This window comes from Stutzerimonas chloritidismutans (assembly GCF_038562055.1).
Taxonomy (GTDB): Bacteria; Pseudomonadota; Gammaproteobacteria; order Pseudomonadales; family Pseudomonadaceae; genus Stutzerimonas; species Stutzerimonas chloritidismutans_A.
This window is the reverse complement of the sequence record NZ_JBCFXD010000002.1, coordinates 508364-563635: the sequence shown is the minus strand read 5'-3', so window position 1 is coordinate 563635 and position 55272 is coordinate 508364. Positions and strand designations below refer to the sequence as shown.

53 protein-coding genes and 1 riboswitch (2 of these 54 only partly in view) are annotated in these 55272 nt (G+C 59.7%); of the genes, 27 read left to right on the top strand and 26 right to left on the bottom strand.

The annotated features are described in order from the left end of the window. The 3 genes from AAGW23_RS06085 to AAGW23_RS06075 all read right to left on the bottom strand — a co-directional run. Positions 1–355 carry the 5' portion of a TMEM165/GDT1 family protein gene (locus AAGW23_RS06085; RefSeq protein ID WP_342405428.1) on the bottom strand. It extends 233 nt beyond the left edge of the window, so the window shows 355 of its 588 coding nt (coding positions 1–355); the start codon lies at positions 353–355; its stop codon lies off the left edge, out of view. Between the two features lie 97 nt (positions 356–452). Further along, a riboswitch (yybP-ykoY riboswitch) is annotated at positions 453–571 on the bottom strand. A gap of 47 nt (positions 572–618) precedes the next feature. Beyond that, positions 619–1617 (bottom strand): class I SAM-dependent methyltransferase, encoded by a 999-nt coding sequence (locus AAGW23_RS06080; protein WP_342405427.1) that lies wholly within the window; start codon positions 1615–1617, stop codon positions 619–621. 57 nt (positions 1618–1674) lie between these two features. Continuing rightward, positions 1675–2637 (bottom strand): 2-hydroxyacid dehydrogenase, encoded by a 963-nt coding sequence (locus AAGW23_RS06075; RefSeq protein WP_342405426.1) that lies wholly within the window; start codon positions 2635–2637, stop codon positions 1675–1677. A 61-nt stretch (positions 2638–2698) separates the two neighbouring features. On the opposite strand from AAGW23_RS06075, the gene AAGW23_RS06070 reads away from it, so the two are divergent. From AAGW23_RS06070 to AAGW23_RS06050, 5 genes are all read left to right on the top strand, one after another. Beyond that, positions 2699–3328 (top strand): LysE family translocator, encoded by a 630-nt coding sequence (locus AAGW23_RS06070; RefSeq protein WP_342405425.1) that lies wholly within the window; start codon positions 2699–2701, stop codon positions 3326–3328. A gap of 154 nt (positions 3329–3482) precedes the next feature. Beyond that, complete coding sequence (locus AAGW23_RS06065; protein ID WP_342405424.1) at positions 3483–5165, top strand: fatty acid--CoA ligase; 1683 nt, start codon at positions 3483–3485, stop codon at positions 5163–5165. Positions 5166–5448: 283 nt separating this feature from the next. Beyond that, positions 5449–6105 (top strand): OmpA family protein, encoded by a 657-nt coding sequence (locus tag AAGW23_RS06060; protein WP_342405423.1) that lies wholly within the window; start codon positions 5449–5451, stop codon positions 6103–6105. Positions 6106–6259: 154 nt separating this feature from the next. Then, positions 6260–9967 (top strand): CHASE domain-containing protein, encoded by a 3708-nt coding sequence (locus AAGW23_RS06055; RefSeq protein WP_342405422.1) that lies wholly within the window; start codon positions 6260–6262, stop codon positions 9965–9967. Between the two features lie 93 nt (positions 9968–10060). Next, positions 10061–12202, top strand: a complete 2142-nt coding sequence (locus AAGW23_RS06050) for a two-component system response regulator (protein WP_342405421.1) — start codon at positions 10061–10063, stop codon at positions 12200–12202. Positions 12203–12217: 15 nt separating this feature from the next. On the opposite strand, the gene AAGW23_RS06045 is transcribed toward AAGW23_RS06050, so the two are convergent. The 3 genes from AAGW23_RS06045 to AAGW23_RS06035 all read right to left on the bottom strand — a co-directional run bounded on the left by AAGW23_RS06045 (position 12218) and on the right by AAGW23_RS06035 (position 16648). Continuing rightward, positions 12218–13138, bottom strand: coding sequence for an acyltransferase (locus tag AAGW23_RS06045; RefSeq protein ID WP_342405420.1), 921 nt, complete (start codon positions 13136–13138; stop codon positions 12218–12220). 125 nt (positions 13139–13263) lie between these two features. Next, a complete protein-coding gene (gene pta / locus AAGW23_RS06040) occupies positions 13264–15360 on the bottom strand; it encodes a phosphate acetyltransferase (protein WP_342405419.1) in 2097 nt (698 codons plus the stop codon). Positions 15361–15460: 100 nt separating this feature from the next. Further along, positions 15461–16648, bottom strand: a complete 1188-nt coding sequence (locus AAGW23_RS06035) for an acetate kinase (RefSeq protein ID WP_342405418.1) — start codon at positions 16646–16648, stop codon at positions 15461–15463. Between the two features lie 240 nt (positions 16649–16888). On the opposite strand from AAGW23_RS06035, the gene AAGW23_RS06030 reads away from it, so the two are divergent. The 4 genes from AAGW23_RS06030 (at position 16889) to AAGW23_RS06015 (ending at position 19860) form a co-directional block, all read left to right on the top strand. Then, positions 16889–17374 carry an FKBP-type peptidyl-prolyl cis-trans isomerase gene (locus AAGW23_RS06030; protein WP_102835650.1) on the top strand — a complete coding sequence of 162 codons (486 nt, stop codon included), beginning with the start codon at positions 16889–16891 and terminating at the stop codon, positions 17372–17374. A gap of 102 nt (positions 17375–17476) precedes the next feature. Next, complete coding sequence (locus tag AAGW23_RS06025) at positions 17477–17959, top strand: glutathione peroxidase (RefSeq protein WP_342405417.1); 483 nt, start codon at positions 17477–17479, stop codon at positions 17957–17959. A gap of 135 nt (positions 17960–18094) precedes the next feature. After that, on the top strand, positions 18095–18691 hold the full coding sequence (locus AAGW23_RS06020) for a TetR/AcrR family transcriptional regulator (RefSeq protein ID WP_342405416.1): 597 nt from the start codon (positions 18095–18097) through the stop codon (positions 18689–18691). 59 nt (positions 18692–18750) lie between these two features. After that, complete coding sequence (locus tag AAGW23_RS06015; RefSeq protein WP_342405415.1) at positions 18751–19860, top strand: NADH:flavin oxidoreductase; 1110 nt, start codon at positions 18751–18753, stop codon at positions 19858–19860. Between the two features lie 60 nt (positions 19861–19920). On the opposite strand, the gene AAGW23_RS06010 is transcribed toward AAGW23_RS06015, so the two are convergent. The 4 genes from AAGW23_RS06010 to AAGW23_RS05995 form a co-directional block, all read right to left on the bottom strand. Beyond that, on the bottom strand, positions 19921–20532 hold the full coding sequence (locus tag AAGW23_RS06010) for a flavodoxin family protein (RefSeq protein WP_342405414.1): 612 nt from the start codon (positions 20530–20532) through the stop codon (positions 19921–19923). Between the two features lie 55 nt (positions 20533–20587). Next, complete coding sequence (gene cysZ, locus AAGW23_RS06005; protein WP_342405413.1) at positions 20588–21346, bottom strand: sulfate transporter CysZ; 759 nt, start codon at positions 21344–21346, stop codon at positions 20588–20590. Positions 21347–21557: 211 nt separating this feature from the next. Continuing rightward, complete coding sequence (locus AAGW23_RS06000; RefSeq protein WP_342405412.1) at positions 21558–21917, bottom strand: HopJ type III effector protein; 360 nt, start codon at positions 21915–21917, stop codon at positions 21558–21560. Next, positions 21914–22207 carry a DUF1244 domain-containing protein gene (locus tag AAGW23_RS05995; protein ID WP_342405411.1) on the bottom strand — a complete coding sequence of 98 codons (294 nt, stop codon included), beginning with the start codon at positions 22205–22207 and terminating at the stop codon, positions 21914–21916. The genes AAGW23_RS06000 and AAGW23_RS05995 overlap by 4 nt, the downstream gene beginning before the upstream one ends. A gap of 148 nt (positions 22208–22355) precedes the next feature. Here AAGW23_RS05995 and AAGW23_RS05990 point away from each other — a divergent pair, with 148 nt between their 5' ends. Continuing rightward, on the top strand, positions 22356–22727 hold the full coding sequence (locus AAGW23_RS05990; protein ID WP_342405410.1) for a sensory rhodopsin transducer: 372 nt from the start codon (positions 22356–22358) through the stop codon (positions 22725–22727). A 9-nt stretch (positions 22728–22736) separates the two neighbouring features. Here the strand turns inward: AAGW23_RS05990 and folX are convergent, their stop codons facing one another. The 3 genes from folX to AAGW23_RS05975 all read right to left on the bottom strand — a co-directional run bounded on the left by folX (position 22737) and on the right by AAGW23_RS05975 (position 24607). Next, positions 22737–23111, bottom strand: coding sequence for a dihydroneopterin triphosphate 2'-epimerase (folX, locus tag AAGW23_RS05985; RefSeq protein WP_102835658.1), 375 nt, complete (start codon positions 23109–23111; stop codon positions 22737–22739). A gap of 16 nt (positions 23112–23127) precedes the next feature. Beyond that, complete coding sequence (gene folM, locus AAGW23_RS05980; protein WP_342405409.1) at positions 23128–23838, bottom strand: dihydromonapterin reductase; 711 nt, start codon at positions 23836–23838, stop codon at positions 23128–23130. Between the two features lie 133 nt (positions 23839–23971). Further along, positions 23972–24607: a PilZ domain-containing protein gene (locus tag AAGW23_RS05975; RefSeq protein ID WP_342405408.1), complete on the bottom strand. Its 636-nt coding sequence runs from the start codon at positions 24605–24607 to the stop codon at positions 23972–23974. A gap of 221 nt (positions 24608–24828) precedes the next feature. Between AAGW23_RS05975 and AAGW23_RS05970 the strand changes: the two genes are divergently transcribed. Further along, complete coding sequence (locus AAGW23_RS05970) at positions 24829–25281, top strand: flavodoxin (RefSeq protein WP_342405407.1); 453 nt, start codon at positions 24829–24831, stop codon at positions 25279–25281. 23 nt (positions 25282–25304) lie between these two features. Here the strand turns inward: AAGW23_RS05970 and AAGW23_RS05965 are convergent, their stop codons facing one another. After that, complete coding sequence (locus AAGW23_RS05965; protein WP_342405406.1) at positions 25305–25907, bottom strand: ACP phosphodiesterase; 603 nt, start codon at positions 25905–25907, stop codon at positions 25305–25307. Between the two features lie 176 nt (positions 25908–26083). On the opposite strand from AAGW23_RS05965, the gene AAGW23_RS05960 reads away from it, so the two are divergent. The 5 genes from AAGW23_RS05960 to AAGW23_RS05940 all read left to right on the top strand — a co-directional run bounded on the left by AAGW23_RS05960 (position 26084) and on the right by AAGW23_RS05940 (position 31020). Further along, positions 26084–26986 (top strand): acyl-CoA dehydrogenase, encoded by a 903-nt coding sequence (locus tag AAGW23_RS05960; protein WP_342405405.1) that lies wholly within the window; start codon positions 26084–26086, stop codon positions 26984–26986. A 208-nt stretch (positions 26987–27194) separates the two neighbouring features. Beyond that, positions 27195–28355, top strand: coding sequence for a phospholipase D-like domain-containing protein (locus tag AAGW23_RS05955; protein ID WP_342405511.1), 1161 nt, complete (start codon positions 27195–27197; stop codon positions 28353–28355). Positions 28356–28408: 53 nt separating this feature from the next. After that, complete coding sequence (locus AAGW23_RS05950; protein WP_342405404.1) at positions 28409–28990, top strand: DJ-1/PfpI family protein; 582 nt, start codon at positions 28409–28411, stop codon at positions 28988–28990. A gap of 84 nt (positions 28991–29074) precedes the next feature. Next, a complete protein-coding gene (locus tag AAGW23_RS05945; protein WP_342405403.1) occupies positions 29075–29296 on the top strand; it encodes a VF530 family protein in 222 nt (73 codons plus the stop codon). 158 nt (positions 29297–29454) lie between these two features. Next, positions 29455–31020 (top strand): PAS domain-containing methyl-accepting chemotaxis protein, encoded by a 1566-nt coding sequence (locus AAGW23_RS05940; RefSeq protein WP_342405402.1) that lies wholly within the window; start codon positions 29455–29457, stop codon positions 31018–31020. Positions 31021–31083: 63 nt separating this feature from the next. Here the strand turns inward: AAGW23_RS05940 and AAGW23_RS05935 are convergent, their stop codons facing one another. Next, entirely contained in the window at positions 31084–32607 is a 1524-nt protein-coding gene (locus AAGW23_RS05935) for a fumarate hydratase (RefSeq protein ID WP_342405401.1), read from the bottom strand. 357 nt (positions 32608–32964) lie between these two features. Between AAGW23_RS05935 and AAGW23_RS05930 the strand changes: the two genes are divergently transcribed. Together AAGW23_RS05930 and AAGW23_RS05925 are read left to right on the top strand one after the other, a co-directional pair. Then, positions 32965–34095 (top strand): GGDEF domain-containing protein, encoded by a 1131-nt coding sequence (locus AAGW23_RS05930; RefSeq protein WP_342405400.1) that lies wholly within the window; start codon positions 32965–32967, stop codon positions 34093–34095. Then, complete coding sequence (locus tag AAGW23_RS05925; protein WP_342405399.1) at positions 34088–35032, top strand: iron-sulfur-binding ferredoxin reductase; 945 nt, start codon at positions 34088–34090, stop codon at positions 35030–35032. Before AAGW23_RS05930 ends, AAGW23_RS05925 begins: the two co-directional genes overlap by 8 nt. Positions 35033–35111: 79 nt before the next feature. On the opposite strand, the gene pyk is transcribed toward AAGW23_RS05925, so the two are convergent. After that, complete coding sequence (gene pyk, locus AAGW23_RS05920) at positions 35112–36563, bottom strand: pyruvate kinase (protein ID WP_342405398.1); 1452 nt, start codon at positions 36561–36563, stop codon at positions 35112–35114. A 176-nt stretch (positions 36564–36739) separates the two neighbouring features. On the opposite strand from pyk, the gene AAGW23_RS05915 reads away from it, so the two are divergent. From AAGW23_RS05915 to AAGW23_RS05905, 3 genes are read left to right on the top strand one after another with little or no spacing between them, the layout of a single operon-like run. Then, complete coding sequence (locus AAGW23_RS05915) at positions 36740–37117, top strand: hypothetical protein (protein WP_342405397.1); 378 nt, start codon at positions 36740–36742, stop codon at positions 37115–37117. A 40-nt stretch (positions 37118–37157) separates the two neighbouring features. Next, on the top strand, positions 37158–37583 hold the full coding sequence (locus tag AAGW23_RS05910) for a DUF4124 domain-containing protein (protein ID WP_342405396.1): 426 nt from the start codon (positions 37158–37160) through the stop codon (positions 37581–37583). Between the two features lie 49 nt (positions 37584–37632). Further along, positions 37633–38067, top strand: coding sequence for a PilZ domain-containing protein (locus tag AAGW23_RS05905; RefSeq protein WP_342405395.1), 435 nt, complete (start codon positions 37633–37635; stop codon positions 38065–38067). 64 nt (positions 38068–38131) lie between these two features. Here AAGW23_RS05905 and AAGW23_RS05900 read toward each other — a convergent pair whose 3' ends face one another. Genes AAGW23_RS05900 through AAGW23_RS05875 form a run of 6 tightly spaced genes read right to left on the bottom strand, consistent with a single transcriptional unit; the run spans position 38132 to position 44904 of the window. Further along, positions 38132–39463, bottom strand: a complete 1332-nt coding sequence (locus AAGW23_RS05900; RefSeq protein WP_342405394.1) for a DUF58 domain-containing protein — start codon at positions 39461–39463, stop codon at positions 38132–38134. A gap of 25 nt (positions 39464–39488) precedes the next feature. Then, positions 39489–40502: a MoxR family ATPase gene (locus tag AAGW23_RS05895; protein ID WP_342405393.1), complete on the bottom strand. Its 1014-nt coding sequence runs from the start codon at positions 40500–40502 to the stop codon at positions 39489–39491. Further along, positions 40499–41674 (bottom strand): DUF4350 domain-containing protein, encoded by a 1176-nt coding sequence (locus AAGW23_RS05890; RefSeq protein ID WP_342405392.1) that lies wholly within the window; start codon positions 41672–41674, stop codon positions 40499–40501. Before AAGW23_RS05890 ends, AAGW23_RS05895 begins: the two co-directional genes overlap by 4 nt. Beyond that, positions 41671–43230: a DUF4129 domain-containing protein gene (locus AAGW23_RS05885; protein ID WP_342405391.1), complete on the bottom strand. Its 1560-nt coding sequence runs from the start codon at positions 43228–43230 to the stop codon at positions 41671–41673. The genes AAGW23_RS05890 and AAGW23_RS05885 overlap by 4 nt, the downstream gene beginning before the upstream one ends. Continuing rightward, on the bottom strand, positions 43217–44200 hold the full coding sequence (locus AAGW23_RS05880) for a stage II sporulation protein M (RefSeq protein ID WP_342405390.1): 984 nt from the start codon (positions 44198–44200) through the stop codon (positions 43217–43219). The genes AAGW23_RS05885 and AAGW23_RS05880 overlap by 14 nt, the downstream gene beginning before the upstream one ends. Next, on the bottom strand, positions 44197–44904 hold the full coding sequence (locus AAGW23_RS05875; protein WP_342405389.1) for an RDD family protein: 708 nt from the start codon (positions 44902–44904) through the stop codon (positions 44197–44199). The genes AAGW23_RS05880 and AAGW23_RS05875 overlap by 4 nt, the downstream gene beginning before the upstream one ends. Before the next feature lie 253 nt (positions 44905–45157). Here AAGW23_RS05875 and sbcB point away from each other — a divergent pair, with 253 nt between their 5' ends. Continuing rightward, positions 45158–46582 (top strand): exodeoxyribonuclease I, encoded by a 1425-nt coding sequence (gene sbcB / locus AAGW23_RS05870; protein WP_342405388.1) that lies wholly within the window; start codon positions 45158–45160, stop codon positions 46580–46582. A gap of 79 nt (positions 46583–46661) precedes the next feature. Here sbcB and mvaT read toward each other — a convergent pair whose 3' ends face one another. Further along, positions 46662–47039, bottom strand: coding sequence for a histone-like nucleoid-structuring protein MvaT (gene mvaT, locus AAGW23_RS05865; RefSeq protein WP_342405387.1), 378 nt, complete (start codon positions 47037–47039; stop codon positions 46662–46664). A 462-nt stretch (positions 47040–47501) separates the two neighbouring features. Between mvaT and purU the strand changes: the two genes are divergently transcribed. Genes purU through AAGW23_RS05850 form a run of 3 tightly spaced genes read left to right on the top strand, consistent with a single transcriptional unit; the run spans position 47502 to position 50109 of the window. Next, positions 47502–48353 (top strand): formyltetrahydrofolate deformylase, encoded by an 852-nt coding sequence (purU, locus tag AAGW23_RS05860; RefSeq protein ID WP_342405386.1) that lies wholly within the window; start codon positions 47502–47504, stop codon positions 48351–48353. A gap of 27 nt (positions 48354–48380) precedes the next feature. Further along, positions 48381–48599 carry a hypothetical protein gene (locus tag AAGW23_RS05855; protein WP_342405385.1) on the top strand — a complete coding sequence of 73 codons (219 nt, stop codon included), beginning with the start codon at positions 48381–48383 and terminating at the stop codon, positions 48597–48599. 43 nt (positions 48600–48642) lie between these two features. Then, positions 48643–50109 carry a helicase HerA-like domain-containing protein gene (locus tag AAGW23_RS05850; RefSeq protein ID WP_342405384.1) on the top strand — a complete coding sequence of 489 codons (1467 nt, stop codon included), beginning with the start codon at positions 48643–48645 and terminating at the stop codon, positions 50107–50109. 72 nt (positions 50110–50181) lie between these two features. Here the strand turns inward: AAGW23_RS05850 and AAGW23_RS05845 are convergent, their stop codons facing one another. The 3 genes from AAGW23_RS05845 to yaaA all read right to left on the bottom strand — a co-directional run bounded on the left by AAGW23_RS05845 (position 50182) and on the right by yaaA (position 53701). Further along, positions 50182–50391, bottom strand: a complete 210-nt coding sequence (locus AAGW23_RS05845; protein ID WP_102835684.1) for a hypothetical protein — start codon at positions 50389–50391, stop codon at positions 50182–50184. A 379-nt stretch (positions 50392–50770) separates the two neighbouring features. After that, positions 50771–52216 carry a mannose-1-phosphate guanylyltransferase/mannose-6-phosphate isomerase gene (locus AAGW23_RS05840; protein WP_342405383.1) on the bottom strand — a complete coding sequence of 482 codons (1446 nt, stop codon included), beginning with the start codon at positions 52214–52216 and terminating at the stop codon, positions 50771–50773. Positions 52217–52924: 708 nt separating this feature from the next. Next, positions 52925–53701, bottom strand: a complete 777-nt coding sequence (gene yaaA, locus AAGW23_RS05835; RefSeq protein ID WP_342405382.1) for a peroxide stress protein YaaA — start codon at positions 53699–53701, stop codon at positions 52925–52927. Between the two features lie 133 nt (positions 53702–53834). Between yaaA and dmeF the strand changes: the two genes are divergently transcribed. Beyond that, entirely contained in the window at positions 53835–54818 is a 984-nt protein-coding gene (dmeF, locus tag AAGW23_RS05830; RefSeq protein ID WP_342405381.1) for a CDF family Co(II)/Ni(II) efflux transporter DmeF, read from the top strand. Between the two features lie 258 nt (positions 54819–55076). Next, positions 55077–55272, top strand: the 5' end (the start) of a protein-coding gene (locus tag AAGW23_RS05825) for a PhoH family protein (protein ID WP_102835688.1). The gene runs 1193 nt beyond the window's last position; only the first 196 of its 1389 coding nucleotides appear in the window; the start codon lies at positions 55077–55079; the stop codon falls past the right edge of the window.

Here is a 55272-nt window from a genome sequence, read left to right as displayed (position 1 = left end):
TCTTGTCGCCCATTTCGGCAAGGAAAAAAGCGATCAGCGTCGCCACGAAAGGGCCGAAGCGTCGACCGCGCGAAGCTTCCTCTTCCTCCAGCTTGTCTGGCACCAGCGTCCACAGGGCAACGGCGGCGAAGGATGCGGCCAGTATCCAGCTGAGAAGGGCAGGCGAGACCAGGGACGAAACCCAATTGCCGATGGCGCCTGCAGCAGCATGATTGGCCAGCGTGGCCACGACAATGCCCCAGATGATGGGCATTGGACGTCGGTAGCGCGCGGCCAGCAAAAGGGCGAGCAATTGCGTTTTGTCGCCAATCTCAGCGAGTGCGACGATCAGGGTGGGGATGTAGAACGATTCCAACGGACTTCCTTGCGGGGGCGGGTCGACTAATCACCATGACACGCACCGCCTGCCCGCCCCGGGTCAGGTGTACGTGTCATGGGTCTTGTCAAACCGAGCGCTGGCTGCCGAGACAGGCCGCGCGGGTCGCATGCACCATGGTCTGTGGACCAAGTATGTTGACGCATGCCAGGCAAGCAGCGCGCTTGCCGGAGACTACTCCCCCAGGACGGGCGCGAGTTTGCCCAAGCGTGGCGCGTTGCGCAAGTCGGGACGTTACCGGATCAGGGAAGCTGGGCGCGGTAGATGCGAAAGCCGTCCGTGCTGATCAGCGTTTCGCAGCGACCCAGATGGGTTTCGATCAGGGGGGGGTACTTGAGAAACGCATTGGCAACCAGTCGTAGCTCGCCACCCGGCCGGAGGTGATTGGCCGCGCGTTGCAGCAACGTTTCGCTGGCCTCGTAGTGTGTGTGGACGCCCTGATGAAACGGTGGGTTGCTGATGATGGCAGAGCAGTCTTGCGGGGCGGCATCGATGCCGTCGCCAGCAATCACCTGAGCCTGTAAACCATTGGCAGCGAGGGTCATGCGGCTGCTTTCGACTGCAAAGGCGTCGACGTCGAGCAGTACCACTTCACTGTCCGGATACCGTCTTTTCAGCGAAGCCCCAATGATGCCCGCGCCGCAGCCGAAATCCAGCAGTCGGCCAGCTGGCAGCCCATCGAGCTGCTCCAGCAGCAGTGCGGTACCGCGATCAAGGCGGCCATGGCTGAACACGCCAGGCAGGCTGACGATCTGTAGTGGGCCGTCCGCGAGTGGGAGCTCGAAGTGCTGAGCCAGGGTCTGTAATCCTGGAGCCGGTGGGCTCTTTGTGATCCTGACCTGCCAGAGCTGGCAATGCCGGGCGCTGTCGAGTTTTTTCGCTTCGCCTAAAGGGGCCAGTTGTTTCGCGGCTCGCTCCACGCCGGCACGCTTCTCGCCCACCAGATACAGCAGGCGGCCCGGCAATCTGGCGGCCAGTGCGCTCAGCAGGTAATCCGTCAGTTCACGTGACTTGGGTAGAAACAGAACGGCGCTGTCGAAGGAGGCGGTGGGCGGCTCGATACCGAATGTGCAACGCTCGGCGAAACGCGCCTGCAGTCTCTGCTGCGTCCCGGCGTGCCAGCTCCAGCCGATGGCTCCAGACAGTTGGCCGAGCAGGTCGTCTGCGGGCAGCCCGGCAAGCAGCAGGTCACCGCTGAACAGTTCGGTCTGGCGCAGCAGTACTTCGCTTCGCGGATCCATGTTGCCTCCGAACAAAAGCTGGCGAGCTTACCAGCCTTGTCCCCGGCTGCAGAAGCGTCAGCCGACCTGACGCTTGGGGGCGCCAGCAAAGAATGCCTCGGCGTTCTCACAGAGCTGGCCGACGGTGCGTTGCCTGGCTTCGCGGCTGCCCCAGGCGCTATGGGGCGTCACGATGAGGCGTGGCACGTCTGCAGCCAGCAGCGGGTTGTCGTTGCTGGGGGGCTCGCTGATCAGCACATCGGTGGCAGCGCCGCCCAGATGACCGCTTCGCAGGGTGTCGGCCAGCGCCTGCTCGTCGATCAGGCCGCCGCGAGCGGTATTGATGACGAACGCCGCGGGTTTCATCAGTTGCAGTTCGCGCGCACCGATGAGGTTGCGTGTTTGCTCGGTGAGGGGGCAATGCAGGGTCAGGGCATCAATCTGCGGCAGCAACTCGTCCAGTTCCAGTCGGTCCGAACGAGCCGGGCGCCCGGGCAGATTGCCGGTCAGCACACGCATGCCCAGCGCCTCGGCGAGCTTGGCTACGGCGCCGCCCAGCTCACCGTGGCCGAGCACGCCGAGCGTCTTGCCCGCCAGCTCGACGATGGGGAAATCCAGCAGGCAGAACTGTCCGCTTTCCTGCCAGCGGCCGCGGGCCACGGCGGCTTGATAATCGGGTAGTCGCGTGGCCAGTGCGAGCAGTAGCATTAGCGTGTGTTGGGCCACGGTAGCCGTGCCGTAAGCCTGGCAGTTGCAGACGGTGATGCCGCGCTGTTTGGCTGCGGCCAGGTCGATGTTGTTGATGCCGGTGGCGGCGACCAGAATCAATTTCAGATCCGGGCAGGCGGCCAGCGTGGCATCGCTCAAGGTGACCTTGTTGACGATGGCAACTTCCACGCCTTGCAGTCGGTCGACGATTTGCGTTTCGCTGGTCTCCTTATGGCAAGTCAGCTCAGCAAAGGCGGACTGCAACGGGGCTAGGTCAAGATCGCCCTGGTCGAGCGGTGATAGATCAAGGAATACAGCGCGGTACTTGCTCATGGACTTTACTCGTATGAATCAGCGGGCGGACGTCCCGCCCCGGAAATAACGGAGTCGCTAGATGTACTGGATGGAGTTTTTCACTGTGGCGCTGGTTCACTTGCTCGCTGTCGCCAGTCCCGGGCCTGACTTTGCAGTGGTCGTGCGCGAAAGCGTCGCCCGCGGTCAGCGCAGCGGCAGCTGGACGGCCATCGGTCTCGGCAGCGGTATCTTGCTGCACGTGGGCTATTCACTGTTAGGCATTGGTTTGATCGTCTCGCAGTCGATCATGTTATTCAACCTTTTCAAATGGTTAGCGGCAGGTTACCTGTTCTATCTGGGTTTTCAGGCTCTGCGCGCCAAGCCCGTCGCGGTGGACAACCTTGCATCATCCGCGTGCAGTGTTGCGATTAGCCCACGACGCGCTTTTACCGTTGGTTTCATCACCAATGGCCTGAATCCCAAGGCGACTTTGTTTTTTTTGTCTCTATTCACCGTGGTTATCGACCCCCATACCCCGCTCGCCGTTCAGGCGGCCTATGGGTTATATCTGGCAGGCGCGACCGGCGTGTGGTTCTGCCTGGTGGCCTGGCTGTTCAGCCGTGAGCGCGTGCGCGCTGGGTTTGCCCGCATGGGGCACTGGTTTGATCGCGTCACCGGCGCGGTGTTGATCGGCCTTGGTGTTCGGTTGGCGGCCAGCGAGATCGGTTGAGGTGCCTGTCTGGCTGGCGTTGCATCGTCATGCCTTGCAGCCTGAACAACTGCGGTACCGGTTGGCCGCGCCGTGAGCGGTACGGCCGAGCGCCGCACCAGTGGCCGCTTCAACGTTTAGCGTGCGTCTAATAACATCAATAACAGGAAGCCCTATGCTGCAGACACGAGTGATCAAACCCGCCGCAAATGCCTACCAGTACCCCCTGTTGATCAAGAGCTTGCTGTTGTCGGGGCAGCGCTACGAGCGCACTCGCGAAATCGTCTATCGCGATCAGCTGCGTTTCGACTACCGCACCCTAGGCGAGCGCATTGCGCGTCTTGCCAATGTGCTGACAGACGCCGGGGTGAAGGCGGGCGATACCGTGGCGGTGATGGACTGGGACAGCCATCGCTACCTGGAATGCATGTTTGCGATTCCGATGATCGGTGCAGTGGTGCATACCATCAACGTGCGGCTATCACCTGAGCAGATCCTATACACCATGAATCATGCCGAGGATCGCGTCGTCCTCGTCAACAGCGAGTTTGCGCCGCTGTACCAAGCCATAGTCGGGCAGCTGACCACGGTCGACAAGACACTGCTGATCACTGATGCCGATGACAAGCAGTGCGACGTGCCGAACTGCATCGGTGAGTACGAGAGCTTGCTGGCGGCCGCAAAGGCGACGTACGAATTTCCCGATTTCGATGAAAACTCGGTGGCGACCACCTTCTATACCACTGGCACCACCGGCGACCCCAAGGGGGTCTACTTCACGCATCGCCAATTGGTCTTGCATACCCTGGCCAGCGCGGTAACGGTTGGCTGCCGCGAAAATCCCCAACTGATGGCGGCGGGCGACGTCTACATGCCGATCACGCCGATGTTCCACGTACATGCCTGGGGCTTGCCTTATGTGGCGACGATGCTGGGCCTCAAGCAGGTCTATCCGGGCCGTTACGATCCTGAACTGCTGATCGAGCTGTGGCGCCGCGAAAAAGTAACCTTTTCCCACTGCGTGCCGACCATCGTGCAGATGCTGCTCAAAGCCAAGGCGGCGCAGGGTACGGACTTCAACGGCTGGAAGATCACCATAGGCGGCAGTGCACTTACGCGCGGCCTATATGAATCGGCACGGGCGTGTGGCATGCAGTTGGTGGCTGCCTACGGAATGTCGGAAACCTGCCCCTTGATTTCCGGGGCTCACATCAACGACGAGCTGCGTAACGCCAGCGAGGATGAGCAGATCAGGTATCGCCTTAAAGCCGGGATTCCGGTGGTATTGGTCGATGCGGCAATCCAGGCACCTGACGGCAGCTTTCTACCTGCCGATGGCACGTCCCAGGGCGAACTGGTGCTTCGTGCTCCCTGGCTTACGCAGGGCTACGCGGGCAATCCGGAGAAAAGTGAAGAGCTGTGGGCCGGTGGTTGGTTGCATACCGGTGACGTCGCCACCCTTGATGAAATGGGCAATATCGACATTCGTGACCGTATCAAGGATGTAATCAAGACGGGTGGAGAGTGGGTATCTTCCCTGGCCCTAGAAGGCCTCATCAGCCGCCACGAGGCGGTGCGCGACGTCGCGGTGGTGGGCGTGCCGGATGAGCGCTGGGGCGAGCGACCCTTTGCTCTGGTGGTGCTGTGCGACAGCAAACAGCTGGATGCGCGAGCGCTGCAGGCATTCCTCGAGCCCGCAGTGGAGCAGGGCCAGATCAACAAATGGGCCATTCCCCAGCAGATCGCAGTGGTTGAGGATATTCCCAAGACCAGTGTCGGCAAGCTCGACAAGAAGCGGATCCGCGTCGACATCGCGCGCTGGGTTGAGGAAGGCAGCAGCGTCATATCCTCGGTGTAGAGTCGGGCTTTACCTACCTGGGTTTCGATCTTGCTGCGGCCTTTCATCGAGGTCGTGGCTTGGTCAGCTCACTCCCTCAGGTGCTATTAACAGCCGATCATCATTGTGGTGGCTTTCCCTCAAGGCCAGCGGCCACAGCAGGGCCCCAGCAAAATACTTGGAGCTCGAATCGTTTCGGGTTCGTCGGGACGTTCCGGTTCCGCCGGCGGGCGGGTGTTACCCTAACAGCGCATTCCGGTCCGTGTTGTAACGGGCTGGCGTCCCGCAGATGAAGGAAGTAGATATGAAAAAGATCAGTAACCTGACCGCACTCGCCGCAACCCTTGCGCTGCTGGTCGGCTGTACCAACAATCCCTATACCGGTGAGCGAGAAGCTGGCAAGGCCGGTATCTATGGCGGTATTGGTGCGGTCAGCGGCGCAGTGATCGGTGCGGCCACCTCCAGCAAAAAGGATCGTGCCAAAGGCGCCTTGATCGGAGCCACAGTCGGCGGTGCCGCGGGCGGTGGCTATGGTTATTACGTCGATACCCAGGAAGCCAAGCTACGCCAGACGCTGCAGGGGTCTGGCGTACAGGTCCAGCGTCAAGGCGATAACCTGACGCTGATCATGCCGGGCAACATCACCTTTGCAAGCAACTCGGCAGATATATCCAGCAGCTTCTACTCAACGCTCAATTCGCTGGTTCAAGTGTTCAAAGAGTTCAACAAGAACGGCATCGACATTACCGGCCATACCGACAGCACCGGCTCGCAGCAACTCAACCAGGAGCTTTCGAATCGTCGTGCTCGTAGTGTCGCGGCCTACCTAGAAGGTAACGGCGTACCGGCGTCGCGTATCTCATCTTATGGTGCAGGCTCGAGCCAGCCGATCGCCAGCAACGACACCGCTGCTGGTCGCGCGCAGAACCGCCGCGTGGAGATCAATCTGCGACCGCTGTAAGCGGCCAGGCACAGGCGAGGTCGTAGTGGATTTTGCTTGTGCCATTTTGGTGGCGTCAGCTTTATAGCTTTTTCTCGGTTCAATTGAACCTCTGAGCGATCCACGACTCTGAAGCTCGTAACAGCGAGCCATGTAGTGGCACTGAGGAGGTCGAATGGATGATCGTTCCGCTCTCCATTCTCGTAAGCCTTGGCTGCCATTGGTGGTGACGCTGGCCCTGATGGCGGGGCTCGGAGGATGGGTCGGCTGGCAGTGGCATGTTCAGGAAATGCGCGTGCGCGCTGAGCAGGCCCAGCGATTCAACTTGGCGGTCAATGACGTCGAAAGCAACCTGCGCGAGCGCATGCGCGCGTATGAGATGGTCCTGCGGGGGCTGGCAGGGCTTTTTGTCGGCAGTGACGAGGTCAGTCTGCAGGACTGGAGTCGTGCTTCCGATCAGCTTCAGCTGCAGGATTTCTACCCCGGCATCCAGGCCATTGCCCTCGCTCGCTATGCGCGAGCGGACAACCTCGAATCGACCCTTGCTGAAATCCGCGAGAGCGGCCGTGGTGATTTCCGCATGTATCCCCGAGGGGAGCGCGGTGATTACCTGATCGTCGATTTCATCCATCCACTCGATTGGCGTAACCGGCGGGTGTTGGGTTTTGACATGCTGAGTGAAGAAACGCGCAGGGAAGCCGTTATGGCGGCGCGTAATATCGGCACCCCTATGCTTACCGGGCCGGTGCGACTCAAGCAAGAGACAGAGCAGAATGCCCAGGTAGGGATCTTGCTGTATTTGCCGCTTTATCGCGCCCGGGCGCCCATCACGACCCTGGAGGAGCGCCAGGAATCATTTGCCGGCACGCTTCATGGCGCTTTTCGGCTGACCGATCTGGTGGAAGGGGTATTGGGCTCGCGCAGCAAGCTGTTTCAGTTGCAGCTATTCGACGCCGCCGCCCCGGACGAGCCGTTGCTGGTAGGACGCGCTCCGGTGAGTAGCGATGCAAGCTTCCACCGCGTCCGCAACATTTACATGTACGGCCGCAGCTGGCAGCTGGAAGTCGCCAGCACACCGGAATACGAAGCCATCCTCAACCGGGTTGGGCGGGCGTTTAATCTCGCTGCGGCGCTGACCGCAGCCGCATTGTTCTCTCTCTTGATTGGCGGCTACCTGTATTTGCGCGAACGAACCCTGCGCAGCAGCCAGGCACTCGGCGCGCAGCTTCAGGAGCGGGAGGCGTGGTTCCGTCAACTGATCGAGCAGCTGCCAGTGGCCACCGTGCTCTGTAGCGATGAAGGACGCATAGAACTGGCCAACCAGAGCGCCGCTGCGCTGCTGGGTAGCAGCGCGGGATTGCTCGCTGGTGAGCGCCTCAGTCACTACATTCCTTCCGCTTTCCAGAAGGCTGCAGACGGGAGTTTGCTGGACGCCAATCAGCAGGAGAGCCAAGCGCTGCGGGAGGATGGCACACCTGTCCCTGTTTCGCTCAGTCTGACCACTTTCAAACGCGACAAGACCGTTCACCACCTGCTCAATCTCGTGGACTTGCAGCAGCGCAAGCGTGACGAGGAGCGTTTCCGCAATGTGGTCGAAGCCTCGCCGAATGCTTTTCTGCTGTTCGATCAAGAAGGGCAGATCGTAATGGTCAACCGTCAGACCGAGCTGCTGTTCGGCTACAGCCGACAAGAGCTGTTGGGTCAGCCGGTTGAAATGCTGATCCCTGAGTCAATGCGCAAGATTTACGTCGAAGTGCGTCACCGTTTTGGCCAGACGCTCGAATCACGTCGCCTTGGTGAGAATCGTGAGTTGTTCGGCCGCCATAGGGATGGCCATTTGCTGCCCGTGGAAGTCGGTCTGTCGCCGCTGCGTAGCGGCGAAGAACAGCTGGTGCAGGCGGTTGTAATCGATATCGCTCATCGCAAAGCAGCAGAGCGGCGTCTACGGGATCAAGCCAATGAGTTGATGACCGCCAATCGGTACAAATCCGAGTTCCTCGCCAACATGTCGCACGAGCTGCGCACGCCGCTCAACAGTATTCTTATCCTGAGCGATCAATTGAGACAGAACGCTGCGAGCAATCTGACCGAAAAACAGGTTCGCCACGCCGACATCATGCACCGCGCCGGTCATGATCTGCTCCAGCTGATCAATGACGTGCTTGATCTGGCAAAGATCGAAGCCGGTCACATGCAGATAAAGTCGGAGCCGTTCGACCTCAGCGAACTGCTCGGGGAGCTTCAAGCTGGACTGCAGCCGATGGCTGACCAGAATGGACTTTCTCTTACCACTCGGATTGACCCGGACGTTCCGCCCTCGATTGTCAGTGACCGAGCGCGGCTTCAACAAATTTTGCGCAACCTGGTGACCAATGCGCTGAAGTTCACCGAGCATGGTTCCGTCGATATCCACGTCACCAGCCGGTCGGCTGAGAGACCTGTCGATGAAGCCATGCTGCAGATCTGCGTGACCGACACTGGTATCGGTATTGCCGAAGATCAGCAAGAGCGGATCTTCCAGGCGTTCCAGCAGATCGATGGCTCGATCAGCCGGCAATACGGCGGCACAGGGCTTGGTCTTGCAATCGCGCGGCAACTGGCAGAGGTTCTGGGTGGCGGGATCAGTCTTACAAGCTCGCCGGGGCAGGGTTCCAGTTTCACCGTAGAGCTGCCATTGAAAGTGTCGGCGACAGCCGAGATTCGGACGCTGCGGCCCGTCCAGCGCCGTGGCCAAGGTGGTGGCCTGTTGATTGTCGAGGATGATGCCGATTTCGCCTCGGTAGTGGCCGAGGTGGCACAGTCTCACGGTTTTTCCAGTGTTATATGCGGTAGTGGGCAAGAGGGGCTGGATGCACTCGCTCAGGACAGTTTTGCGGCGGTGATCCTGGATGTGCTGCTTCCTGATGTCAGCGGCTGGCAGGTCCACCGAGCATTGCGTGCCGACCCCAAGCATCAGGACACACCGGTCTACATCATTTCTTGCGTGCCGCAGCCGCAGGGCTGGTCGGATGACGGCTCACGTTACTTGCTCAAGCCCGTGGCCCAGTCAGAGCTGGAGCGCCTGTTTGTCGATCTTTCGAAGCAGGAAGGCAATTCGACTCGGCTGTTGCTGCTGGAGACTGATCCGGAGCGGCGCCGACAGCTGCGTGAATATTTCGAGCGGCTCGGTTACCGGGTCAGCGAATGCCAGCGCAGTGAAGAGGCTCGGCTGGCCTATGCAGAGCACCGATATGCGGCGCTGATCATCGACTTCGATCTCTCCGGCGAAAGCGGGCTGGAGCTGCTGGATGCGCTCGACCGGCTTCGCTCGCTCAAAGATGTCAGGGTGATCCTGACCAGCCGAGACACGTTATCGGAAAAGAATCTGCAGCGGCTTAAGCGTTATTCAGCGGTTGCGTTGTCAAAGACAGAAGGAATGGAGCATATGGAAGATGCACTTAAGCCCGGTGGGGTTGATGCTGCTGCGTGGGGAATAGGCGAACTGGAACATCCCCTGCTGGGGCAGCGGGTACTGCTGGTGGATTCGGACGTGCGGGCGATCTATGCCGTCAGTGCTTTGCTCGACGAGCAGGGGCTGCAGGTGGTGCCGGTAACAAGCTGTGCCGAGGCGCTGGAACGCTTCGATCAGGATGCGTTCGATCTTGCGTTGGTGGATCTGTCTATGCCTGACAACGGCGGCCCCGCACTGATCCATCAGCTCAGAAACGACTATGGTTGTCAGGTGCCGATTGTGGCGATGGCAGTCGGTTCTGATACAGCTGGGACAGAGCAGAACCTTCCGGCCGGTGCCGACGACATCCTGTTCAAACCGGTCGACAGCGCCCGGCTGGTCGAACTGCTGCGGCGTCTGGAGCGTACTGATGGCCCCCATGCAAGTCCGTAAGGAGAAGTGTGTGACGCATCGATCAAGCCGAACTGGCGTCCTTGTGGACGCTGGTAACGGAAGCCACATTACGTTGTGCAGGGAGCTTGGCTGATGGCGTGGTCGCAACCCCAATCTCAGCCTCGGACCCGTACATTGTTGGTCGTCGATGATCGCGAAGCGAACCTGGTGGCCATGGAGGCCTTGCTCGGCGACGGTGACTGGCAGGTCCATACGGTTAATTCTGGCGAAGCCGCACTTCAGGCACTGCTTGATCTGGATGTCGAGCTGGTGCTGCTGGATGTGCAGATGCCGGGCATGGATGGGTTCGAAGTGGCGCGCCTGATGCGCGGCAGTCCGCACTCGCGATACACGCCGATCATCTTTGTCTCGGCCATCGCACATACTCGCGAGTCGGTGTTACGAGGTTACGCCACGGGTGCGGTTGATTTCATTCTCAAACCGTTCGATCCGCAGGTGCTCAAGCACAAGATCAACACGCTGCTCAGTCATGAGCACAATCGGCGTGACTTGCAGGTCCTCAGCCAGCAGCTCGACAGTGCCCGCGCGTTCAATGCGTCGGTGCTGAGCAATGCCGCCGAAGGAATTCTGGTGGTGGGTGAGGACGGTTTCATCAACTTTGCCAACCCGGCGATTGCCAAAATGCTGCACACCAGTGTTGACGATCTGCAAGGTACTGCGCTGGTCAAGCATCTGGCATCGCCGCAGATGCCTCAGTCCTGGCGCGATACTGATTTCTACCAGCATTGGCGTAGCGGCAGCACCTATCGTCTTCATGAAGCTCAGCTGTTCACCGCTAACGGTGACACGCTGCCCGTGGCGCTGTCGTCATCGCCACTGCCTCGTCAGCAGCGTTCAATGGTTGTCATCGCCCTGGATATGTCGGTGGTGCGCAGTCTTCACATGCAGCTTGAGACTCAAGCGGTAACCGACTCGCTGACCGGCCTGCTCAATAGGCGTGGTTTTCATCAGGCACTGGATTCGGCGCTGGCGAGGGTCGACCGGAACGGCAAACGCATGGCCATCCTCTACATTGATCTCGATGGCTTCAAGCGCATCAACGATTCGCTGGGCCACGATGCCGGTGATGAGATCCTCTGTCGTGTGGCGCGTGTGCTCGAGGCCTGCATGCGGCCCTACGACATCATTGCGCGGATGGGCGGAGACGAGTTCACCGCGCTGCTGGACTCTCTGGACCACCCGGAAGATGCCGCCAAGGTCGCCGAGAAGCTCATCGAATTGATTTCGGTTCGACATACCATCGAAGGGACCGACGTCACCCTCGGCGCCAGTATCGGCATTGCCCATTTTCCGGACTGCGGCCAGAGCGTCGAGGAGCTGCTTCGCTCGGCGGATATGGCCATGTACGAGGCCAAGCGCAACGGCCGGCAACAATATCGCTTCTTCTCCGGTGAGATGAACGGACGGGCACATGCGCGCTTGATGATGGAAGAGAATTTGCGCAGCACCATTGAGCGCAATGGTTTCGCCTTGGCGTACCAGCCGCAGGTCGTGCTCGAGAGCGGCGAGTTGCGTGGATTCGAGGCCTTGCTGCGCTGGGATTACGCCGGGCGCGGTGCGGTCGAGCCGAGTGTGTTCATCCCCTTGTTGGAAGAGACCCGGCTGATTGATCGGGTCGGCGAGTGGGCGCTGCGTGAGGGACTGGCTCAGTGCCGCGACTGGCGTGAGCGATTCGGCAACAAGCTGGTGCTGAGCTTCAACGTCAGCCCGGTGCAGTTTGGCCGGGCCGGATTGATCGACGAGTTGCGCCGGCTGCTCGATGAGTATCAGCTAGATCCTCGCCAGTTGGAGCTGGAAGTCACCGAAGGCGCACTGATGCAGGATCTGGAGCAGAGCTGCGACAAGCTTCGGCAGTTGCGCGAGTTGGGCGTGAGAGTGGCGGTGGATGACTTCGGCACCGGTTACTCGTCGCTTGCCTACCTGCGCCATTTCGACCTGGATACGCTGAAGATCGACCGCCTGTTCATCGCCAATATGCTTGATTCGCCACGTGATGCCGCGGTGGTCAGCACCATTATCGATCTGGGCCGAAATCTGGGCCTGGAGGTGATTGCCGAAGGCGTTGAAACCCTTGCCCAGCGCGAGTGGTTGATCGCCCACGATTGCCAGGTGATGCAGGGTTTTCTGGTCGCGCCAGGGCTGGCTGTAGAGGACGCTTTGGAATTTCCACGGACAATCGATTGGCTCCAGTTGGAACATCGACAAGCCGACTAGTGTCGGCCGGTCGGATTAGCCTGAAGCGCCATCGCGAGGCGGGTATTGCCGGTGTAGCTTTTCGAGTTCGGCGTCCTTTTCGCTCCACAGCTCATTGACCCACTCCTGAAAGCTCAGCCGGTAGGCTTCGTCCTGATCGTAGCTGCGGTGCAGGAACTCGGCAGGGATCGGCTGCGAGCCAATGCGCATGACGACCTGACCTATCCGACCGCAGAGCAAGTCCCAAAAGCTGGGATTGCCGCCTGGGTAGTGAATAGTCACGTCGATCAACGAGGTCAATTGCTCACCCATTGCGTCGATCACGAAGGCAATGCCGCCGGCCCTGGGTTTAAGCAGGTAGCGGTAGGGCGACGCCTGCTCAGTGTGCTTGTCCTCGGTGAAGCGTGTGCCTTCAAGGAAGTTGAACACCGACACCGGGTTGGTTCGGTAGCGCGCGCAGGCCTTGCGTGTGGTCGCCAGGTCCTCGCCGCGTTTTTCCGGGTACTTTGTCAGGTACTCCTTGCTGAAGCGTTTCATGAAGGGAAACTCCAGCGCCCACCAGCACAGACCGATAACAGGTACCCAGATCAGCTCCTGCTTGAGGAAGAACTTCAGTATCGGCATCCGCCGGTTCAGTTGGTATTGCAGCATCAGGATGTCAGCCCAGCTCTGATGATTGCTGGTTACCAGATAAGAGTGCTCGAGGTCGACTTTCTCGAGTCCCTGCACGTCCCATTCGGTGTGGCGCACCTGGTCCATCCAGAAACTGTTGACCGCCATCCAGGACTCGGCGATCCAGTGCATACCAAAGCGCAATGCTCGCTGGATACTCGGGATGGGTAATGCCAGCTTGAGCAGTGATAGCGCAAAGAGCGGCCAGCACCAGAAGAGGGTATTCAATGCCAGCGTCAGGCCGGCCAGGACGCCCCGAAGAGGGGCAGGAAGGACGCTCAGCATCGATTGGGTCTTATATCCGTCAATAAAGGCGGCAAGAGTACCGATTGCGGGCTGAACTGCAAGGCTAAAAAGTAGTGCTGAAGATTGCGATGCGCCCGACCCTCTGGCCGGGCGCGAGGATGCCATCAGGCCTTTTGGTTGTCGGCCTGCAGAGCGGTCAACGCGATGGTGAACACGATGTCGTCCACCAGAGCGCCGCGGGACAGGTCATTAACTGGCTTGCGCAGGCCCTGCAACATCGGGCCGACGCTGATCACGTTGGCACTGCGTTGAACCGCCTTGTAGGTCGTGTTGCCTGTGTTGAGGTCAGGGAAGATAAACACCGTAGCCTGACCGGCGACCAGGCTGTTGGGCGCTTTTTGCTTGCCGACACTGGCGACCGATGCAGCGTCGTACTGCAGCGGGCCGTCGATTGGCAGGCTGGGCGCGCGCTCCTGGGCGATGCGAGTGGCTTCAGCAACCTTCTCCACCTCGGCGCCGCTGCCGGACGTGCCGGTGGAATAACTGATCATCGCCACACGTGGGTTTACGCCCAGCGCGACTGCAGATTCGGCGCTCTGCAGAGCGATCTCCGCCAGCTCGGTCGCGTTCGGGTTCGGGTTCACTGCGCAGTCACCGTAGACCAGTACCTGATCCGGAAGCAGCATGAAGAACACTGAAGAGACCAGGCTGTAGCCAGGTGCAGTCTTGATCAGCTGCAATGCTGGGCGGATGGTGTTGGCAGTGGTGTGCACGGCGCCGGAAACCAGGCCGTCCACTTCATCAAGTGCCAGCATCATGGTGCCCAGTACCGCGGTGTCTTTGAGCTGCTCACGCGCATCGTCTGGTGTCAGGCCCTTGGCCTTGCGCATTTCGCACATCGGCTCGACGTACTGGTTGATGATCAGTTCCGGGTCGAGGATTTCCAGGCTTGTCGGCAGCTGGATGCCTTGCTCGCGCGCAACGGCCTGAACTTCTTCCGGCTTGGCCAGCAGCACGCAGCGCGCTATGCCACGTTCTTGGCAGATGGCTGCGGCGCGAATGGTGCGCGGCTCATTGCCTTCCGGCAGAACGATGCGCTTGTTTGCCTGCTGGGCCCGTTTGACCAGCTGGTAGCGAAATGCCGGAGGCGACAGTCGCAACTCGCTGCGCGGCACGCTGAGGCGGGTATGCAGCAGTTCGGGTTGCAGGTGCTGCGCAATGAAGTCGGTCACCTGGCTGGCACGTTCGATGTCGTCCGCAGGGGTCTCCTTGTTCAGCCCGAAGAGGTTGGTTGCCGTATCGTAGGAACCTGTCTGCACGGTCATCACCGGCAAGCCGCCATCGAGCGCCGCTTTGCACAGTTCGAGGATGCGCGGGTCCGGGGCAAAGTCGCTGCAAAGCAACAGGCCTGCGAGTTTGACGCCGTTGAGCGAAGCCAGGCTCGCGGCCAGAATGATGTCGTCGCGGTCGCCCGGGGTGACCACCAGAACGCCTGGCTGCAGGAGCTGCACCGTATTGGGGACAGCGCGGGCGCACAGCACGATCTTGTCGACGCGACGCTGCTCCGCTTCACCGGCGTGAAGCACCTTGGCGTCGAGCAGTTCGGCGATGTCGCGGGTCCTCAAGGCGTTAAGTTTGTCGGCGAAAGGAATCGCGCCGAGCAGTTGAAAATCTGCAGTGCCCAGCAGAGGCAACTGGGCCTTGAGGCCATCGATGAAGGCGGGTGCACCCTGGTCACCCTTGACCTTGTTGAGAATCACGCCCAGCACCTTCGAGTCCTTGGCGCCACCGAACAGTTGAGCCTGAATCTCGATGCGTTCGGCCAGACGCTTGAGTGTGTCACTTCCTTGCGCCGCAATCAGAATGACATCCGCGTCCAGGCTTTTCGCCAGATGCGTGTTGATCCTAGAGGTGTGGTTGAACTCACGCGTCGGCACCATGCCTTCGACAATGACCACGTCCTTGCCCGCGGCAACCTCCTGATAGCGGCTGACCACGTCCTCGAGCAGCAGGTCGAGCTCGCCGTCGGCCAGCTGGCGCTCGACCTGCTCCAATGGCAGCGGCTCGGGCGACACGATATTCAGAGTGCGTTCTACCAGAACGCAAGAGCGCTCACGGCCTTGATCGTGCGGGAAGGGCTGGGCGATGGGCTTGAAGAAGCCGACCTTCAACCCGGCGCGCTGGAGTGCGCTGATCAGGCCGAGGCTGATGGAGTTGAGGCCACCGCCAAAACCGCAGGGGGCGAGGAATAAGGTATGCATGATGATCTCCTATCGGGCGAAGGGCGATGCCAAGTAGACGAAACCCGACGCCGCTGGCGGTCGTCGGGTTCGTGCAGTGCGTCTGGCTGTCGGCGCGCTATCAGGCGTCGAGCAGCGCCAGTGTGTCCAGCGCGATCTGACGTTCTTCGTTAGTCGGTACCACCAGCACGCGGGGGCTGCCTGCCGCCTGGATTTCCCCGCCTACACCGCGCGTGCAGCGTGCGTTAGCTTCTTCATCGAGCTTCAAGTTGAACAGCTTCAGATGTTCTAGGGTGCGGGTGCGCACGGCCGTCGAGTTCTCACCGATGCCGCCGGTGAAAATCAGTCCGTCGAGTTTTGGCAGCGCGCAGGCCATGCTTGCCAGGGACTTCGCCAGGCGGTAGCAGAAGACTTCGAACGCCAGGGTGGCGCCGGGATGCCCGGCAACCCGGGCTTCCTGCAGCGTGCGCAGGTCATTGGACAGTCCGGACAAGCCTTTCAGGCCGCTGTCGTGATTGAGCATGCGATCGATCTGCTCCAGGCTCCAGCCCAGGGTACGGTTCAGGTAGCTGTGCAGATTTGGGTCGACATCACCGCTGCGGGTGCCCATTACCAAGCCTTCCAGCGGGGTCAGGCCCATGCTGGTGTCGCGGCTCTCACCATTGACGATGGCGCAGGTCGAGCAACCGTTGCCCAAGTGAGCCGTCAGCCAGCAGCTGTCATCGACCGGAAGTCCGGTCATCTCGGCGGCACGCTTGCTGACATAGTTGTGGCTGGTGCCGTGGAAACCGTAGCGGCGGACGCTGTGTTCCTTGTAAAGGAATTCCGGCACGGCGTAGCGGAACGCATGCTCCGGCATGGTCTGGTGGAAAGCGGTGTCGAACACGCTGACCTGCGGTAGGCCCGGGAACAGCGTCATGGCTGCATCAATTCCGACCAGGTTGGCCGGATTGTGCAGTGGCGCCAGCTGCGCGCTGTCGCGAATCGCCTTGAGCACCGGCTCGTCGATCAGGCTAGAACCGGTGAAGTGTTCGCCGCCATGGACCACACGATGGCCGATCCCGTCCAGCTTGCCGCCTGCGGCCTCTTGAGCCACCGGCAGGAGCTTTTCGAGTGCGGCACGGTGATCGGCACCCGGAATGTTCAGGCTCTGCTTGGTGTCCCCCAGCTGCCAATGCACTACGGCTTCCGGGGTGCCAAGACGTTCGGCCAGGCCCTGCAGGGGGAAAGTCGCTTGGGCTTCGTTGACCAGCGCGAATTTGATCGACGAACTGCCGCAGTTAATCACCAGGATGTTTCGAGCTGACATCGGTGCTCCTTGGATGCGAAATAATTGTTGAAATAGGTCGCCTACATTTACAGGCGTGGATTCTTGCACAACTGATGTGGCCGCGATGCTCTCCAAAGGTTGTATTTGGTAGCGCCCTACGCATGACTTCAGGCTGTTTTTTGCTCGTTGCCGATGGTCCCCTAAATCTTGCGGCGGTTCGCAATCACTGCGGGTCGCGGTTAGACTTTGCCTTACATCCCTCAACAAAGGTTTCGCCTCATGCAGATTGCCGCTAACAAGGCTGTGTCAATCGACTACACACTCACCAACGATGCGGGTGAAGTGATCGACAGCTCGGCCGGCGGCGCGCCGCTGGTCTATTTGCACGGTTCGGGCAACATCATTGCCGGTTTGGAAAAAGCCCTGGAGGGCAAGCAAGGTGGTGACGAGGTGAAGGTCTCCATCGAGCCGCAGGATGCCTATGGCGAGTACAGCCCGGAGCTGGTCGCTACACTCAATCGGGCGATGTTCGAAGGTGTCGATGAGCTGGAAGTGGGCATGCAGTTTCATGCGTCCGGACCGGACGGCGGCATGCAGATCGTCACCATTCGTGATGTCGAAGGCGACGATGTGATCGTCGACGGTAACCATCCTCTGGCCGGTCAACGCCTCAACTTCGAAGTGAAGATTGTTGACGTGCGTGAAGCCAGCGACGAAGAAATCGCTCATGGCCATGTGCATGGTGAAGGCGGTCACCAACACTGATCGGCGCCTGCAGCCGGCTGGTCAGCGAAAGGCCCGATTCGATCGGGCCATGGAAGCGCTTCGGTTCTGCCGGAGCGCTTTTTTACTCTGGAGTAGAGACACATGAGCGCGTTTCACGAGTTGGTTCTGCCCGGCCTTGCGGGCCAGGAACTTCCCCTGGCGCCGTTGAAATCCCAGGTGACACTGGTAGTCAATGTGGCTTCCGAGTGCGGTCTCACGCCTCAATATGCAGGTTTGCAAGCACTGCATGAGCGTTATAAGGATCGAGGTTTCGGCGTGCTGGGCGTCCCTTGCAACCAGTTCGCCGCTCAGGAGCCGGGCAGCGACGCAGAGATCCTGAAATTCTGCGATGAGAACTACGGCATCACGTTTCCCATAAGCAGCAAGCTCGAGGTCAACGGCTCGCACCGTCACCCGTTGTATCGCCTGTTGGCCGGCGAGGGCGCTGACTTCCCAGGCGATATCAGCTGGAACTTCGAAAAGTTTTTGGTGGGCAAGGATGGGCGCGTGCTGGCGCGCTTCTCCCCGCGCACGGCGCCGGATGATCCAGCGCTGATCCAGGCCATCGAAAGCGCGCTCGCCTGAGCGCGCTATCTCCGCACAGAGTGTGGCGTTCGCTAACCCGTTCTCCTGAAACCACCATCGCGACAGAAATTGCACGCCAATAAGCGCCGTGGATGATGGTATTCGCTCTAGACGACCGGTCATATGCTTGGTGTCATGAGCAACCAAGCCCGCAACGACAAACGTGACCTAATCCTGGCCAAAGGGGCGCAGGTGATGACTCGTCGTGGCTATCACGGCACCGGCGTGTTGGAGATCGTCCAGGCTGCCGGCATCCCTAAAGGCTCCTTCTACCACTACTTCGCCAGCAAGGAAGATTTTGCCCTGCAGGCGCTTGAGCATCTCTACCAACCGCGGCTTGAGCGTTATCAGGCAGCGCTACGCGATGCTCAGCAGAGCCCGCGGGCACGGGTGGTCGGTTACTACACTGAGGTCGTGGCGCATTTTTCGCGGCAGGAAAGTCCCGAGTATCACTGTTTCATCGGCAGTTTGAGCTTTGAAATGGCCGAGCTTTCGCAGCCCATCGGGCAGCAGGTCGAGGCGATCCTGATGCGTTCGGTCCAGCTGTTGGCGGGCTGCCTTGAGCAGGCGCGCGCAGCCGGTGAGATTGATGCCGACACTGACTGCCTGGCGCTGGCTGAATTTATCGGCAATGCCTGGGAAGGCGCCTTGCTGCGTATGAAGGTGGGCCGCAGCGTTGCGCCGTTGAGCATATTTTTGACCCAACTGGAGCGTCTGCTGACGCCCCGCTGATTTTTTTGGCGATCGGCGAGACGACCGGTCGCTTTTGCTTCAAGCCAGAGGAGACAGCAATGACCACAGCCGTGAACGCTCTGTTCCAACCCTTCCAACTCGGTAGCTTGCAACTGCCGACCCGTGTCGTGATGGCGCCGATGACCCGTTCGTTCTCGCCTAATGGCGTGCCAACCGCGGACGTCGTCGAGTATTACCGCCGTCGTGCCGCGTCGGGTGTAGGGCTGATTATCACCGAGGGCACCACGGTCGGGCACAAGGCCTCCAATGGCTATCCGCACGTGCCGCGCTTCTACGGTGAGGCCCCTCTGGCCGCCTGGAAGGCTGTGGTCGAGGCCGTACACGCCGAAGGCGGCAAGATCGTCCCGCAGCTATGGCACGTGGGCAATGTTCGCCACATGGGAACTGAGCCGGAGCCGCAAGTGCCGGGTTATGGCCCGATGGAGAAGCTAAAGGATGGTCAGGTGGTTGTGCACGGCATGACCAAACAGGACATTCAGGAGGTGATCGCGGCCTTCGCTCAGGCCGCCAAAGATGCCCAGACCATCGGCATGGATGGTGTCGAGATCCATGGTGCGCATGGCTACCTGGTTGATCAGTTTTTCTGGGAAGGCAGCAACCAGCGCACCGACGAATACGGTGGCAATCTGGCCAATCGTTCGCGCTTCGCCATCGAGCTGATCGAGGCGGTACGTGCCGCGGTAGGTCCCGATTTTCCGATCATCTTTCGCTTTTCCCAATGGAAGCAGCAGGATTACACCGCGCGCCTGGTCACCACGCCCAAAGCGCTGGGCGAATTTCTCGAGCCGCTGTCTGCAGCAGGCGTGGACATCTTCCATTGCTCGACGCGCCGGTTCTGGGAGCCAGAGTTCGAAGGTTCAGAACTCAATCTTGCTGGCTGGACCCGTCAACTGACTGGAAAACCCACCATTACGGTCGGCAGCGTGGGGCTTGATGGCGAATTTCTGCAGTTCATGGTCAAGACTGACAAGGTGGCGCAGCCGGCCAACATCGAAGGCTTGCTGGAGCGCCTGAACAAGCAGGAGTTCGATCTGGTCGCAGTGGGACGCGCGCTCATCTGCGATCCGGACTGGGCGTTGAAGGTGAAGGAAGGGCGTATGCAAGACATCCTGCCTTTTAGCCGTGAAGCGCTGAAGACGCTGGCCTGACAGGGCAGGTGACTTCGCTGCAAAGAAGCCATCCTCGCGATGGCTTCTTTTTGCGCAGCGTTATTGCGAGGCGCCCGGGTAACCGGACTGCTTGAGCAGCTTGGCCAGGTGCACGGCGTTGCGCGCCAGCATGGCATTGGTCTTGCCAATTTTCTCGCCGGGGTCTTCCACATCCTTGTAATCCGTCGACCCCATTGCCGGCCCGACCCAGTAGGTGCAGCCGTTGGCCGGGATGGTGAAGCCCACATCATTGAGGCCTTGATAGAGGCTGGCGACCACATGATGGGCGCCGTCTTCATTGCCTACCACCGCGACGCAAGCGACCCGCCCGTAGGACACCATCCGCTGCTGATCGTCCACTTCGCCAATGAACGCGTCCAGGCGTTCCAGTACGCGCTGACACACGCTGGCCGGATGGCCGAGCCATATCGGGGTGCCAAGAATCAGGATATCCGCTGCAAGCAGCTTTTCCCTGATCATCGGCCAATCGTCGCCTTCGCCTTCGTCTGATGTCACGCCCGGCTTGATGTTGAAGTCCACAGCGCGGATCTGCTCGCAACTGACGCCGAGCTTTTCAAGCTCGCGCTGAGCCTGGCTCAGCAGCAGGCTGCAGGACGATTCTGCGGGCGATGCTTTGAGGGTGCAGTTGATTGCGAGGGCGGTAAGCGCCATTGCGAGTCTCCCGGTGTGAAGGTGTTCAGATCTAGACACCGCCACGTCTCGCAGTTCACGAATCGACCGCGGCGGGCATGGTCGACTTGCCGCCTTCACGCACCCAGAACAGCGTTGCGGCTGCCACGGCCGCCGGCATGATCAGCAGATTGACGAAGGGAATCAGCAGCGCTGCGTAGGTTACCGCGCCGAGACTCAAGCTCTTCCAGCGGCGCTGGCGCAGCCAGACCATCATTTCGGCCCAGCTCAGCTTGTTGTTGTCCGCTGGATAGTCGATGTACTGCACCGCCATCATCCAGACGCCGAACAGCAGCCACAGTGGCGCCGCGACCAGATTGACCACTGGAATGAAAGAGAGCACCAGCAGCGCCAGCGCCCGAGGCGCAAAATACGCCAGCTTGCGCGCCTCGCGTCCAAGGGTCCGCGGCAGCATCGCCAGCAGTTCGCTCCAGCTGAACGGCGGCGCGGTTTCGACGCCACGCGCCACGGTTTCTACCTTTTCGGCGAGAAAACCATTGAACGGTGCGGCAATGATGTTAGCGAGTATGGTGAAAGTGAAGAACACGATCAGCACCACCAGCACCACGAACAGAGGCCAGATGATGTATTCGAGGAACATCAGCCACTCGGGGAGGTTAGGCATGAAGGCGTCGACCCAGCCGCCGAATTGGCGCACGGCCAGGTAGATCAGGCCGCAGAACAGCAGCAGATTGACGGTCAGCGGCAGAATGACGAACAGCCTGAGTCCTGGGCTGAGAATCAGCTTCAAACCTTCACGCAGGTATTGGGGGCCGGATAGGGCAGCGAGGGGCATTAGCGATACTCCGGAAAGAACGGTCCGGACCTTACCGATTTTGTCGGTGCGGGAAAAGCGGCGTAGCAATCGATAGTCCAGAGCTATGGGGGCGATCCGCTTTACGTTATGGCCAGGCGTTGCGCTTGGTCGTTAGGCTAGCCCCGAACTCTCCTTTTGTTTTCAGTGCCGTCCACTTAAAGCCTTCCCCAAGTGCCTGGCCGGCCCTTTTTTATTTCTCTTCGAAATTTACCGGTTTGCGCCTGAGCGGCTGCTGATCAAAGCGTACGCCCGGAAGCCCGGTATCCATCAGCGCGCGAATGTTCTGGTGGTCGGTTCCACTGGGATTCTCCAGTACCGATTGATAGTGCTCCCCGAATGCCAACAAGGCTTCTTCAGTGGTGAATCCTTCCAGCACGGCCAGCCCCAGCGTTTTGCAGGAACCCTCGTTCTGCCCGGCGGCGTTTTCAACGCTGCCATTAAAAAAACGGGTTGGTTGATAGTCGTAGGCGCTGGTAATGAATGCCAGCGTCTCGCTGAATGGGTGGTTTCGGTTGCGCAGGCTGGCGCGAAAGTCCCTGAGGCTGCTCATGTTTTCTGACCCTTGTCGAACGCAGCCTGTTGCTCCGGCGTCGCGTCCTTCTGATAGCGTTTCTTCCATTCCGCATAGGGCATGCCATAGACCTCTTCGCGCGCCTCGTCGAGGCTGACTTCGATGTCCAAGTCCTCGGCGGCGGCCTTGTACCACTTGGACAGGCAATTGCGGCAGAAGCCGGCCAGGTTCATCAGGTCGATGTTTTGTGCATCCGGTCGGCTACGCAGGTGCTGGACCAGGCGGCGAAAGGCAGCGGCTTCGAGTTCGGTGCGTTCTTGCTCATTCATTTTCAAAGGTCTCGGCGTTGCAGACGTGGGCGGGATCATAACCTCGACGCTGGTCCTGGGCCAGCGAGCGACGGGGAACTTTAGCGGCATCAACCGTCTCCGCTAGACAGGATGGCCAGCCGGTCATCAAGCTGGAAGGAGATTGGATGTGATTGGAAAAAAGTATTGGGTGATAGCCGAAGGTTACCTGCCGGCGCTGGGGCCCAAACCCGATGAGCCAGCACTGCGCAGCCACGAGACGGCATGCATTCTGAACGCAGGCCCGCTGGAGGCCTTGATCGAGCTGACGCTGTACTTCGCTGACCGCGAGCCGTTCGGACCATATTCCATACGCGTCCCCGCGCGGCGAACCTTGCATTTGCGTTTCGATGATCTGCAGACGCCGGAGGCGGTGCCCCGTGAGACCGACTACGCCAGCGTGTTTATCTCCAATATACCGGTGGTCATTCAGCACACGCGGTTGGATGCACGCAGCGGCGACCGGGCACTGATGACAACCCTGGCCTACGGCAGCGACTGACGCGGGCGGTCACTCACGATGAGCGGCAAGGGTAATCGATACCGATTCGGCGAATCGCAGGGCGTGCGGTTTGTCCACTTCGACCTCGGCGTAGCGCACTTGCGGATGCGCCATGACCAGGTCGACGATTTCCTGGGTGAGTCGCTCTAGCAGGGCGAAGCGGTTGTCCTCGACGTGCTGGATGATCGCCTTGGTGATGGTTCGGTAGTTCAGCGCATGGTCGATATCGTTGTCGCGCACGGCATCGGCTGCCGGATAAAGGATGGTCAGATTGATCAGGACGTCCTGCTTGTTGAGGATTTCCTCTTCCTTGATACCGATGAAGGTACGTAGGCGCAGGTCTTTGACGCGGATGCGCGCCATGGCGGGTTCCAATCGAGGCATGAGATTCCTTAGCCTATCAGATCAGGTGGCGGCCACCGTTCACGCTCAGCGTGGTGCCGGTGACATAGGGATTATCCAGCAGATAACGCAGGCTCTGGTAGACCACCTCGGCACCGGGCTCGATGCCCAGGGCGGACTTCGCAAGCGCCTTTAGCTGGTAGGCCTCGTCGTCGCCCTCGTTGAACTGGATCAGCGCGGGGGCTATGCCATTGACCTTGATTGCTGGCGCCAATCGGGCTGCGAACGACAAGGTGAGATTGTCCAGCCCGGCTTTGCTGGCCGCATAAGCGATGTGCTTTTTGCTGCCGACACGGGTGACATCGTCACCGATATGGATGATGTCAGCAGGACCACCATGCTGCAGCAGTTCGGTGCAGTGAAGGTTGATCAGGTAAGGCGCAAGCATGTGCACCTCGAACATGCGTTGAAAGGTCTCAACTTCCTCCCCCGGTGTCTCGGGGAGCCAGTCCGACGCGTTGTGTACGATCGCGCGCAGGACGCTGGTGTGCTGCTTGAGCGCAGCGATAAAAGCCAGTATGCCGGTGGCGGCGGAAAAATCGGCATGCAAGGTGACGGCGCCGCGCTCGCGAAGCCGAGCCAGGCTGTCGCGTGAGGTGCGGTAGCTCACGATTACCGGCTGGCCCTCATCAAGCAGGCGCTCGGCGCAATGCAGGCCGATGCGCTGGCTGGCACCGGTAATCAGTATCGGGGCCGTTGGCTGAATCATGCTGGGATACCAGGTGGAAGAATGGTCGCGCTGCCTTTGCAAGGCTACAGTGCCGGCCAGCTTACACCAGGGAGCGCAACGGCCCTATCTCGTAGGCCTTTTCGTGCACGGGAAAGCAGAGCCAACGGCCGGGCTAAGAGTTCTCTGGCATTTCGACGGCGAGCTCCGGCTGCAGCTCGGGATGCAGGCGCTGGTGTTGCTCGTACAGATAGGAGCGGATGCGTTCGGCATCCTTGTCCTGCGGATACGCGACTTCGTAAGCAGTCATACCACCTTCGGCATGACGAATCCGGTGCGCATTGATCTGAAAAGAATCCTCTCCCGGCAATGCCAGGCGCATATGCAGGTGTTTGGGTGCCCGGTGTTTGGCTCCAGCGTCCACCAACAGGCCGTTGGGTGACAGTTCGTGGACACTCAGCGCGGTCTCGTTGCCGTCGTTGGAGAGCAGTGGCAGCGGCTCATCCAGATGCAAGCGCCAGGCACGCAGAACCGGTCCGCGCTCGTAGATGGTCGGAGGCGCCAATTGTAATTGGACCGCGTGAAACTCGTCCTGCTTCAGCTGCAGAGGGAACGACATGCAATATTCGTCAAGCTCGGCTTCGAGGGTCAGTTTTGCCTTCGCGGCCAGTTGTAACAGCAGGCCGTTGGCCTTTTCACCGCCGTCGACGCGAAAGCCCGCCCGTGTTTCGCCAGCCTCTGTTGATGAGCCACTGACGAGTTCATTGATATAGGCCAGTTCGGCGCTGGTCAGATCCACTTTGTTCGGCATCCCGATTTCCCTCTCAAGGGCATAGGCAGAACCTGTCTGTCATGCCTGGTCGCTCCAGAACGTGGCAGAGACCTCTGCCAGGACGGCTTTGCGACCACGCGCTTGCGAACTAATTCCCTTTCGCCAGGCGGCAGCGCTTTATTAAGTCTAGAACCGCTGGGGCGGGGAGTATGTGTCGGATGCGGCATAATGCTCGGCTTTAACTCGAAACGGAGCGCATCATGAAAGTCGCCATTCTCTCCGGTACGGTCTACGGCACCGCTGAAGACGTTGCCCGACATGCTGTTACGGTACTCAACGCGGCGGGCTTCGATGCCTGGCACGACCCTCGCGCGCAACTTGCGCAGGTGTTGGACTTCGGACCGCAAGCACTGCTGGTGGTGACGGCCACCACCGGAATGGGCGAGTTACCGGACAGTTTCGTCCCGCTGTATACGGCGATCCGCGATCAGTTTCCCGCCTGGCAGGGCTTGCCAGGCGGGGTGATCGCGCTGGGGGATGCCAGCTATGGCGATACCTTCTGCGGTGCCGGGGAACTGGTTCGTGAGTTGTATGCCGAGCTGGGCATGCGTGAAGTACAGGAAATGCTGCGTCTCGATGCCAGCGAAACGGTTACGCCTGAAAGTGATGCGGAGCCCTGGTTGGAGCGCTTTGCCACCGCACTGCGCGGCTGAACGGAACGCTGAGCAAAGCTCTGTCAGGATTGCCCATACGCGTCTGCGGGGCTGATATTGCGGGCTTTGGCAAACGCATGCAGCTGCGGGTAGAACTCGCGAAAATCCTGCAGCAGCGGCGTGTATAGCTGTTCGAGTTCGATGGCGCCGCCTGCCAGGCCTTCGGGGCGAGACAATCGGCGGCTCATGCCGGCCACGACCTGCTCCATCACGGCGAATTCCCGATAGCTGCCGAGCCAGTCCTGCGCCGCCATGCGCGGCGCGATCAGGGCCAACTTGGCGGGTAGTTCGGCTTCCTCACGCAACACCTGATAAACCCGTGCGGTGAAGTCGTTCAGGGGTTCGCTGGCGTATTCGTGCCAGTGCGCGGCCAGGCAATGATCAAAAAACAGGTCGACCAATATTCCTGCGTAGCGTCTGCGCTCGCACGGAAAGCGCTGTTTCGCCCGGAGCACAACAGGGTGGCTGTCGGTAAAAACGTCGATCTGTCGATGCAGGCGAATGCCTGCTTCGATGTCGGTTGGCCAGCGGTCCCGCAAAGGGCCTTTGACAAAGTCACCGTAGAGGCTGCCAAGCAGCTGCCCGGGTCGTTCGCCGCCGAGATGCAGGTGTGCAAGAAAATTCATGCGGCAAGTTTAGCAGCGCTTCCTTGCATTCAGCTTGCATGCGTTCTCAGCGCTTGGTTGATATGGTTGGTGTTCGATCAACCACCGCTGGCAGGTCGGAAAGGGCAGGGTGCTGTTTTCAGCGGTCGCCGGTCTATGCGGATCGCCATTTTTTTCGCTGTTCTTGGAGCCTGATGATGTCCTGGCATGAGCTGCTTGGTCCGCTGGAACACCTGCCGCAGTCTGCATCGTTAGAGGGCTGGTTCGCAGCGCTGCAAGCGTTTGGTCCGAGCGATAATTTTGAGCTAGCAGTGCTGGGCGGACGCCGGGCCGCTACGCCGGGGTTGGCGTTTCTCGCTGGTTACCAGGCCGCCCTCCGGCAGCTATGGCCAGATGCTCCAGCAGGTCTTGGCGCATTGTGCGCGACCGAGCGTCGACTGCTGCGACCGGCTGAAATGCAGACCCGGCTGGAGGGTATGCGACTGACCGGCTGCAAGGATTTCGTGATTGCGGGCTCGGCTGCTGCCTGGTTGCTGGTGCCGGCGCGTAATGAGGCGCTAGGTGAGCTCCCGCGGCTGAGCGTGTGCGTGGTTCGCACGACTGATCCTGGCGTCCTTGTCGAGGAGCGGCCACCCTTGGCGCTGGTGCCGGATATCCCGCATGGCCGCTTGCGATTGGCGAGCGCGTCCTGCGACCGCTTGGCTGGCGACGGCTGGGTCGACTACGTCAAGCCGTTTCGGACCTTGGAGGACCTGCATGTGCTAGCGGCTCTGGCCAGCTGGCTATATGGCGTCGGGTTGCAATGTGGCTGGCCGCAACGGCTGCAACTGCAACTCCTGAGCATCTTGCCTGGCGCGGCTGAGATCTCCCGAGTGCCGCCAGCGGATGCGGCAACGCATCTGCTGCTGGCTTCGCTGAGTTTGCAATTTATGGCGCTTACTGAGGCACTCGATGCTGCGCTGGCAGCCGGTCCGCAGCACTGGTCGGACCTCTGGCAGCGCGACCGCGGCGTGTTGCAGCTGGCTCGCAGCGCACAGGCCAAGCGGTTGGCACAGGCAGCCGACCTGTTTGGGCTGGTGCCCGACGACAAGCAGGCGTGACTAGCTAATCGCCAACCACGGGGAACTCCTCGCTGCGCTGCGGACCTATAACAGGCGTGCCGAAACAGCGCAGCTCTGTTTCCCAGGCTCCAGCAACGCAGGTGATCGAAGCGCCCCTGTGAAATTACCCGACAAGGATTTCAATGCCATTGAGCTGTATCCATTCTCTGGTCCCCGGCGCAGCGTTGCCGCGGGGATGCCGGTCATGATGCTTGCCGGAAAGGTCTTCCCTTGGCGAGAGGGCAATCAGTTCCAGCTATTGGTCGACGGGCCGCAGTTCTTCCCGCGCATGTTGGCCTCTATCAACGCTGCCCAGCATCGGGTGGATGTCGAACTCTATCTTGTCGAAGATGGCGCCTGCGCAGACCAGTTGACCGATGCTCTGATCGCGGCCGCCAATCGCGGTGTGCGGGTTCGCTGCCTGTTCGATGGCTTCGGCTGCCTCAAATTGGGACAGAAGGCCCGGCAGCGGCTGACCGACGCTGGGGTCGACCTGCGTCAGTACAATCCGCTGAGACTTCGGTTGAAGTTTCGCAACCTGCACCGCGATCACCGCAAGCTGATCGTTGTTGATGGCAGCTGCTGTTTTGTAGGTGGGACCGGGGCTACCGATGAGTTCTGGAACCCCTCTAATGCGTATGAGCATTGGCACGAAGCAATGGTTGAAATCAGCGGCCCGCTCGTTGCCGACTGGCAGCGTCTGTTCGATGTGCAATGGGCGTTGTGCCTGAAAAATAGAATCTGGCAGCTGCCGCTACCGCAACGACTTCCAAGGGTCCCAGCCAACCCGACATTCGATGATGGCATGGGCCGAGTGGCTTACTCGGCGGCACGCCAACATCGCGACATTCTCCATAGCCTGCTGCGCAATCTGCAGCGCGCCGAACGCAGAATCTGGTTGGCGACCCCTTATTTTCTGCCCACTGGCCGCGTTCGTCGGGAGCTGATGCGCGCGGCGAGACGCGGCGTTGATGTAAGGCTTTTGCTGACCAGCCGCAACACTGATCACCCCTCGGTCCGTTATGCCGGGCAGCGCTATTATCCAAGGCTGCTGCGAGCCGGCGTGCGCATTCACGAATATCAGCCACACTTTCTGCACCTGAAGATGGCGTTGGTCGATGATTGGGTCAGCGTTGGCTCATGTAATTTCGACCACTGGAATTTGCGCTGGAACCTGGAAGCGAATCTCGAAGCGGTCGACCGGCAATTCAGTGAGTCGGTGGCCAGCAGCTTTGAAACTGATTTTTCGCACAGTTTCGAAATTGATCTTGAGCAGTGGCATGCTCGTCCGCTGAGCCAGCGCGTTTACCAGCGCTTGTGGGGGCTGCTTGACCGGCTCGTGATTAACATCTTCAACCGAAGCGGCTGATGGCACTGGCCGGGCCGTTTATAAAGTGTCCAATTTAAAGGGAGAGCGTTTCGATGGCTGCGAAGAAAATTCTGATGCTGGTCGGTGACTACGTCGAAGACTACGAAACCATGGTGCCGTTTCAGGCCTTGCAGATGGTTGGCCATACCGTGCATGCGGTCTGCCCGGACAAGAAGGCTGGCGACACCGTCCGCACGGCGATCCATGACTTCGAGGGCGATCAGACCTATAGCGAGAAGCCAGGCCATAATTTTGCGCTGAACTTCGATTTCGCCGCGGTGCGGGCCGAGGATTACGATGCTCTGGTGGTGCCGGGAGGCCGTTCGCCTGAATACCTGCGGCTCAATGAGCAGGTGATAGGTCTGGTCAAGGCGTTTGGTGAAGCGAAAAAGCCGATTGCTGCGGTCTGCCACGGCGCGCAGCTGCTGGCCGCTGCAGACGTGCTGCAAGGGCGTGCGTGTAGCGCTTACCCCGCCTGTGCGCCGGAGGTTCGCCTGGCCGGTGGTGAGTTCGTCGACATTGGCGTGGACAAGGCGCACACCGAGGGCAATCTCGTGACTGCCCCAGCGTGGCCGGCACATCCCGCCTGGCTGGCTGCATTTCTCGAGCTGCTCGGTACCCGCATCAGCCTGTAAAATGCCGCTCCGTTCGAAGGCCCGCTCCGGCGGGCCTTTTTGTTTCACTCCGCAGGCGCTGCCTGCTCAAGGTCTGAGGCCACCATGACCCAACCCCGAGACCCGCTCCACGGCGTGACGCTGGAATCGATACTCGTCGAGCTGCAAGCTCACTATGGCTGGGAAGGGCTGGCGGAGCGAGTCGATATCCGCTGCTTCAAGAGCGACCCCAGTATCAAGTCGAGCCTGACGTTTCTGCGTAAGACGCCCTGGGCCAGGTCCAAGGTTGAAGCCTTGTTCGTGCAGTTGCGTCAAACCGCTCTATAGAGCTGCGCCGGCCATCCACTGTGTTCCATTTGTCGCTTATCCGTTAAATAAGCACAGCGCTGATTCAAGTTCTCAGTTTCAAGCCCGATGTCTGTAGCAAATTGATTCGTCATGACCAATGAGTCTATTTAGAATCGATCAGTCATGCGGAGATCAAAATGCGAAACAACGGACTTGTGAGCAACACCGAGCGGAGCTTCCCAGCGCATCAGCGTTTGATCTCTGCCACCGATACCCAGGGCAAGATTGTTTATTGCAACGACGAATTCGTTGCGGTCAGCGGTTATGCCAGGGCTGAGTTGATCGGCAGTGATCATAATCTGGTCCGACATCCAGACATGCCGCCGGAAGTATTCCAGGCGATGTGGGGCTACCTGAAGGATGGTAAAAGCTGGATGGGTGTGGTGAAGAATCGCTGTAAGAACGGCGACTTTTACTGGGTCAGCGCCTATGTCACACCGATTTTCGACAACGGCAAGCTGACCGGCTTTGAGTCGGTAAGGGTCAGACCGACTCCCGAGCAGGTTGCAAAGGCCGCTGAGCTATACGCGCGCCTGCGTGCAGGGCAGTCTGCCGTTTCGTTCGGTCGACGGGCCTCTGGCTGGGCACGTGTATTGGCACTGCCTATGAGTGCAGCCGCGCTGGCGACGGCGGGCATGTTCTGGCTGCCGCCTGCGGTTGAAGTGGCCGTGGTGCTTGGCTTGTTCTTCGCGCTGGGCCTGTGCTGTCATGTCTCGGCCGAAAGGCAGCTGGAGCGGATTTTGGTGCGTGTTCCAGAAGCTTTTACCGACCCGGTCGTTGCACTCACTTATACCCATCACGCGGGCAATGCGGCGCGTTTGGAAATGGCCTTGATCAGTGAAGACGCACGTTTGCGCACCGCGCTGACGCGTGTGTCGGATCTTGCTGTACAGGTCGAAAGCGCCTCGGCGGAAACGTCTATGCTCGCTAGCCAGACCGAGAACGACCTGCGCCAGCAACGCGGTGAGACCGACATGACGGCCACGGCTGTCACGCAGATGACGGCATCAATCACTGAAGTCGCCAGCCATGTGCAACAAACTGCTGCTGAGGCCAGCGCTGCTAACGGCCTGGCGAACGAGGGTGACAGGGTCGCGGCAAGTTCGCGCAAGGCCATGGAGTCGCTTGCCAGCACCGTGACCAATATCGGCAATGCGGTGACCGAGCTAGCGGGCGAAACCCAGCAAATCATGTCGGCCGCCGGAATGATTCAGACCATTGCTGAACAAACCAATCTGCTGGCCCTTAATGCTGCGATCGAGGCCGCGCGTGCCGGAGACCAGGGCAGGGGGTTCGCAGTGGTTGCTGATGAGGTGCGCGCGTTGGCCATCAAGACTCGAGATTCGACACAGCAGATCCAGGGAATCATCCAGTCATTGACCAACAAGGCTGGCGAGGCGGTCGCGATCGCCCAGGTTGGTGACAAGGAAGCGGCGCAAGGACTGGCTCAGGTCATCGAGGCTCAGCGGGCGCTGCAAGGCATTCGTGAAGCGGTAAGCCGGATCACCGGCATGAGCGAGCAAATGGCTGCCGCCGCTGAAGAGCAGGCGCATGTGGCGGAAGACATCGCACAGCAGGTTACCAATATCGCAGTAACCACCGACACGAATGCCGGCAAGGCGGACCTGGCCATGCAACGTGGGCGCGAGCTGGAAGGCGCCGCACGTGGATTGCGCGCCTTGGTTGAGCGCTTCAATAGGTAGCCGCGCGTTGAAAGAACAAAAAAAGCCCGGCAATCAGCCGGGCTTTTTTTGTTGGCGTGTCGCTTACTGCACTTCGACCGCGAGGCTGTCGGCGATCTTCTGTTGCCAGATTGCCGGGCCAGTGATGTGCACTGATTCGCCGTTGGTGTCGACCGCAACGGTGACCGGCATGTCCTTCACTTCGAACTCGTAGATAGCTTCCATACCCAGCTCGGCGAAGGCCAGTACCTTGGACTTCTTGATTGCCTGAGCGACCAGATAGGCCGCACCGCCGACCGCCATCAAGTAGACAGCCTTGTTGTCCTTGATCGCGTCGATGGCAATGGGGCCACGCTCGGACTTGCCGATCATGCCCAGCAGGCCTGTGCTCTCAAGAATCTGGCGGGTGAACTTGTCCATGCGCGTCGCGGTGGTCGGGCCAGCCGGGCCAACCACTTCGTCACCAACCGGATCGACCGGGCCGACGTAGTAGATGAAGCGGCCCTTGAGGTCCACCGGCAACTCTTCGCCTTTGTTCAGCATGTCGACCATGCGCTTGTGCGCGGCGTCACGGCCGGTGAGCATCTTGCCGTTGAGCAGGACGGTTTCGCCCGGCTTCCAGCTCTGCACTTCTTCCGGGGTAATGGTGTCGAGGTTGACGCGGCGAGCGCTTGGGCCGGCTTCCCAGACAATTTCCGGGTAGGCATCCAGCGGCGGCGGGGTCAATTCAGCCGGGCCGGAACCGTCGAGCACGAAGTGGGCGTGGCGGGTGGCGGCGCAGTTGGGGATCATGCACACCGGCAGCGAGGCGGCGTGGGTCGGGTAGTCTATGATCTTCACGTCGAGCACGGTGGTCAGGCCGCCGAGGCCCTGGGCCCCGATACCCAGCTGGTTGACCTTCTCGAACAGCTCCAGACGCAGCTCTTCGATGCGGTTCTGCGGGCCACGGGCTTTCAGTTCATGGATGTCGATGGATTCCATCAGAACTTCCTTGGCCATCACCGCCGCTTTCTCGGCGGTGCCGCCGATGCCAATGCCGAGCATGCCCGGCGGACACCAGCCAGCGCCCATGGTCGGGACGGTCTTCAGCACCCAGTCGACAATGGAGTCGGACGGGTTGAGCATGGCCATCTTCGACTTGTTCTCGGAGCCGCCGCCCTTGGCTGCGACGTCCACTTCCACCTTGTCGCCGGGAACGATGGAGTAGTGAATCACCGCTGGCGTGTTGTCTTTGGTGTTCTTGCGGGAACCTGCCGGGTCGGCCAGGATCGAAGCACGCAGGACGTTCTCCGGCAGGTTGTACGCACGGCGAACACCCTCGTTGATCATGTCGTCCAGGCTCATGTTTGCGCCGTCCCAACGTACGTCCATGCCCACGCGCACGAATACAGTAACGATGCCGGTGTCCTGGCAGATCGGCCGGTGGCCGGTCGCACACATCCGCGAGTTGATCAGGATCTGCGCCATGGAATCGCGGGCTGCTGGCGATTCTTCGCGCAGGTAGGCCTCGTGCATTGCCTGGATGAAGTCGACGGGGTGGTAGTAGGAGATGAACTGCAAAGCGTCAGCAACGCTTTGTATCAGGTCGTCTTGCTTGATCACGGTCATGCAGCGCGTCCTCTTGGCGGGGCGGAAACAGTGCGTATCGAGAAAGCGACCGACACGCGCAGTAAAAAAATGCGCGGCAGTATAACCTGCCGTAGAGCACGGAACACAGACGGACCAAAGGTGAAGGGATGCACAGCGGAAACTGGCATGACGCCGGCAGCAACACGGCGCTGCGCGACGGGCCGATACGTCGGCTCCACATCGGCGCGAGCGCAATAGCAAAGGTCTTGTTGAAGTTGATCGTCCGATTGCAGCGGTTGCTGGTGATGTTTTCTCATACTGTCGATACAGCTGCGTATAGGTTTTTTACGAGGGGCGGCGTAAAGTGTGACGAATTGCCACTATGGGATGGATTCCATGCGCGCTAGTCGTGACGAAAGCGAACAGCAAGCGCTGCAGTTATTGGTGACCAAGCGCTTTGGCATGGCGGCCGCCACCTACGGTCTGGCGTTGCTGCTGACTTGGATTACTGTGGCTGCCGGTTTCTACCAGGCGCCGGTCGAGACCGCTGTCGCGGGGTCGGTGATGATTGCGGCGAGCCAGCTAACGTTTTTCTGGGTCTTCTACCGCGGCCACAACCTGCGCTTTCGCGACCCCAGTCTTACCGAACCACAAGTGCTGGTTGCCCTAGCCTGGCTGACCTTCTTTTTGTTCAATCTCGGCGATAACCGTGGATCGCTCCTGGTGCTGTACGTGCTGGTGCTGATGTTTGCCGTTTTTCTTCCGCCGAAAATCTTCCTTCGTTATGCCGTGCTGGCGCTCTTAAGTTTCGTCGGTATGGTGTATTTCGATGCGCAAATGGGTCACCTGAACGACCCGCAGACGGCACTGCTGCAGACTGGCGTGCTGCTGGTGACCCTGGTCTGGATGTGCTTGTTCGTCAGCTATGTCTACAGGTTGCGCCAACGCATGCGTCAGCGCCGCTTTGCCCTGCAGGCGCACCAGGAAACACTGCGCGGCATGATGCGGCAGTTAGAAGACCTAGCCTCGACCGATGAGCTGACGGGGCTCTACAACCGCCGACACTTCCTGCGCAAGGCGGAAGCCGAGCTGAGTCGACTGCGGGCAGGGCATCAGTCAGGCCTGGCTCTGATCGATCTCGATTATTTCAAGCGGGTGAACGATCAGCATGGACATGCGGTGGGTGATCGGGTGTTGCAAACCTTCGCGTCCGTGGCTCGATCCTGTCTGCGAGACGGTGACATATTGGCTCGCTACGGCGGTGAAGAGTTCGTTCTATTGTTGCCGAACACCGATGCCGAGCAATTCAGCGCCTGTTGCGAGCGATTGCGCGAAGCTTTCGCCAATGCCCCGCTGCCGGAAGGGGCTAAGCAGGCTGGTCATTTGAGCCTTTCGGTCGGCTTGACTCTGCTTCGTGAAGGCGATGATCTGGATGAATCCTTGCAGCGCGCCGATGACGCGCTGTACCGAGCCAAGGGAAATGGTCGAAATCGGTGCGAGACCAGCTGGGCAGCGGTGAATGCCTGAGATCACCCATGGGGAGCGGTCCTGGCATGTGGCGAAGGGCAGTAATCTGCTCGATGCGCTCAATGATGCCGGTCTGAACGTACCCTTCAGCTGCCGATCAGGCAGTTGCCATGCCTGCCTGGTGCGCTGCCTGCAGGGTGAACCGCAGGATGCCCGCCCGCAGGCACTGGACTCTGCCCTGCGCCTGGAGGGCTGGCGGCTCGCTTGCCAATGCAGTGTGGCGGAAAACCTTGATGTTGCGATTTTCAATCCAGCGCGCGAAGGTCTGCCGGCGCGGGTGGTGGGGCACGACTGGCTGGACGACCAGGTTCTGCGATTGCGCCTGCTGCCCACCGAACAACCGCTGCGCTACCACGCGGGCCAGCACCTGCTGTTGTGGAGCAATCATGGAGTCGCCCGGCCCTATTCGTTGGCAAGCGTACCCGGGGAAGACCGCTGGCTTGAGTTTCACCTGGACTGTCGGCACAGCGGTGCGTTCTGCGACGCGGCGCGTACGCTGACCGTCGGTGACACTTTGCTGTTAGGGCAACCGCATACCGGCGCGCTGCGCTATGAGCCCGAATGGCAAATGAGGCCTTTACTGTTGTTGGCTGCCGGGTCGGGACTTGCTCCGCTCTGGAGCCTGATGCGAGAAGCACTGCATCAGGAACACCAGGGACCGATGCGTTTGCTGCATTTCTGCCGCGGAGCCTCCTATCTGCAAGGGCCACTCGAAGCGCTTGCCGAGGCGAATAGCAACCTGAGCATCGAATACGTCGATTGGGGGCATACGGGCAGTCGTCTGCAGTCGCTGCGCGCCACGTCGCGTCAGGAGATCGCACTGATCTGCGGTGGAAGCGGTTTTGTCGAAGACTGCGCCAAGCGCATGTTTCTGGCGGGACTGCCGCGAGGGCAGGTATTGAGTGATGCCTTTCTTACCCGTCAGTTCGGGGCATAACGAACCGAAGCAGGCATAGCGCTTTAATTGGGAACGGCGCGCCAGGCCGCTCTGAGCGGCAGCTGGCGCGCCGCGCCAATCAGGTCAGGGAATCGCCCACACGCAGGATCTTCATGGTGTTGGTGCCACCGGTGCCGTGATAGGTGTCGCCCTTGGTCAGGATCACCCAGTCGCCAACATTGACGATATTGCGCTTGAGCAGCTCGTCCACTGCCGACTGGCTGACCTTGTCGGCGGGCAGGGCAGCCGGGTCGAAGGGGATGGTTTGCACGCCGCGGAACATGGCGACACGCGCCTGAGTGTCGCGATGGGGCGAAAAGGCGAAGATCGGTACTGACGAGCGGATCCGCGACATGATCAGCGGGGTGTAGCCGCTTTCGGTCAGGCTGATGATCGCCTTGACGCCGGGGAAGTGGTTCGCCGTGTACATCGCGGCCAGGGCGGTGCTTTCGTCGCTGCGCTCGAAGCGCTGACCAAGACGATGCCCCGACTTGATACTGGTCGGATGCTTCTCGGCGCCGACACAAACGCGCGCCATGGCCTTGATGGCTTCGACCGGGTACTCGCCCGCGGCGCTTTCCGCCGAGAGCATAACGGCGTCGGTGTAGTCGAGTACGGCGTTGGCTACATCGGACACTTCGGCACGAGTCGGCATCGGATTCTGAATCATCGACTCCATCATCTGGGTCGCGGTGATTACCACCTTGTTGTTGCGGCGCGCATGCAGAATGATCTTTTTCTGGATGCCTACCAGCTCGGCATCGCCGATTTCCACGCCCAGGTCGCCTCGCGCGACCATCACGCCGTCACTGGCGCGGATCAGGCCATCCAGCGCTTCGTCATCGGCGACAGCTTCGGCACGCTCGATCTTGGCGATCAGCCAGGCGCTCGAGCCGGCTTCGTCACGCAAGCGCCGAGCCAGTTCCATGTCAGCCGCGTCACGTGGGAAAGAAACGGCGAGATAGTCCAGGTTCATGTCGGCGGCCAGCTTGATGTCGGCCTTGTCCTTGGCAGTCAGTGCTGGTGCGGTCAGGCCACCGCCACGACGGTTGATGCCTTTGTTGTCCGACAGCGGCCCGCCAATCAGCACGGTGCAGTGCAGTTCGTCGGCCGTGGTGGCGTCCACGCGCATGACCACGCGACCATCGTCGAGCAGCAGTTCGTCACCGACGCTACAGTCTTTCACCAGATCCGGGTAATCGATACCGACCACTTCCTGGGTGCCGGCATCACGGGGGTGGGTAACGGAGAAGCGAAAGCTGTCGCCTTCGGCAAGCTCGATGCGCTTGTTGGCGAACTTGGCGATACGGATCTTCGGTCCCTGCAAGTCACCGAGCAGCGCGACGAAGCGACCATGCTTCGCGGCAATGTCCCGTACCAGCTGCGCGCGTGCGCGGTGCTCATCCGGCGTGCCGTGGGAAAAATTCAAGCGGGCCACGTCGAGCCCGGCAACGATCATTTTTTCCAGCACCTCCGGCGAACTGCTGGCAGGACCCAGAGTGGCGACGATTTTGGTACGGCGCGAGATCATTCAATGCTCCTTTTTCAGAATGGCGGCGAGGCTACTATGCTGGGCGGCTGTAGTCATTGTTGGGCTGCACTACTCTTTCGGCAGTGGCCTCGCGGGTGTTCAAGCGACGTTCGGCAGCCGAACGGGCTGTAGTTTTTTTGCTGACGGTCGATACGCCAGCATCGGAGGAACCACCTATGCGCACACTGTTCATCATTGTTCTGGCCACCCTCAGCGTAGGCTGCAGTAGCAGAAATGCTCTCGATCGCCATCTTGATATGGCCTACAAGCAATACGAGCTGGGTGATTGCGCTCAGGTCATGCTCGAACTGTCCCAGGCTGAGCGCCGCAGCCGGCCACGGGATAATCTTCAGCCGGAAATGTCTCTATTGCGTGGGCAGTGCCTGGAACGTCAGGGCCTGTTTGTCGATGCGGCACAGACCTACCAGTTCATTCAATCGCGCTATCCGGCCAGCGAATACGCTTTTCGCAGTCGCGCCAGGCTGGAGACACTGCGTCAGTTGGGGCACTATCAGCCGGAGGAACGGGTGGTGACCCACGCCGTCAAACCCTGAAATGAAAGCCCGGTCATTGCGACCGGCAGGGAAGGATCCCATGCGTATCGCATTACTGATCGTCAGCGTTTTGTTGACTCCGCTGGCGATGGCCGGCATCTACCGCTGGGTCGATCCGGGAGGCAGCGTGCACTTCAGTGCGAAGCCGCAGCCTGGCGCAGAGCGGGTCGAGGTCCGACCGCAGGTGCTCGACAGAGACGATGCGACCCGGGAGCGCCAGGCGCGCACGGAGCGCTTCTTCGAGGCTCGTCGGGAGGAACAGGAGGCTACCAGGGTGGCTGCGAGTGCCAGGCAGGGGCAGCGTGAGCAAGAGTGCCAGCAGCTGCGCGAACGCTTATCTCGGCTGTCTCAGGGCGGCCGCTACTTCAGTGCCGATGCAAAGGGTGGGCGGGTCTACTACAGTGATGAAGAAATAGGGGCGGCGTGGCGGCAGTTGGCCAGTCGTATCAGTCAGATCTGCCGCTGAAGGCCGGACACGGCAGCAGCGATAATACTTGGCGGCAGGCCCGCATCCGATGGACATGCTTAATCAGCGCAGTATTCAACGGCACCAGTTGCCGTATTACCTCAACGTATTCAACCGTTTCACGGACAAGCCGTTGGGTTTCATTGGCAACCTGTCCGAGACAGGGCTGATGTTGATCAGCCCCTATCCGATGATGACCGACGTACGTTTCGATATGCGCCTGAAAATCCCCGGGCAGCATAGCCAGCTGCGCTATATCGATTTCAGTGCCGTCTGCCGCTGGTCGCATGAGGACGTCACGCCCGGCAGCTTCGACTCTGGCTTCGTGTTTGCCTCACCGCCGCGAGAGATTCGTGAAATGATCGATGCGCTGCATCACTACTTCAGTTTTCGTCCCATGCAGCATATCCCTCCAGCGCGTCTACCCCGTATTGAATCCGCCGGGAACAAGTCCGCCGACCAGGATTGCTGCAAAGGCAGCTGAACCTACGCACCCTGGCCAAGCGTGCAGCGCTTAAGCGCTCTCGGCCGCAACTTGAGAAAACCGGTTACAGCACTCCGCCTTTCTTCCAGGCCAGATAGCGGCTGATCAACACTGGTCCGAGCTCGTGCGGACGGGCATCGAGCACTGGAATCCCATGGGTAACAAGCTGTTCATGAAGCTTGCCGCGGGCGTTGAGGTAGTCGAGTGTTCCGCAATAATCGAGGGCTTGCTGAAAGGTTTTGACGGGCTGTTGACGTAACCTGTCCAGAACCGGCTCGCGCAGGCTCACGACTAATACACGGTGTCGGCGGGATAGTCGCTGGACGGCTCCGAGCAGCTGTTCGTCGTCTTCATCGCGCAGGTTGCTGATGATGATCACCAGTGCGCGGCGTTTCTGCAGGGCCAGGACATCGTTGATGGCAAGGGTGAAATCCGCTGGTCGCTGCGTATTGACCAAGTCATAAACACCGTTGAGCAACGTATTGAGTTGCGTCTGGCCCTTGGCGGGAGCGAAGAAGCGCCGTTGCTTGGTTGCAAAGGTATAGAGTCCCAAAGCGTCGCCCTGGCGCAGCGCGACATAGCCCAGCAGCAGGCTGGCATTGAGCGCATGATCAAAATGCATAAGCGGGCCGTCCTGGCTGCGCATCCGTCTTCCGCAATCGAGCATCAGCAGAATCTGCTGGTCTCTATCATCCTGATACTCCCGGACGATGGGCGTGCGATTGCGCGCCGTGGCCTTCCAGTCGATCTGCCGCAGGGTATCGCCATCCTGGAAGCCGCGTAACTGGTGAAAGTCCATACCAAGCCCCCGCCTGGGCTGCTGGCGCACACCCAGGCGGCTCAGCCAGCGGTCCACCGCCATCAACGGCGCGCCGTGCAGCTGGGTAAAATCGGGATAGACCCGCGTCTGCGATTTCAGCGGCACTAGGCGCCGCTCTCGCCATAACCCCAGTGGGCTGAACAAGCGAATCTCGCAATGCTCAAAATGGAAGTGTCCGCGACGCGTCGGCTGAAGACGGTAGCTGAGCTGACAAAACTGCCGCGCAGGCAGCAGCAACTGCTGTGGCAGCGCCTGCATCTCCACCCCCACAGGCACATGGTCGAAAATTTCGGCACGCATGGCGCGCGCCAGTGGGTGTCGAATCTCTAGCTGAACGTCATGCCAGCGGCCAAGGGCGAGATTACCGGCCAATACGCGCCGCACCTCTGGCGAAGGCAAGCGGCACAAATGCAGGGCGTCAAGCGTTGCGACCAGTCCCAGGCACAGCAACAGACCCCACCAGGCCGTACGGATAGCCGAGGGCACGGTGCTGTCGAGCGCCGCCGCGGTACCCAGCAAAAGCCCAAGGCAAAGCAGAGCGGCCAGGGCGTAGAGCAATCTACGTGACGGATTCATCGAGGCGCTCGCATGCCAATGAGCGTCACAGGCGCGGTGCCGCGAGCTGCTCCAGCAGCTGTTGGAGCAGCTGGTCCACCGAAGTGCCTTCGATGTCGAGTTCGGGCGAGAGCCTGACCCGATGCCGCAACACAGCCAGCGCGCAGCCTTTTACGTCGTTAGGGACGACAAAATCGCCGCCGCGCAACAAGGCGCGTGCACGTGCGCAGCGCACCAGCGCAATCGACGCTCGTGGCCCCGCGCCCAGCGCCAGGCCGGGCCAGCTGCGAGTGGCTCGGGCCAGCCGAACGGCATAGTCGAGCACCTGGTCATCCAGCGGCAAGTCGCTGGCGATTTTCTGCAGCGCCTGGACATCTTTTGCCTGCAGCAGGACACGCAAGCCACTGACGTCAAGCATGTCAGTGCGCGCCGAGCGAGTAACCTGGCGAACCAGCGTCAACTCCTCATCCGCCTGCGGGTAATCCATGCGCAGCATCAGCATGAAGCGGTCGAGCTCGGCTTCTGGCAACGGGTAGGTGCCTTCCTGCTCAATGGGGTTCTGCGTGGCCATGACCAGGAACGGCTGCGGTGCAGCGAGTGCGCGGCCCTCAAGGGTGACCTGACGCTCCTGCATGACTTCCAGCAACGCCGCCTGGGTCTTGGCGGGCGCACGATTGATCTCGTCAGCCAACAACAGGTTGGTGAACACCGGGCCCTTGCGCAATTTGAACTGCTCGCTGGCCATGTCGTAGATCGCATGGCCGGTTATGTCGCTGGGCATCAGGTCCGGTGTGAACTGAATACGCGCGAAGTCACCTCCAAAGCAGCGCGCCAATGCCCGCACCAATAGCGTCTTGCCTAGCCCCGGCACGCCTTCGACCAGAACGTGACCACCGGCGATCAGCGCTGTGAGCAACCCGTCGACGACGTCATGTTGGCCGATCACGGCCTTGTGCAGCTCTTGGCGAAGCGCCTGAGCGAGCTGACTGGCACGTTTGCGCTGGTTGTTCGGCGGCACGTCTGGATTGACGCTGTTCGGATCCGTAGGAGTGTCACTCATAAGCTGTTCCTGAGGCTTTGCAGGTGGGCAACCTGGCGGGTGAATTCGGTGGCGCTGACGGGTTTGTTAGAAGGCGGCTGCATGGCCTGCGAGACAGCCCCTGAGGAGGTTCGGCTGATCGCTTCCAGTACCTGACACTGTTCAACGTGTCCGAGGGTTTCGAAACCAGGGTGGCGGCGCTGCGTCTGTCGCCGGATATCGTTTTGCAGATTGATAAGTAACTGGCGTTGTCCCGCCCTGCGATATAGGAAATCGGCGCTGCCGCGCAGATGCTCCCGCAGCTGCCGGCGATTCCGTTCGGTCGGCTCCATCAATGGGCCTTGTCGCTGTGCCACATGCCAGAGTGTGGCAAGCAGTATCAGCAGTAGCGCCGCCAGTGCTTCGGGGAAATAACGCAGCAACCGCTGCAGCAAATCATCATGTTCGGTGCGATAGATCAGCGTTACGTCACGGTCCTGGGTGAGGTACCACAGCAGCCAGGCATGGTCGTATTGGGCAATGGCATCGTTTCGCCAGATCCAGCTGTCGGTGAGCGCCGTGATCAGGCCGTTTCCTCGCCGCAATTGCAGCATGTGCGTCGCACTGGCGCTGTTGGCCCATGCGTGCGCACTGCCACCGGCGTCGTAGAGGTGATAGTTGGTATCAAAGGCGAGATAGGCAGGGGCATCCTCGTTCTCCAGATAGAGGCGAGTCAATGCAGGGCGTTTCTCGGCGTTCGCGGCGGCATCAGCGGTATGGCTGTCATCAAGGTTCTCGCCTGCCTCGTGCTGCTGAAGGTTCAGCGCATCGAGCAGCAGGTCGCCGCTGCTTCCGCTATTTTCGTCCCATATACGCTCAGCGACAAACACCAGGTGGCCACCTTGATCGACCCAGCGCAACAGGCGTTCGGTCTGGCCGGGCGTCATGTTGCTGCGCTCGCCCAGCAGCAACAGCACCTGTTGATTGCTTTTGGACTTGGCGAGGCCACCGAGGCCTTGTGCATGATCGACGGCGCGCCCCTGGTCGATCAGGAAACGCTCTGCGGCCAGGTACGGATTGCTGCGTACTTCCGGTGCGGGACCATGCTCAAGGGTTTCCTCATAGGGCGTTGCCTTGCTAAGGGCAAAAAGCAGCAAAAGCCCAAGCAACAACCCGCCCGCTGCAAGCAGAAAAAACCAACGTGATTTGCTCATGCCTGTCCCTTACGGCCGAACAGTGCACGCCAGCATTCGCAGAGCTCGTCGCGGGCTTTATCGGGTGGAAGCTGATGTCCGTACGCTAGGTTCAGCCAATGCAATGTTAAGGCTTCGCCGTATTCAAGGAGCTCCAGCCGAGCTTGCAGGCGCAGTAATTCGAGTATTTCTCCCTCGGTATGCGAACTCTTCAATGGCAGTTGCTGTTCGTGCAGCAGGCGGCTGAGAAAGGCCCGGTAGAGCAGGCCAAGCGCTTCGCGTGGGTGCTGGTGCCAGAGCCGCTGTACCTCGGCGACAACGTCCGCTGGAATGCTTTCGGGTTGCAGGTCAAACCCGAACAGTACGGCAGGCATCGTTTGGCGCTTTCTGATCCGCAACTGGCCAGGTGTCACATATAGCTTGAGCCACTCACGGTTGCGCCACGGCAGCCAACCGGTCAGGCCGAACAGGGCGGCCCAGAGGAACACTTCGATCATGCTTGCGAGTGTGTCGGGGCGCTGGGTCAGCAGGTCGCTGCGCAGCAGTCGCTCCAGCAGACGTGCCAGCCAACCCGGCTCGCCACTGGACTCTTCCGTGAAGCGCCAGCGGGTCACGGTCTCGCGGTTTCGGAAGGGCGGCTGGTCAAGCAATTCACCGATCCGGTCACTGGCTTCTTTGCTGGTCAAGGGCTGTTTGAGCAGGCGATTACTGTTTGGGCCGGAGCCCTCGCTCGCTTGCATCGTTCCCTCTGCACCCGTCGCGGCAAGAGCCACGTTGTGGGGCGGCAACAACCACAGGCCAAGCCCCACCAGTAGCACCGGTAGCAACGACTTCATGCGTGCCTGCAGGCGGCGAAACGTCAGTTCGATATCCCAGGCCTCAAGCGTAGTGCGGCGATTGAGGTAAAGACTGAAACCGCTGGCGACATAAATTGGCTCCCAGACCACCAGTACCAAGGCATAGAGCAAGTTGGACAAATGTTCGACCCACAACCAATCGCCGCTCATGCCGAGCAGGTCTTGCCAGTCCCAGTCCGCCAGCATCTGCTGTGGGATAAGCATATACACCAGCGCCAGAGCACCAAACCAGAGCCCCATCTCCAGATGCATGCCCACCAGGGTTAGCCAGGATGCGGCCCGGCTGTCCCGTTGTCCGAGCACCGCTAGGCGATGCTGACGCGCCGAGCCGGCCAGTTGCTCAAGCTGCAGCACTGGAAGATCGAAACTGCGAGTCACGCTGAAGCGGCGCCATGTCACGCTGGAAAACCACTGTGGACGCAGCAAGGGTGGCAGTGTCCTGCTGCTCTGGCGCAGCGACGGTGTGTCGCCGAACAGTGCTCGCGACAGGATGAACAGAGGCAGCCTTTCGTAGAGCGGCTTGAACCACCAGAACAGCAACAAAGAAAGCGTTGGGTGTTGCCAGAGCAACAGACTCAACAGGGCGAAGATCGGCAACGTCACCAGCGCCCAGCTGCCCATCAGCAATGCAGCATGACGCTGTGCCAGAAGGATGCCGAGATCCAGTGCCTCCCACGCGGTGCGGGGACGGATCGCCATGCTGGCGTCATTCAGGCGCATGGAACCGCCGCCCACTTCGTGACAAGTAAACCCCGACCAGTAGCCACAATAGAGCGCCTACGGCGTATTTGACGGGCGCAGGGGGATAAGTCATCGAGGACCAATACGCCTCGATAAAGGCAGCGATCAAGAGAAACAGCGTGGCCCCGGAAATCAACCGCACAGCCGTCGTGGCTGCCAGGCGCAATGCCTCGCCGCGTGTTCGACGGCCAGGTGCGACAAGGGCTGCACCCAGTTTCAATCCGGCTGCGCCCGCCAATGTGATGGCCGTCAACTCAAACGCGCCATGGCCAATGACGAATGACCAGAACGGTTGATCGTAGCCGATGCCGGTCAGGTGGCCGGCAATGGCGCCGATGATCAAGCCGTTGAACAACAGATAGAACAGGCTGCCAACGCCGAAGAGCAGGCCTCCCGCAAAGGTCTGGAAGGCGATGCCGGTGTTATGCATCACGTAGTAACCGAACATGACCCAATCGTCAGCGGAACCACGCTCGCCGAAGCGACCGAGACGACTGGCGTCAGGGTCGTACATGGCTTCCATCTCCGCGACCTGTTCAGGGTTGATAAGGCTGTAGACCAGCTCCGGAAAAGCCAGCACCAGTGCAGCCATGCCCAGCAGACTAAGGTAGAAAATCAGACTCGCGGCTGCCAGATAGCGCCACTCTGTGCGAACGAGTCTGGCAAAACCGCCAAGAAAGAAGCCGAGCAGGCGGCCGCCCAACGGGCTACGGTGTCGATACATCTGATGGTGCCCGCGCTGAGCCAGCAACTGCAGACGCTCGACGAAGCGCCTGCTGTAACCGCGCGACTGTGCCAAAGCCAGATGCTGGCAAATCCGTCGATAGGCGACCGGAAAGTCAGCGAGTGCCTCTGACGTGCAGGCTTTGCCGCGCTCCAGCATTGCGAGCATTTCTTCGAACGCTTGCCATTCCGCCTGGTGCCGGCTTTCGAATTGGCTTTGCTTCATTCCGAACCCACCAGGCTACGGGCGATGCCGTGGATCCGGGCTTCAGCCTGTGTAGGTTCAATCCGCAGCGGTTCGGCCAGGATCGAGGCCAGTTCGAGGCGTCTTTGCGCCGTGAGCGTCGAATGGCGCTCAGCAAATGCGATCAGCGCATGCTGCTCAGCCAATGTCAGAGGTAGCGGGGGCGTTACTGCTTCAGCTTCTGGCAGGTCCGGTGCGCTGACGTTGTGCTCGCGGTACACCACCAAGGTGCCTGCGGCGAGGTCGCCCAAGCGCTTGAACGATGGGTGCCAGAGACAGCAGAGCGCCCCGAGGAAATAGCCGAACGGCAGCATATCGACGGAACGCAACAGATTGCGTGTCAGGGACGAAGCCCAACCGACCGGCGTGCCGTCATCATGAATGACGCGCAGCCCCAGCCATTGCTTGCCTGGGGTGCGGCCTTGGTTCAACACTTCGAACAGCACCATGTACCACCATTGCACCAGAAACAGCAGCAACGCCCCAACACCTATGCCGAACTTACCCAGCAACGCGAACGCAAAACCCAAAGCCGCCAGTAGGGCGCCCCGTATCAGCAGATCCAGTGCAAATGCCAAGGCGCGAGGGATCAGTCCGGCTGGATGGAGCAACAAATCGATACCTTCCGGCGTTTCGACGCGGTGCGTGTTATCCAGCAAGGCGGCGGCTGAAGGGGCGGAGTGCACGGCTCTGGCTCGTAAATTGGGGGACTGGATGCTAGCGCACATTGCGTACCGAGCAACGGCTGGCGGAAGCGGTGCTGCTGAATGAAACCATTGAATGACATGTACGGCCATAACCGGCTTGGCACTTTGATTAATGCGCCAGCGGATTACTTATGTCATTACTCAAACCCTACCTGCACTAGACGCCGGACCGTTCGGTAAGAGCGGGTCTGGGGCGTTAGACTGTGGGGCGACAATCGAGAAGGAAGCTCCCTTGACCTCCAGCATTTTCTGGTACGACTTCGAAACAACCGGCATATCGCCTCGCTGTGACCGACCAGTGCAGGTGGCCGGCATCCGCACCAACGAGGCGCTGGAGGAAATTGGCGAACCGCTGAACATCTATTGCCAGCTGAGTGACGACATCCTCCCGCATCCCGCGGCGTGCCTGGTCACAGGTATCACGCCTGGCACGCTGGCGGAAAAAGGCCTGTGCGAGGCTGAGTTCGTGACCCGGCTGCACCATGAGCTGGCCGTGCCAGGCACCTGTGGTGCGGGGTACAACAGCTTGCGCTTCGATGATGAAGTGCTGCGCTACAGTCTCTATCGCAACTTCTTCGATCCGTATGCGCGGGAATGGCAGGGAGGCAACAGCCGCTGGGACCTCATTGATCTGGTCCGCACCGCCTACGCGTTGCGGCCAGAAGGCATCGTCTGGCCGGAAGAGGAGGGTCGAGTCACGTTGAAACTGGAGCGGCTCAGTGCTGCCAATGGACTCGAGCACTTGCATGCCCATGATGCATTGTCCGATGTGCGGGCAACGATTGCCTTGGCTCGCCTGATTCGTGAGCGCCAACCGCGTCTCTATGACTACCTCTACAAGCTACGCCGTAAACATGCGGTGATCGAACAAGTCCAGCTGCTCAAACCGATGGTGCATATATCGGGTCGGTTTTCCGCTGCGCGCCATTTTCTATCAGTGGTCTTGCCGCTGGGTTGGCATCCTCGCAACCGTAATGCATTGATCGTCTGTGATTTGAATGCCGACTGTGCGCCGCTGTGGGAAGAGCAGGCCGAGGCCATTCGCAAACGGCTCTATACCCGTCGGGAAGACTTGGGGGAGCAACTTCCGATTCCCTTGAAACTCGTGCACATGAACCGCTGCCCCGTGCTGGCACCAATGAGTGTCCTGCGTCCATCGGATATGGCGCGGTTGGGGCTGGATATCCAATGTTGCGAGTCGAGAGCGGCCGACATACGTGGGCGCGAACCGGAGTGGAGCTGGAAGCTTGCCGACATTTACCAAGAGGATGTCTTCGAGGGTTTGGCCGATCCGGAGCAGCAGTTGTATGACGGCTTTTTCAATGAGCGCGACCGGCGACTGTGCGAACAGGTCCGAAGTACTTCGCCTCTTTCGACAGGCGCCGCACTGCCGTTTGATGACCCGCGCTTGCCAGAACTGCATTTCCGCTATCGCGCGCGTAACTTTCCCGAATGTTTATCACCCGTCGAAGCCGAGCAGTGGCGTGCCTTCTGCCGGCAGCGCTTGATGGTACCCGAGTTCGGGGCTCCGAACACCTTGGAGCAATTTGAAAAAGCTGCGCAGGATTTATTGCCATCAACCACACCCGAACAAGCGCGTCTTCTACAGCTATGGTTAATACATGTACGCGGATTACGCGAACGTTACATGCTCTGAAGATGCTTGGTCGTGAAACAAAAAAGCCATCTGGCGCAGCATGACTACGTCAAATGGCTTTTGGGGTGCGGCGTAAAACTTAGCCCAACAGGGTGGCCCAGCTTTCAACCTCGTCGGAACCCCATTGTGCTTTCCATTCTTTCAACGTCTTGTGATTCCCGCCTTTGGTTTCAATCACTTCACCGTTGTGAGGGTTCTTGTACTGTTTGACGCGACGGGCGCGCTTGGTTGCAGTAGGCGCTTTGGATGCGCGTTGCGTCTTGTTGCTGCGGGCATCTGGATCGAGCAGACTGATAATGTCGCGGAGGGACTTCTGATATTCACCCATCAGCTCGCGCAGTTTGCCTTCAAACTCGAGTTCCTTTTTCAGCTTGTCATCTTCGGACAAGGATTTCAGGCGCTCCTGTAGTTCCTTGATAGCTTCTTCAGTAGCGCGGTATTCGTTGATCAGCGACATGTCACTTCCTTGGTATAGGTTTGAACGCAAGTGACAGCAATCATAGACAGCTGCTGCAGACAAGTAAATGTTGCTCTGAACAAAGTTTACTCAGTTTGTTTCATCGTGGTGCGTAAGGCGCGCGTGGCTGTAGTTAAACGTGGCTAGGGCGAACTAATGCACATAACCGGAGCGTGCGACGGATCACGTTTGGCTTATTTATGCCGTCCCGGTATTTGATTAAGCAATTCCGCAACCTGTTGCGGCGTTGCGTTTCCTTTGCTCGCTGGGGCGTTTCCCAGCAACTTGAACCCCGACTATTAAGGTTTCAATCATGGTTTTTACAAATCAAGTGGTCCGCACGCGCCGCGTGTGGCGACGGTAGTAGGGCGTGCCAGGCTCCGGCTTGAATAATTTGGTGGTGATTTTCTTCGCTGCGCTAGAATGCCGGGTCTTTATGAGCAAGCCGGAGTTAACTTAAGAATGCGCACTTTCAGGCTGGTTATCGCCTGTCCCGACGGCGTCGGCATTGTGGCCAAGGTCGGCAATTTCCTGGCGACATACAACGGCTGGATCACCGAAGCCAATCACCATTCCGATCATCAGAGTGGCTGGTTCTTCATGCGGCATGAGATCCGGGCCGACTCACTGCCCTTTGATCTAGATGGCTTTCGCCAGGCGTTTGCGCCAATAGCGCGCGAGTTCTCCATGGAATGGCGCATTACCGACTCTGCCCAGCGCAAGCGAGTAGTGCTGATGGCCAGCCGTGAGTCGCACTGCCTCGCTGATCTGCTGCATCGTTGGCACAGCGGGGAGCTGGACTGTGACATTCCTTGCGTGATCTCCAACCACGACGATCTGCGCAGTATGGTCGAATGGCATGGCATTCCGTATTTCCATGTGCCCGTCCAGCCGGGACGCAAGGAAGAAGCTTTCGCCGAAGTGTCGCGCTTGGTTAGGGATCAGAGCGCCGATGCCATCGTATTGGCGCGCTACATGCAAATCTTGCCGGCTGAGCTTTGCGAGGAATATGCGCAACGGGTGATTAACATCCATCACAGCTTTCTGCCGTCGTTCGTCGGTGCAAAACCTTACCACCAGGCCTCGCTGCGAGGGGTCAAGCTCATAGGTGCGACCTGCCACTATGTGACAGAAGAGCTTGATGCCGGGCCGATCATCGAGCAGGACGTGGTGCGTGTCAGTCATAGAGACAGCATCGAGGACATGGTTCGGCTGGGCAAGGACGTGGAAAAGATGGTGCTGTCCCGTGGTTTGCGCTATCACCTAGAAGAGCGGGTGCTGGTGCATAGCAACAAGACGCTGGTATTTAACTGATCCAGCGTCATTGGCGCGGGAGGCAAGATGAGCGACCCACTGGACAAGGCTGGCGCGAAAGCGCCACCAATCATCGGTAGCGGTTGTACTCAACGCTACGATCCGAACCGGCTGGGGCCCGACCTCGGCACCGACTTCCCAGGTGCCGAAGCGCTCTGGGAGCGGCATGTGGAGGCGCTCGATACCTCTGTTGGCGAAAGCGACGCTGTGGTCGGCGCTAAAGCCAGCGACTCGAAGGCCGATTGATTGACGCTGCCGAATACTCCATTGTTCAGTTCGAGGCCTGCGGATGAAACAGACAAACTGCCTGGTACTGGGTGCTGACGCGACGGGCGAGCCGAACTCCCACCCGCTGCATCTGGCCAACCGCCACGGTTTGATCGCCGGCGCTACAGGCACCGGCAAGACTGTGACCTTACAGCGCCTCGCTGAGCAATTCAGCGAGGCTGGCGTAGCGGTTTTCGCAGCGGATATCAAAGGTGACTTGTGTGGCCTGGGCGCGGCTGGCGAGCCGCAAGGAAAGATCGCCGAACGGATCGCCAGCATGCCTTGGCTCGACCATCGCCCCCAGGCCTATCCGGTGATTTTGTGGGACGTGCACGGTGTGAGCGGTCATCCGCTGAGGACCACGCTGACAGAGATGGGCCCCTTGCTGTTGGGCAATCTGCTGGAGCTGAGCGACAGCCAGCAGGCAGCACTCTATGCCGCATTCAAGGTCGCTGATCGCGAAGCGCTGCTGTTGCTCGATCTGAAAGACCTCAAGGCCTTGCTTGCTCACCTGAAAAAACATCCTGAAGTGCTCGGTGATGATGCGGCCTTGCTAACCAGCGCATCGTCCCAGGCGCTGTTACGGCGTTTGGCAACGCTGGAGCAGCAAGGCGCCGAGGCGCTGTTCGGTGAGCCGGCGCTGGCGCTTGAAGACATTCTGCAGCCTGCGGGCGACGGGCGCGGACGGATTCACCTGCTCGACGCCAGCCAGCTCGTCCATCAGGCCCCCAAGGTCTATGCAACCTTTCTGCTGTGGCTGTTGGCCGAGCTGTTCGAACAGCTTCCTGAGCGTGGTGACGCTGATCGACCACTGCTCGCACTGTTCTTCGACGAAGCACATCTGTTGTTCAACGGGACCCCGAAGGCATTGCAGGACAGGTTGCTGCAAGTGGTCAGGTTGATTCGCTCGAAGGGCGTTGGCGTCTATTTCGTAACCCAAAGCCCCACGGACCTGCCGGATGATGTGCTGGCTCAGTTAGGCCTCCGCGTGCAGCACGGACTCAGGGCATACACGGTCAAGGAGCAGAAAGCGCTGCGTGCGGTGGCGGACGGTTTTCGCGCCAACCCAGCGTTTTCATCGATGGACACTTTGTCCAATCTGGGAACCGGCGAGGCGCTGGTCGGTGGCCTTGAGGATAGAGGCATGCCGTCGATGGTTCAGCGTGTTGCGGTCGCGCCGCCTCAGTCGCGGGTCGGGCCGCTAACCCAGCGTGAGAGACACGACCTGATCGCCGGCTCCCCCCTGGGAGGGCGTTACGACAGATCGGTCGATCGTGAGTCTGCTTACGAAATATTGCTCGAGCGGGCAAAGCAGGCTTCCGAGAGCCAGCCACAAGCGAACGAGTCGGTGTCAAAAAATGGTGTTGCCGATGCGTTAGGTGAAGCAGCCGGCCAGGTTTTCAAGAGCGCTATGCGTCAGGCTGCGACACAATTAGGTCGGCAGTTGGCGCGAGGGCTTCTTGGCTCTTTATTGGGCGGTAAGCGCTGAGCAGAATCAATCAGCTACGGCTGCTTAATTTCTGAGGGTTGTGCTTTCGGTGCGCATTCACGGTGCCGCAGTTCACTTGGCCTCTGAGGCTTGCTCTGACAACTCTTTTTCGATCTTCTGCAACTCGGCCTTGAATACTTGATCATGGACGGTCGGCTTTTTACGCCATGGCTTTCGTTCTGGATCAGGCTGCGCGGCATAGGTTGTGATTTCCCCGCCGTAGACAGCCTGGAAACGATTGGCTTGTTTCTCCAGTTCGGCGCGTAGCTCTTCTTTTGTCACGTCTTGTATTGCCTCTTTATTAAAGGTTTATTTTCAGCGCGGCGCGCTAAGGGGCGCGAGCTTCTGGCCTCGAAATGAGGCCCGGCTCGAATTGAGTACGTATGCGATAGGAGAGACAGTACTGCAAGCGGCCAGGGCTAAACAAGTGTGACGTTAAACTGCATTCAGCCCGATAGTTAAATGCGATGTAGGTCGTATGAACTCTGACTGCGCGAGTTATCGCAGAAGGAAAGCCCCAGCTTGAGCTTTAACGACAATATTTAGCGGCCAGACTCTGGCCGGAGCAAACAAGTGGGTTCTGCGGTTTCAAGCCGCCGTAAAACATTCGTTAATAAAAAACCGCGCCTGATTCGGCGCGGTTTTTTTGCTACATCTGATCTTAGCGAGCCGACTGGTTGGCCAGGTCATTTGGCGCTCGGCCATATACGTCATCCAGACGCTCAATGTCATCCTCGCCCAGATAACTGCCCGACTGGACCTCGATAATCTCCAGTGGGATCTTGCCTGGATTGGCAAGGCGGTGAATGGACGTCACCGGAATGTAGGTCGACTGGTTCTCGGTGAGAAGGAAGGTCTTGTCGTTGCAGGTGACCTGCGCAGTGCCCGAGACGACGATCCAATGCTCGGCACGATGATGGTGCATCTGCAATGACAGCTGTGCGCCTGGGTTGACGCAGATTCGCTTGACCTGGAAGCGGCCGCCCATATCGACCGAGTCGTACCAGCCCCAAGGACGGTAGACCGCACAGTGGTTCTGCGTTTCGGAGCGCTTCATGGCGTCGAGCTTGTTCACCAGCTTCTTGACGTCCTGCACCTTGTCCTTATGGGCGATCATCGTCGCGTCCTTGGTCTCAACTACCACGATGTTGTCCAGACCAACCACGGTTACCAGCTTGCCGTTACCGTGCACGAGACAGTTGCGGCTGTCTTCGACAATCACGTCGCCGCGGGTCACGTTACCGTTTTCGTCTTTTTCCAGGACATCCCAAAGCGATGACCAGGATCCCACATCGCTCCAGCCTGCGGACATCGGAACGACACATGCCAGTTCGGTTTTCTCCATCACGGCATAGTCGATCGAGTTGTCGGGGCAGCAGGCAAAGGTGGCTGGGTCGATCAGCAGCTCTTCACCATTCTTGATGCTGCGCTCCAGCGCCACCCAGCAGGTGTCGTAGATATCCGGGTCGTGCTTCTTCAGCTCGTCAAGGAACACACTGGCACGGAACAGAAACATGCCGCTGTTCCAGTAGTAGTCGCCGGAATCAACGTATTCCTGAGCGCGGACCTCGTCCGGCTTCTCGACGAACTGTGTGACGCGGTTGACGCCTTCAGGCAGGCCGTTGCGTCCCTGATGATCGCACTTGATGTAGCCGTAGCCGGTTTCGGGGCTGGTGGCCGGAATACCGAACAGCACCATTCCGCCGTTTTCGGCTGCATTGGTGGCCAGGGCGAGTGAGCGCTGGAAGGCTTTATGGTCTTCGATGACGTGGTCGGCCGGCAGCACCAGCAGCAGCTCGTCACGCTCATCGGCAAGCAGCTTCATCGCTGCGATGGCAATCGCCGGCGCGGTATTACGGCCGAAGGGTTCGAGCATGAGGCCCTGGGTTTGAAGCTTTCGTGCGGCCAGCTGCTCTTTAACGATGAACCGGTGCTCCTTGTTGCAGACCAGCAGCGGCGCTTGCATGCCTTCAAAGGCCAGGCGCTCAATGGTTTGCTGAAACAGCGTTTGCTCGGCCGTCAGGGCGAGGAACTGCTTGGGAAAGGCCTTGCGCGAAAGAGGCCAGAGTCGGGAACCGCTGCCGCCTGAGAGGATGACCGGAATCATGTTGTATCTCCTGAATCGTTGAGAAGGGGAAGTTCTTCTTGTCCATGTGGGCGGCCAGATGTCTGTGCTCGCCATACGCTTCTTGGTCGGGCCTTCAGGTGCCGCGTGCCATCAAGTTCCGTTTTCCAACAGGAAAACTGCTTTCGGGGCGAACTGCGTGCTCCGAGCCTGAATGTGGGGTGTGCTGTCTGATAGTCGATGGCCGCCGCACTTGCTAAAGCAGAGCGGATAGCGGATTCGAACCGGGCGCCTGCAAGGCTTTCATCAATCTTGAAAAGGCCGGGAGCCGCGCTGCTCTGCTGTGGGCCAGCTGCCCGAAATTGACGCGTTTGACAGTCTTGACTTAGCACTGGCACCGCGCCGATCCAGCCCGTCTGTCCTCTGTCGGACATGCCGGAGGTCACTAAAATTGTGTCCTGGCTGACAGGCCGAATACATTGTTTTGAATTCCACTGCACGTTCATGTGCGACGTCCCTTTCCATCTGGAAATGCCGGTACGCGCTTATGATTGCTGGTGCCTTCGGATAGTTCCCCGGACGCCTGCCGTCGATCGGGGAGTTTTTGACGGGCATCGAAAAAGCGGCAGTCCGCTGGCGCAGGAGGGCTTTATCCTCGGCAGGTTACAGGTCCGTGGTACACCAGAAGCAGTGTTCTATGCGGGATGATGCGATTCCCCCTGAGTAAAAAACGAGGGGGTGGCGCTGTTTTCAGTCCTGAGCGTCTCGTAAAAAGACCAAGTGGTCAGGGGTCGAGCTGTCAGGGCAATAACGATAGCCGTCGTAATCAAAGTCTTTCAGCTGCTCAGGATCCTGGACGCGTTCCTTGATGACGAAGCGGCTCATCAGGCCCCGGGCCTTCTTTGCGTAGAAACTGATGATCTTGTATTGGCCGTTCTTCATATCCTTGAAGTCAACGTCGATCACCCGGGCTTTCAGTGCCTTGCGTTTCACAGCAGTGAAGTATTCTTTTGATGCCAGGTTGAGCAATACATCGTCACCCTGCGCCGCCAGTGCTTCGTTAAGCCACTCGCTTATCTGTTCGCCCCAGAAAGCGTAAAGATCCTTGCCGCGTGGATTGGCCAGCTTTGTCCCCATTTCCAGACGATAGGGCTGCATCAGATCCAGTGGTCGCAGCACGCCGTAGAGCCCGGACAGCATACGCAGGTGGTGCTGAGCGAAATCGAGATCTTCTTCAGTGAGCTCATTGGCGTCCAGCCCGGTGTAAACGTCGCCCTTGAACGCAAGCAGCGCCTGCTTGGCATTACCCGGCGTAAAGTCTGCATCCCAGCTGCCATAGCGCGCGCCGTTGAGCGCTGCGAGCTTGTCGGAAAGGTGCATCAGTTCGCCGATTTGCTGAGGCGACATATCGCGTAGTTGACTGATCAGCGCCTGCGCGTGATCCAAATGTTCGGGCAGGGTGAAACGTTGGGTTGTCGGTGGGGTGTCGTAGTCCAGAGTCTTGGCTGGGGAAATCACCATCAGCATGCAACGGTCTCCTTTAATGTGAGCGGATTCTAGGCGTTATACCCATCGCCGCTCCAGCTATGGCCTCGATTAGGTGTTGACCTTGACCCGAGCTAAGGGGGCACGCTTCTCTTTAGCTAACGAAGGAGGAAACATGACCGACTGCAACCACGCGCAGTGGCAGCCCTCGCACGATTACCGTCCTCTGGAGCAGGGGGCGGAAAAACAGACCTGGGCGGTGGTGCTGTTAACCGGCCTGACGATGGTCGCAGAGATCGTTGCCGGCTACTGGTTCAATTCGATGGCGTTGCTGGCAGACGGTTGGCATATGGCGTCGCACATGGTGGCTATCGGCATGGCGGCAACCGCCTACTGGCTGGCCCGACGTTACGTGCACGATCGGCGTTTTGCCTTCGATACCTGGAAGATCGAGGTGCTGGCAGGTTTTGCCAGCGCTGTCTTGCTGGTCATGGTGGCATTGCTGATGATCGGTGAATCGCTAGTGCGCTTCTGGTCACCGGCGCCGATCGGTTTTGACGAGGCGCTATGGGTCGCGGTGATCGGTTTGTTGGTGAATATGCTGTCAGCCTGGTTGCTGCGCGACCAGCACCATCATCATGGCCACGATCACGATCACGATCACGATCACGATCACGATCACGATCACGACCATTCAAGCGGGGCAGGCAAGGACCTGAACCGTCATGCAGCTTTCATCCATGTCTTGACTGATGGCCTGACCTCCGTTGCGGCAATCGTTGCCTTGCTGGGGGGCAAGTACTTCGGGTGGGGGTGGCTGGATCCCCTGATGGGGATTATCGGTGCGATCGTTATTCTGATCTGGGCCAAAGGTTTGCTGCGTGAAACGACGAAGGCTTTGCTGGACCGGGAAATGGACGACCCGCTGGTGCGGCGAGTGCGGGAACAGTTGGAACAAGTGCCGGATACCGATGTGACCGACTTGCACCTCTGGCGAGTCGGGCGAGCGCAATACAGTTGCATCGTCAGCATCGTTACTCACCAGCCATATTCGGCCGATTGCTACAAAGCGCAACTGGCCGGGTTTCCAGAGCTGGTTCACGTGACGGCGGAGGTGAACCGGTGCGGCGAAAACGCACAGGTTGATCAGCGAGACTAGTCCTCGAACAGGCGTGCGCCAAGCGTTATCCGTCGTTTCGTTAAAAAAAATGTCATCAGTTCGAAAAAGACTTTTTCCTGTCATCTTTTTTGCGGTATTACCTGATGTAAGACCGCCGAAACCTGCACTCACAGGTGGCGGCCTCTGGGTGGCCCCAAGCCCCTGCTACCCAAGTCCGCTCATCTTGCGCACGGTGGTTCTTTCTACGGCGGAGTGCTTTGGCTCTCCGTCGAACCGGCTCCGAAAAGGTGATCGCGTATGGATGACTACGGCAGACCCCGCGCAACTCAGCCCACCCTTTACGTTCTCGATACCAATGTTCTGATTCACGACCCCAACGCGCTATTGAATTTCCAGGAGCATCAGGTCGCCATCCCGATGACCGTGCTCGAAGAGCTGGACCAACTCAAGACCGGCAAGCACACCGTGGCTGCTGAATGCCGACAGGCGATTC

Coding starts and splice junctions, on each gene's coding strand:
- AAGW23_RS05965 (WP_342405406.1), bottom strand. CDS start 25,907: ATGAATTTTCTTGCACACCTGCATCTCGGCGGCGAACGACCCGGGCAG.
- pta (WP_342405419.1), bottom strand. CDS start 15,360: ATGCATACCTTATTCCTCGCCCCCTGCGGTTTTGGCGGTGGCCTCAAC.
- AAGW23_RS06070 (WP_342405425.1), top strand. CDS start 2,699: ATGTACTGGATGGAGTTTTTCACTGTGGCGCTGGTTCACTTGCTCGCT.
- AAGW23_RS05855 (WP_342405385.1), top strand. CDS start 48,381: ATGAGCGACCCACTGGACAAGGCTGGCGCGAAAGCGCCACCAATCATC.
- AAGW23_RS05895 (WP_342405393.1), bottom strand. CDS start 40,502: ATGAGTGACACTCCTACGGATCCGAACAGCGTCAATCCAGACGTGCCG.
- AAGW23_RS05930 (WP_342405400.1), top strand. CDS start 32,965: ATGCGCGCTAGTCGTGACGAAAGCGAACAGCAAGCGCTGCAGTTATTG.
- AAGW23_RS06060 (WP_342405423.1), top strand. CDS start 5,449: ATGAAAAAGATCAGTAACCTGACCGCACTCGCCGCAACCCTTGCGCTG.
- AAGW23_RS05905 (WP_342405395.1), top strand. CDS start 37,633: ATGGACATGCTTAATCAGCGCAGTATTCAACGGCACCAGTTGCCGTAT.
- cysZ (WP_342405413.1), bottom strand. CDS start 21,346: ATGCCCCTCGCTGCCCTATCCGGCCCCCAATACCTGCGTGAAGGTTTG.
- AAGW23_RS06050 (WP_342405421.1), top strand. CDS start 10,061: ATGGCGTGGTCGCAACCCCAATCTCAGCCTCGGACCCGTACATTGTTG.
- AAGW23_RS06025 (WP_342405417.1), top strand. CDS start 17,477: ATGAGCGCGTTTCACGAGTTGGTTCTGCCCGGCCTTGCGGGCCAGGAA.
- AAGW23_RS05915 (WP_342405397.1), top strand. CDS start 36,740: ATGCGCACACTGTTCATCATTGTTCTGGCCACCCTCAGCGTAGGCTGC.
- AAGW23_RS05945 (WP_342405403.1), top strand. CDS start 29,075: ATGACCCAACCCCGAGACCCGCTCCACGGCGTGACGCTGGAATCGATA.
- AAGW23_RS06045 (WP_342405420.1), bottom strand. CDS start 13,138: ATGCTGAGCGTCCTTCCTGCCCCTCTTCGGGGCGTCCTGGCCGGCCTG.
- folM (WP_342405409.1), bottom strand. CDS start 23,838: ATGATTCAGCCAACGGCCCCGATACTGATTACCGGTGCCAGCCAGCGC.
- AAGW23_RS05940 (WP_342405402.1), top strand. CDS start 29,455: ATGCGAAACAACGGACTTGTGAGCAACACCGAGCGGAGCTTCCCAGCG.
- AAGW23_RS06055 (WP_342405422.1), top strand. CDS start 6,260: ATGGATGATCGTTCCGCTCTCCATTCTCGTAAGCCTTGGCTGCCATTG.
- AAGW23_RS05995 (WP_342405411.1), bottom strand. CDS start 22,207: ATGAATGAGCAAGAACGCACCGAACTCGAAGCCGCTGCCTTTCGCCGC.
- AAGW23_RS05900 (WP_342405394.1), bottom strand. CDS start 39,463: ATGAATCCGTCACGTAGATTGCTCTACGCCCTGGCCGCTCTGCTTTGC.
- AAGW23_RS05880 (WP_342405390.1), bottom strand. CDS start 44,200: ATGAAGCAAAGCCAATTCGAAAGCCGGCACCAGGCGGAATGGCAAGCG.
- purU (WP_342405386.1), top strand. CDS start 47,502: ATGCGCACTTTCAGGCTGGTTATCGCCTGTCCCGACGGCGTCGGCATT.
- AAGW23_RS06015 (WP_342405415.1), top strand. CDS start 18,751: ATGACCACAGCCGTGAACGCTCTGTTCCAACCCTTCCAACTCGGTAGC.
- folX (WP_102835658.1), bottom strand. CDS start 23,111: ATGCCTCGATTGGAACCCGCCATGGCGCGCATCCGCGTCAAAGACCTG.
- AAGW23_RS05885 (WP_342405391.1), bottom strand. CDS start 43,230: ATGCGCCTGAATGACGCCAGCATGGCGATCCGTCCCCGCACCGCGTGG.
- AAGW23_RS05910 (WP_342405396.1), top strand. CDS start 37,158: ATGCGTATCGCATTACTGATCGTCAGCGTTTTGTTGACTCCGCTGGCG.
- AAGW23_RS05950 (WP_342405404.1), top strand. CDS start 28,409: ATGGCTGCGAAGAAAATTCTGATGCTGGTCGGTGACTACGTCGAAGAC.
- pyk (WP_342405398.1), bottom strand. CDS start 36,563: ATGATCTCGCGCCGTACCAAAATCGTCGCCACTCTGGGTCCTGCCAGC.
- AAGW23_RS06030 (WP_102835650.1), top strand. CDS start 16,889: ATGCAGATTGCCGCTAACAAGGCTGTGTCAATCGACTACACACTCACC.
- yaaA (WP_342405382.1), bottom strand. CDS start 53,701: ATGCTGATGGTGATTTCCCCAGCCAAGACTCTGGACTACGACACCCCA.
- AAGW23_RS05955 (WP_342405511.1), top strand. CDS start 27,195: ATGCTTGCCGGAAAGGTCTTCCCTTGGCGAGAGGGCAATCAGTTCCAG.
- AAGW23_RS06035 (WP_342405418.1), bottom strand. CDS start 16,648: ATGTCAGCTCGAAACATCCTGGTGATTAACTGCGGCAGTTCGTCGATC.
- AAGW23_RS06020 (WP_342405416.1), top strand. CDS start 18,095: ATGAGCAACCAAGCCCGCAACGACAAACGTGACCTAATCCTGGCCAAA.
- AAGW23_RS05925 (WP_342405399.1), top strand. CDS start 34,088: ATGCCTGAGATCACCCATGGGGAGCGGTCCTGGCATGTGGCGAAGGGC.
- AAGW23_RS05970 (WP_342405407.1), top strand. CDS start 24,829: ATGAAAGTCGCCATTCTCTCCGGTACGGTCTACGGCACCGCTGAAGAC.
- AAGW23_RS06065 (WP_342405424.1), top strand. CDS start 3,483: ATGCTGCAGACACGAGTGATCAAACCCGCCGCAAATGCCTACCAGTAC.
- AAGW23_RS05960 (WP_342405405.1), top strand. CDS start 26,084: ATGTCCTGGCATGAGCTGCTTGGTCCGCTGGAACACCTGCCGCAGTCT.
- AAGW23_RS05890 (WP_342405392.1), bottom strand. CDS start 41,674: ATGAGCAAATCACGTTGGTTTTTTCTGCTTGCAGCGGGCGGGTTGTTG.
- dmeF (WP_342405381.1), top strand. CDS start 53,835: ATGACCGACTGCAACCACGCGCAGTGGCAGCCCTCGCACGATTACCGT.
- AAGW23_RS05840 (WP_342405383.1), bottom strand. CDS start 52,216: ATGATTCCGGTCATCCTCTCAGGCGGCAGCGGTTCCCGACTCTGGCCT.
- AAGW23_RS05975 (WP_342405408.1), bottom strand. CDS start 24,607: ATGCCGAACAAAGTGGATCTGACCAGCGCCGAACTGGCCTATATCAAT.
- AAGW23_RS06080 (WP_342405427.1), bottom strand. CDS start 1,617: ATGGATCCGCGAAGCGAAGTACTGCTGCGCCAGACCGAACTGTTCAGC.
- AAGW23_RS05935 (WP_342405401.1), bottom strand. CDS start 32,607: ATGACCGTGATCAAGCAAGACGACCTGATACAAAGCGTTGCTGACGCT.
- AAGW23_RS06000 (WP_342405412.1), bottom strand. CDS start 21,917: ATGAGCAGCCTCAGGGACTTTCGCGCCAGCCTGCGCAACCGAAACCAC.
- AAGW23_RS05850 (WP_342405384.1), top strand. CDS start 48,643: ATGAAACAGACAAACTGCCTGGTACTGGGTGCTGACGCGACGGGCGAG.
- AAGW23_RS06010 (WP_342405414.1), bottom strand. CDS start 20,532: ATGGCGCTTACCGCCCTCGCAATCAACTGCACCCTCAAAGCATCGCCC.
- AAGW23_RS06075 (WP_342405426.1), bottom strand. CDS start 2,637: ATGAGCAAGTACCGCGCTGTATTCCTTGATCTATCACCGCTCGACCAG.
- mvaT (WP_342405387.1), bottom strand. CDS start 47,039: ATGTCGCTGATCAACGAATACCGCGCTACTGAAGAAGCTATCAAGGAA.